This window comes from Mycolicibacterium houstonense (assembly GCF_900078665.2).
GTDB lineage: Bacteria > Actinomycetota > Actinomycetes > Mycobacteriales > Mycobacteriaceae > Mycobacterium > Mycobacterium houstonense.
On sequence record NZ_LT546207.1, the window covers coordinates 3,103,099 to 3,152,474 of the forward strand.

At 68.0% G+C, this 49,376-nt stretch carries 46 protein-coding genes and 9 pseudogenes; 31 read left to right on the forward strand and 24 right to left on the reverse strand.

The genetic code is table 11. The features are described 5' to 3' along the window. Together BN4332_RS15665 and BN4332_RS15670 are read left to right on the forward strand one after the other, a co-directional pair. Positions 1 to 1,043: APC family permease (locus BN4332_RS15665; RefSeq protein ID WP_066899470.1), on the forward strand; the 1,043-nt coding region annotated here is incomplete at its 5' end. Continuing rightward, positions 1,040 to 1,483 (forward strand): annotated as a pseudogene (locus BN4332_RS15670) (helix-turn-helix domain-containing protein); the annotation flags it as partial. The gene BN4332_RS15665 and the pseudogene BN4332_RS15670, both read left to right, overlap by 4 nt. Here BN4332_RS15670 and BN4332_RS35495 read toward each other — a convergent pair. Beyond that, positions 1,466 to 1,675 (reverse strand): annotated as a pseudogene (locus BN4332_RS35495) (aldehyde dehydrogenase family protein); the annotation flags it as partial. The pseudogenes BN4332_RS15670 and BN4332_RS35495 sit on opposite strands and share 18 nt — an antisense overlap. Positions 1,676 to 1,942: 267 nt before the next feature. Here BN4332_RS35495 and BN4332_RS15675 point away from each other — a divergent pair. Beyond that, positions 1,943 to 2,317, forward strand: a pseudogene (locus BN4332_RS15675) (amino acid transporter); the annotation flags it as partial. Positions 2,318 to 2,560: 243 nt separating this feature from the next. Beyond that, the gene (locus BN4332_RS15685; RefSeq protein ID WP_084459288.1) at positions 2,561 to 3,643 is read left to right on the forward strand and encodes an asparaginase; all 1,083 of its coding nucleotides are present in this window, start codon (positions 2,561 to 2,563) and stop codon (positions 3,641 to 3,643) included. 12 nt (positions 3,644 to 3,655) lie between these two features. Here the strand turns inward: BN4332_RS15685 and BN4332_RS15690 are convergent, their stop codons facing one another. Both BN4332_RS15690 and BN4332_RS15695 read right to left on the reverse strand, forming a co-directional pair. Then, complete coding sequence (locus tag BN4332_RS15690) at positions 3,656 to 5,272, reverse strand: AMP-binding protein (protein WP_066899474.1); 1,617 nt, start codon at positions 5,270 to 5,272, stop codon at positions 3,656 to 3,658. Beyond that, positions 5,269 to 6,966, reverse strand: coding sequence for an AMP-binding protein (locus tag BN4332_RS15695; RefSeq protein WP_066899476.1), 1,698 nt, complete (start codon positions 6,964 to 6,966; stop codon positions 5,269 to 5,271). Before BN4332_RS15695 ends, BN4332_RS15690 begins: the two co-directional genes overlap by 4 nt. Before the next feature lie 104 nt (positions 6,967 to 7,070). Here BN4332_RS15695 and BN4332_RS15700 point away from each other — a divergent pair. From BN4332_RS15700 to BN4332_RS15710, 3 genes and pseudogenes are all read left to right on the forward strand, one after another. Then, positions 7,071 to 7,328 (forward strand): annotated as a pseudogene (locus tag BN4332_RS15700) (response regulator transcription factor); the annotation flags it as partial. A 20-nt stretch (positions 7,329 to 7,348) separates the two neighbouring features. Continuing rightward, the gene (locus BN4332_RS15705) at positions 7,349 to 8,461 is read left to right on the forward strand and encodes an epoxide hydrolase family protein (protein ID WP_066899480.1); all 1,113 of its coding nucleotides are present in this window, start codon (positions 7,349 to 7,351) and stop codon (positions 8,459 to 8,461) included. A 19-nt stretch (positions 8,462 to 8,480) separates the two neighbouring features. Beyond that, the gene (locus tag BN4332_RS15710) at positions 8,481 to 9,788 is read left to right on the forward strand and encodes a DUF1254 domain-containing protein (protein WP_066899482.1); all 1,308 of its coding nucleotides are present in this window, start codon (positions 8,481 to 8,483) and stop codon (positions 9,786 to 9,788) included. 27 nt (positions 9,789 to 9,815) lie between these two features. Here the strand turns inward: BN4332_RS15710 and BN4332_RS15715 are convergent. The 3 genes and pseudogenes from BN4332_RS15715 to BN4332_RS15725 all read right to left on the reverse strand — a co-directional run. Beyond that, positions 9,816 to 11,673: pseudogene (locus BN4332_RS15715) on the reverse strand (ABC transporter ATP-binding protein). Beyond that, positions 11,670 to 13,571: an ABC transporter ATP-binding protein gene (locus BN4332_RS15720; RefSeq protein ID WP_200820305.1), complete on the reverse strand. Its 1,902-nt coding sequence runs from the start codon at positions 13,569 to 13,571 to the stop codon at positions 11,670 to 11,672. Before BN4332_RS15720 ends, BN4332_RS15715 begins: the two are co-directional and overlap by 4 nt. A gap of 80 nt (positions 13,572 to 13,651) precedes the next feature. Further along, a pseudogene (locus tag BN4332_RS15725) lies at positions 13,652 to 15,343 on the reverse strand (ABC transporter ATP-binding protein); the annotation flags it as partial. A 93-nt stretch (positions 15,344 to 15,436) separates the two neighbouring features. On the opposite strand from BN4332_RS15725, the gene prrA reads away from it, so the two are divergent. Both prrA and BN4332_RS15735 read left to right on the forward strand, forming a co-directional pair. Then, positions 15,437 to 16,147, forward strand: a complete 711-nt coding sequence (gene prrA / locus BN4332_RS15730) for a two-component system response regulator PrrA (protein WP_003884623.1) — start codon at positions 15,437 to 15,439, stop codon at positions 16,145 to 16,147. A gap of 4 nt (positions 16,148 to 16,151) precedes the next feature. After that, a pseudogene (locus tag BN4332_RS15735) lies at positions 16,152 to 17,354 on the forward strand (HAMP domain-containing protein); the annotation flags it as partial. Positions 17,355 to 17,509: 155 nt separating this feature from the next. Here the strand turns inward: BN4332_RS15735 and arfB are convergent. From arfB to BN4332_RS15750, 3 genes are all read right to left on the reverse strand, one after another. Beyond that, positions 17,510 to 17,665 carry a channel accessory protein ArfB gene (gene arfB, locus BN4332_RS35500; protein WP_029110268.1) on the reverse strand — a complete coding sequence of 52 codons (156 nt, stop codon included), beginning with the start codon at positions 17,663 to 17,665 and terminating at the stop codon, positions 17,510 to 17,512. Positions 17,666 to 17,676: 11 nt separating this feature from the next. Further along, positions 17,677 to 18,738 (reverse strand): channel-forming protein ArfA/OmpATb, encoded by a 1,062-nt coding sequence (gene arfA / locus BN4332_RS15745; RefSeq protein ID WP_074133083.1) that lies wholly within the window; start codon positions 18,736 to 18,738, stop codon positions 17,677 to 17,679. Positions 18,739 to 18,855: 117 nt separating this feature from the next. Continuing rightward, a complete protein-coding gene (locus BN4332_RS15750; protein ID WP_066899485.1) occupies positions 18,856 to 19,218 on the reverse strand; it encodes an FKBP-type peptidyl-prolyl cis-trans isomerase in 363 nt (120 codons plus the stop codon). Positions 19,219 to 19,249: 31 nt separating this feature from the next. Between BN4332_RS15750 and BN4332_RS15755 the strand changes: the two genes are divergently transcribed. Together BN4332_RS15755 and BN4332_RS15760 are read left to right on the forward strand one after the other, a co-directional pair. Next, positions 19,250 to 19,498, forward strand: coding sequence for a DUF2630 family protein (locus BN4332_RS15755; protein ID WP_066899487.1), 249 nt, complete (start codon positions 19,250 to 19,252; stop codon positions 19,496 to 19,498). Between the two features lie 15 nt (positions 19,499 to 19,513). Continuing rightward, entirely contained in the window at positions 19,514 to 21,067 is a 1,554-nt protein-coding gene (locus BN4332_RS15760; RefSeq protein ID WP_066899489.1) for a phytoene desaturase family protein, read from the forward strand. 5 nt (positions 21,068 to 21,072) lie between these two features. On the opposite strand, the gene BN4332_RS15765 is transcribed toward BN4332_RS15760, so the two are convergent. Next, on the reverse strand, positions 21,073 to 21,846 hold the full coding sequence (locus BN4332_RS15765) for a TetR/AcrR family transcriptional regulator C-terminal domain-containing protein (protein WP_066899491.1): 774 nt from the start codon (positions 21,844 to 21,846) through the stop codon (positions 21,073 to 21,075). A gap of 68 nt (positions 21,847 to 21,914) precedes the next feature. Between BN4332_RS15765 and BN4332_RS15770 the strand changes: the two genes are divergently transcribed. Continuing rightward, entirely contained in the window at positions 21,915 to 22,325 is a 411-nt protein-coding gene (locus tag BN4332_RS15770) for a hypothetical protein (RefSeq protein WP_066899493.1), read from the forward strand. 9 nt (positions 22,326 to 22,334) lie between these two features. On the opposite strand, the gene BN4332_RS15775 is transcribed toward BN4332_RS15770, so the two are convergent. Further along, positions 22,335 to 22,760 carry a MarR family winged helix-turn-helix transcriptional regulator gene (locus tag BN4332_RS15775; RefSeq protein WP_066899495.1) on the reverse strand — a complete coding sequence of 142 codons (426 nt, stop codon included), beginning with the start codon at positions 22,758 to 22,760 and terminating at the stop codon, positions 22,335 to 22,337. Then, positions 22,750 to 24,204 (reverse strand): MFS transporter, encoded by a 1,455-nt coding sequence (locus BN4332_RS15780; protein WP_066899497.1) that lies wholly within the window; start codon positions 24,202 to 24,204, stop codon positions 22,750 to 22,752. Before BN4332_RS15780 ends, BN4332_RS15775 begins: the two co-directional genes overlap by 11 nt. A gap of 137 nt (positions 24,205 to 24,341) precedes the next feature. Between BN4332_RS15780 and BN4332_RS15785 the strand changes: the two genes are divergently transcribed. Beyond that, positions 24,342 to 24,815: a YbaK/EbsC family protein gene (locus BN4332_RS15785; protein WP_066899498.1), complete on the forward strand. Its 474-nt coding sequence runs from the start codon at positions 24,342 to 24,344 to the stop codon at positions 24,813 to 24,815. 80 nt (positions 24,816 to 24,895) lie between these two features. Here the strand turns inward: BN4332_RS15785 and BN4332_RS15790 are convergent, their stop codons facing one another. The 4 genes from BN4332_RS15790 to pdxH all read right to left on the reverse strand — a co-directional run bounded on the left by BN4332_RS15790 (position 24,896) and on the right by pdxH (position 29,108). Further along, on the reverse strand, positions 24,896 to 26,200 hold the full coding sequence (locus tag BN4332_RS15790) for a citrate synthase (RefSeq protein WP_074133084.1): 1,305 nt from the start codon (positions 26,198 to 26,200) through the stop codon (positions 24,896 to 24,898). 91 nt (positions 26,201 to 26,291) lie between these two features. After that, positions 26,292 to 26,951 (reverse strand): TetR family transcriptional regulator, encoded by a 660-nt coding sequence (locus tag BN4332_RS15795; protein ID WP_084459290.1) that lies wholly within the window; start codon positions 26,949 to 26,951, stop codon positions 26,292 to 26,294. A gap of 80 nt (positions 26,952 to 27,031) precedes the next feature. Continuing rightward, on the reverse strand, positions 27,032 to 28,339 hold the full coding sequence (locus tag BN4332_RS15800) for an MFS transporter (RefSeq protein ID WP_066899500.1): 1,308 nt from the start codon (positions 28,337 to 28,339) through the stop codon (positions 27,032 to 27,034). Positions 28,340 to 28,436: 97 nt separating this feature from the next. Next, positions 28,437 to 29,108: a pyridoxamine 5'-phosphate oxidase gene (pdxH, locus tag BN4332_RS15805; RefSeq protein ID WP_264077297.1), complete on the reverse strand. Its 672-nt coding sequence runs from the start codon at positions 29,106 to 29,108 to the stop codon at positions 28,437 to 28,439. Between the two features lie 47 nt (positions 29,109 to 29,155). On the opposite strand from pdxH, the gene BN4332_RS15810 reads away from it, so the two are divergent. The 7 genes and pseudogenes from BN4332_RS15810 to BN4332_RS15840 all read left to right on the forward strand — a co-directional run bounded on the left by BN4332_RS15810 (position 29,156) and on the right by BN4332_RS15840 (position 34,838). After that, positions 29,156 to 30,274 (forward strand): citrate synthase 2, encoded by a 1,119-nt coding sequence (locus BN4332_RS15810; protein ID WP_066899502.1) that lies wholly within the window; start codon positions 29,156 to 29,158, stop codon positions 30,272 to 30,274. Further along, a pseudogene (locus BN4332_RS15815) lies at positions 30,271 to 30,665 on the forward strand (DinB family protein). The gene BN4332_RS15810 and the pseudogene BN4332_RS15815 overlap by 4 nt, the downstream one beginning before the upstream one ends. A 173-nt stretch (positions 30,666 to 30,838) precedes the next feature. Continuing rightward, positions 30,839 to 31,291, forward strand: a complete 453-nt coding sequence (locus tag BN4332_RS15820) for a VOC family protein (RefSeq protein ID WP_066899508.1) — start codon at positions 30,839 to 30,841, stop codon at positions 31,289 to 31,291. Positions 31,292 to 31,422: 131 nt separating this feature from the next. After that, positions 31,423 to 32,040 carry an ECF transporter S component gene (locus BN4332_RS15825; RefSeq protein WP_066899510.1) on the forward strand — a complete coding sequence of 206 codons (618 nt, stop codon included), beginning with the start codon at positions 31,423 to 31,425 and terminating at the stop codon, positions 32,038 to 32,040. Then, positions 32,037 to 33,521: an ABC transporter ATP-binding protein gene (locus tag BN4332_RS15830; RefSeq protein ID WP_066899512.1), complete on the forward strand. Its 1,485-nt coding sequence runs from the start codon at positions 32,037 to 32,039 to the stop codon at positions 33,519 to 33,521. Before BN4332_RS15825 ends, BN4332_RS15830 begins: the two co-directional genes overlap by 4 nt. Then, positions 33,518 to 34,300 (forward strand): energy-coupling factor transporter transmembrane component T family protein, encoded by a 783-nt coding sequence (locus BN4332_RS15835; RefSeq protein WP_066899514.1) that lies wholly within the window; start codon positions 33,518 to 33,520, stop codon positions 34,298 to 34,300. The genes BN4332_RS15830 and BN4332_RS15835 overlap by 4 nt, the downstream gene beginning before the upstream one ends. Then, the gene (locus tag BN4332_RS15840) at positions 34,287 to 34,838 is read left to right on the forward strand and encodes a nucleoside/nucleotide kinase family protein (RefSeq protein WP_066899516.1); all 552 of its coding nucleotides are present in this window, start codon (positions 34,287 to 34,289) and stop codon (positions 34,836 to 34,838) included. The genes BN4332_RS15835 and BN4332_RS15840 overlap by 14 nt, the downstream gene beginning before the upstream one ends. Before the next feature lie 3 nt (positions 34,839 to 34,841). Here BN4332_RS15840 and BN4332_RS15845 read toward each other — a convergent pair whose 3' ends face one another. Together BN4332_RS15845 and BN4332_RS15850 are read right to left on the reverse strand one after the other, a co-directional pair. After that, on the reverse strand, positions 34,842 to 36,503 hold the full coding sequence (locus BN4332_RS15845; protein ID WP_066899518.1) for a 4Fe-4S binding protein: 1,662 nt from the start codon (positions 36,501 to 36,503) through the stop codon (positions 34,842 to 34,844). 30 nt (positions 36,504 to 36,533) lie between these two features. Then, positions 36,534 to 37,550, reverse strand: coding sequence for an AurF N-oxygenase family protein (locus BN4332_RS15850; RefSeq protein ID WP_066899520.1), 1,017 nt, complete (start codon positions 37,548 to 37,550; stop codon positions 36,534 to 36,536). 326 nt (positions 37,551 to 37,876) lie between these two features. Between BN4332_RS15850 and BN4332_RS34895 the strand changes: the two genes are divergently transcribed. The 4 genes from BN4332_RS34895 to BN4332_RS15870 all read left to right on the forward strand — a co-directional run bounded on the left by BN4332_RS34895 (position 37,877) and on the right by BN4332_RS15870 (position 40,898). Beyond that, complete coding sequence (locus tag BN4332_RS34895; RefSeq protein ID WP_264077158.1) at positions 37,877 to 38,002, forward strand: hypothetical protein; 126 nt, start codon at positions 37,877 to 37,879, stop codon at positions 38,000 to 38,002. A gap of 38 nt (positions 38,003 to 38,040) precedes the next feature. Next, positions 38,041 to 39,147 carry a phosphoserine transaminase gene (gene serC, locus BN4332_RS15860; RefSeq protein ID WP_066899556.1) on the forward strand — a complete coding sequence of 369 codons (1,107 nt, stop codon included), beginning with the start codon at positions 38,041 to 38,043 and terminating at the stop codon, positions 39,145 to 39,147. 80 nt (positions 39,148 to 39,227) lie between these two features. Continuing rightward, positions 39,228 to 40,043: a septation protein SepH gene (gene sepH, locus BN4332_RS15865; protein WP_066899522.1), complete on the forward strand. Its 816-nt coding sequence runs from the start codon at positions 39,228 to 39,230 to the stop codon at positions 40,041 to 40,043. A 42-nt stretch (positions 40,044 to 40,085) separates the two neighbouring features. Next, complete coding sequence (locus tag BN4332_RS15870) at positions 40,086 to 40,898, forward strand: TIGR03620 family F420-dependent LLM class oxidoreductase (RefSeq protein WP_066899524.1); 813 nt, start codon at positions 40,086 to 40,088, stop codon at positions 40,896 to 40,898. A gap of 20 nt (positions 40,899 to 40,918) precedes the next feature. Here the strand turns inward: BN4332_RS15870 and BN4332_RS15875 are convergent, their stop codons facing one another. From BN4332_RS15875 to BN4332_RS15885, 3 genes are read right to left on the reverse strand one after another with little or no spacing between them, the layout of a single operon-like run. Next, positions 40,919 to 41,194 carry a DUF2537 domain-containing protein gene (locus BN4332_RS15875; RefSeq protein WP_066899526.1) on the reverse strand — a complete coding sequence of 92 codons (276 nt, stop codon included), beginning with the start codon at positions 41,192 to 41,194 and terminating at the stop codon, positions 40,919 to 40,921. A gap of 20 nt (positions 41,195 to 41,214) precedes the next feature. Beyond that, the gene (locus BN4332_RS15880) at positions 41,215 to 42,036 is read right to left on the reverse strand and encodes a TrmH family RNA methyltransferase (protein ID WP_066899527.1); all 822 of its coding nucleotides are present in this window, start codon (positions 42,034 to 42,036) and stop codon (positions 41,215 to 41,217) included. Next, positions 42,033 to 42,464, reverse strand: a complete 432-nt coding sequence (locus BN4332_RS15885) for an Rv0880 family HTH-type transcriptional regulator (RefSeq protein ID WP_066899530.1) — start codon at positions 42,462 to 42,464, stop codon at positions 42,033 to 42,035. Before BN4332_RS15885 ends, BN4332_RS15880 begins: the two co-directional genes overlap by 4 nt. A gap of 85 nt (positions 42,465 to 42,549) precedes the next feature. On the opposite strand from BN4332_RS15885, the gene BN4332_RS15890 reads away from it, so the two are divergent. From BN4332_RS15890 to BN4332_RS15900, 3 genes are all read left to right on the forward strand, one after another. Next, a complete protein-coding gene (locus tag BN4332_RS15890; RefSeq protein WP_066899532.1) occupies positions 42,550 to 42,810 on the forward strand; it encodes a DUF2530 domain-containing protein in 261 nt (86 codons plus the stop codon). 9 nt (positions 42,811 to 42,819) lie between these two features. Beyond that, positions 42,820 to 43,272, forward strand: a complete 453-nt coding sequence (locus BN4332_RS15895) for an SRPBCC family protein (protein ID WP_066899534.1) — start codon at positions 42,820 to 42,822, stop codon at positions 43,270 to 43,272. A 104-nt stretch (positions 43,273 to 43,376) separates the two neighbouring features. Next, positions 43,377 to 44,123: an alpha/beta fold hydrolase gene (locus BN4332_RS15900; RefSeq protein ID WP_066899536.1), complete on the forward strand. Its 747-nt coding sequence runs from the start codon at positions 43,377 to 43,379 to the stop codon at positions 44,121 to 44,123. Here the strand turns inward: BN4332_RS15900 and BN4332_RS15905 are convergent. Then, complete coding sequence (locus BN4332_RS15905) at positions 44,120 to 44,917, reverse strand: DUF3027 domain-containing protein (RefSeq protein ID WP_066899557.1); 798 nt, start codon at positions 44,915 to 44,917, stop codon at positions 44,120 to 44,122. The genes BN4332_RS15900 and BN4332_RS15905 overlap by 4 nt on opposite strands. A gap of 141 nt (positions 44,918 to 45,058) precedes the next feature. Between BN4332_RS15905 and BN4332_RS15910 the strand changes: the two are divergent. Both BN4332_RS15910 and BN4332_RS15915 read left to right on the forward strand, forming a co-directional pair. After that, a pseudogene (locus BN4332_RS15910) lies at positions 45,059 to 45,685 on the forward strand (MFS transporter); the annotation flags it as partial. A gap of 57 nt (positions 45,686 to 45,742) precedes the next feature. Beyond that, on the forward strand, positions 45,743 to 46,237 hold the full coding sequence (locus tag BN4332_RS15915; RefSeq protein ID WP_235654277.1) for a DUF2771 domain-containing protein: 495 nt from the start codon (positions 45,743 to 45,745) through the stop codon (positions 46,235 to 46,237). Here the strand turns inward: BN4332_RS15915 and BN4332_RS15920 are convergent. Both BN4332_RS15920 and BN4332_RS15925 read right to left on the reverse strand, forming a co-directional pair. Next, positions 46,226 to 47,242, reverse strand: coding sequence for a glutathione S-transferase family protein (locus BN4332_RS15920; RefSeq protein WP_066899538.1), 1,017 nt, complete (start codon positions 47,240 to 47,242; stop codon positions 46,226 to 46,228). The two genes, BN4332_RS15915 and BN4332_RS15920, sit on opposite strands and share 12 nt — an antisense overlap. 85 nt (positions 47,243 to 47,327) lie before the next feature. After that, a complete protein-coding gene (locus BN4332_RS15925) occupies positions 47,328 to 47,738 on the reverse strand; it encodes a cold-shock protein (RefSeq protein ID WP_066899540.1) in 411 nt (136 codons plus the stop codon). A 162-nt stretch (positions 47,739 to 47,900) separates the two neighbouring features. On the opposite strand from BN4332_RS15925, the gene BN4332_RS15930 reads away from it, so the two are divergent. Beyond that, the gene (locus BN4332_RS15930) at positions 47,901 to 48,293 is read left to right on the forward strand and encodes a YccF domain-containing protein (protein ID WP_066899542.1); all 393 of its coding nucleotides are present in this window, start codon (positions 47,901 to 47,903) and stop codon (positions 48,291 to 48,293) included. Further along, the coding region (gene moaA, locus BN4332_RS15935; RefSeq protein WP_066899544.1) for a GTP 3',8-cyclase MoaA at positions 48,290 to 49,376 on the forward strand (1,087 nt) is incomplete at its 3' end. The genes BN4332_RS15930 and moaA, both read left to right, overlap by 4 nt.

Consider the following 49,376-nt stretch of genomic DNA (forward strand, 5'->3'; position numbering starts at 1 on the left):
TGGCCGCCGCGCTGCTGGCCGTACTGGTCGGTGCGGTGGCGCTGCTGCTCATGGTGCGCGGCGTCCGGCTGTCGGCCCGAACCTCGCTGACCGTCGAGGTGTTCGCGATCGCGGCCGCCGCGGCCGTCCTGGTGATCGTCTTCTCCGAAGCGATGGCCGGAGGCCATGACCCACCGAAAGCAGCTGGCCCCGAACCTCATTCGGCGCTCGGCTTCGCGTTGCTGCTGGCCATCACGTCCTACGTCGGATTCGAGAGTGCGTCCACGGTCGCCAGAGAGGCGCAGCGACCCTTCATCACCGTCACCCGGGCGATTCGCTGGACGCCGCTGGCACTGGGGGTGCTCTACGTCTTCGCCGTGGCCATGCAGTCCAGCGGCAGCATCCGGGCCGGAATCGGCTCGACACCCATCGTGCTGAGGCTGCCGGAATCGGCAGGCACGGCGTCCGTCGCATTGTCGATCCTGATGGAAATGGGCATCACCGCTTCATGGTTCGCGTGTGTGATCGGCTCGGCCACGGCGCTGTCACGGACGCTGTTCGCGATGGGACGCGAAGGCGTCGTCCCGGAACGGTTCGGGCGGGCACACCAGACCTTCCGCACGCCGCACGTGGCGCTGTGCCTCACGATGCCGATCATCGTCGCGGTGCCGGTGGGGTACCTGTTTGTCGTGGGCTCCAGCCGCGAGGTGCTCGTCGGACTGCTCGCGGTGTCCGCGCACGGATACATCGGTGCCTATCTGCTGGTGTGCCTGGCCACTCCGGCGTTCCTGCGGCGCATCGGCGAACTCACCTGGATACCGTTGGTGATCGGACCCGCCACGGCTGCGATGATGATCGCGATCATCGGGTGGGCCGCGCTGACCGTCGAATCGCCGGTGTGGATCGCCACGGCCGTCTACGCTGTGCTGTTGGCAACGGGCTTCGGGATTTTCGCCATTCGGCGCCGTACGATCCCCGATCTCGCCGAGCGGGTCGGCGTCTTCGACGAAACCGTCGCGGGCGACGTGTTCGCCGACTACAACCCCTGGGAGGTGCGTCGATGAGTCCCGCCGACGGCGCGCTGTCCGGCCGCCAGCCCAAGGCCGTCCAGAGTGCACTGCGGGTGCTCGAAGCCGTGGCGCTGGCCGGCGTCGGCGTGACCGCGAAGGAAATCGCCGAACGGCTCGCCATGCCGTCGGCCACCACCTACCGGCTGCTGAATCTTCTTGTCGCCGACGGCTATATCGTTCGGCTGCCCGACCTGTCCGGGTTCTCCCTCGGACCGCGCATGGGCGTGTTGATCGACGCCGCGGTCGCACCGACGGTGTGCACGGCGGCCCGCGAGACGTTGGCCGAGCTGCGGCTGTCGGTGCGCTTCGGCGTGCACCTGTTCTACTTCACCAACACCTCGGTGCGACTGGCCGAATCCGACGACGAATACCCGCCGCCCGCAGAGGAATCCGTGCTCAACCATCATCTGCATGCGTGCGCCGTGGGCAAGCTGNACGGCGCGGTCGACGTCCTCGGGGCCGCTGTGCGGGACCGTGGTGATGACCTGCTCGGTGGCGGGGTCGACGGTGTCGAACCGACGTCCGGACAACGCGTCGACCCATTGGCCGTCGACGAACATGCGCCGCGGCGCGGCGGTGAATTCGACGGTGCGTGGGTCCAGTTCTGAGCTGAGAACGGATGTCATGGACGTCATACTTACGCCTCGATGTGGTGCGCGTCACCACTTATTTCGAATGGGTATTTCGCCGTTTTCCATTCTCATTTGAAAAGGGTCGCGATTCTCATTCGAGCCATCGGGAAATGCCCGGTCGACCGCCCCAGACGTCGAGTTACCGGGATGCCGAAGAACCCGGATTCTCATTTGAAGAATTTCCTGGGTTTGCGCTGTCGGAGTGGCCCGCGATCGGCTACGTTGCGACGGGTGAGACGGCAACCAGGTCCTCGTGCAGGGATGAGGAGCAGTTCGCCGGTCTCGGGGCTCCGGCGCGGCCAGCTCTCGTTCGCCCAGGTGTTGGGTCAGTCCGTCTCGGCCGTCGCACCGTCGGCGGTCATGGTGACCCTGCCCGCGCTGGTCATGCCCGCGGCCGGCGGCGCGACGCTGGGCGTGTTCCTAGTGACCGCGCTGCTGATGACCGCGGTCGGCTACTGCGTGTCCCAGTTCTCCACCCGGATGGTCGGGGTCAGCGGGCTCTACAGCTATACCGTGAAGGGACTGGGGCCGATTCCGGGCATCGCGACCGGCTGGTCGGTGCTGGTCGGATACGCGGGGGCCGCGATGGNGCGAGGAATCGGCGTGTGTGGCGGTGCCCGTCCGCTCACCGGCCGGGGCACTGGTGGCGGCCGTCGCGATGTCCGGGCGGGCCGATCAGGAGCAACTGCTGGAGCGGCAGATCCCCGTATTGCGGGACTGTGCAACGCGATTGGGCCCGCTGCTGGCGTGAGCGCGGGCTGAACGTCGGCTTGTGTGCGAAAAATCGGCCGGATCTCGACCACGAGGCGACATTCGGTGCCGCCACTCATGAGCGGGAAACGGCGGTGCCGGTTCGCCTGCCGACGTACCGTCAGCCGTATGACCAACTTCGCAGCCCGCCCAGCCCGGTCGCGACGGATGATGGGCACCCTTCTGCTGACGATCGCGATGACTGCGGCATGTTCGAGCAACCCGACGTCGACGGACACCGCGACGAACACCACCGGACCGGCGAATGGTGATGCCGCATCGGGCCGCGTCGTGGTGATCACCACCGGCGGGACCATCGCGACCAGCACCGACGCCAACGGCGTGCGCCGCCCGACGGTCGGCGGAGCGGAGCTGGCGGAAGGTCTCGACGTCGAGGTGGTGGACGTGATGAAGAAGGACAGTTCCCAGCTGACGCCGCGGGACTGGGACGCGATCGGCACGGCGGCCAAGAAGGCGGTGGCGGACGGCGCCACCGGCGTGGTGATCACCCATGGCACCGACACCATGGAAGACACCGCGATGTGGCTCGACGTCACGTACAACGGGCCGGCACCGATCGTGCTGACCGGCGCGCAGCGCAGTTCCGACGCCCCGGACGCCGACGGGCCGACCAACCTGCGCGACGCGATCACCGTCGCGTCCAGCCCCGCCGCCCGCGACCAGGGCGTGCTGATCATGTTCGCCGGTGACACGTTCCAGGCCCTGGGCACCCACAAGACCACCACCCAGGACCTCAAGGCATTCGGCGGCACGCCACCCATCGGATCGGTGGCCGACGACACCTTCACGCTCGACCACCCCGCGAAGCGCCCGTTCATCGGCGACGTGCCGGCCGCCACCGCACCACGGGTGGACATCGTCGCGGCCTACCCGGGCGACGGCGCTGGACCGATCGATGCCGCGGTGGCGGCGGGCGCGCGCGGAATCGTGGTGGAGGCACTGGGATCCGGCAACGCCGGCGAGGGCGTGGTGGACGCGGTGCGCCGGCACGCTCCGGCCGGGGTGGCCTTCGGGATCTCCTCCCGCGTCCCGACCGGGGAGGTCATCGCCGAATACGGTCCGGGCGACGACATGGTCAAGGCCGGCGCCGTGATGGTGCCCAGCCTGCGGCCGAGCCAGGCGCGGGTGTTGATGATGGCCGCCCTGGCCACCCGGCAGCCGGTGCGGGATGTGATCAGCCGCTGGGGCTGATCCGCCGGGCCGCTAAGCGCCCTCCAGACCGAGCAGCTTGACGCTCTCGTCGCGCATGTCGACCTTGCGGATCTTGCCGGTGACCGTCATCGGGAACTCGTCCACCACGAGCACGTAGCGCGGAATCTTGTAGTGGGCGAGCTTGTCGGTGGCGTACGCCCGCACCGCATCGGCATCGAGGGGAGCCCGGCCGGGTTTCATCCGGATCCAGGCGCAGATCTCCTCGCCGAAGCGCTCATCGGGAACGCCGATCACCTGGGCGTCGTCGATGTCGGGATGGGTGTAGAGAAACTCCTCGATCTCGCGGGGGTACACGTTCTCGCCGCCGCGGATCACCATGTCCTTGATCCGGCCGACCACCGTGCAGTAGCCGTCCGCCCGCATCACCGCGAGATCCCCGGTGTGCATCCAGCCCTCGGCGTCGATGGCCTCGGAAGTTTTCGCCGGCTCGTTCCAATAGCCCACCATCACCGAGTACCCGCGAGTGCAGAATTCGCCGGGCTGCCCGCGCTCGACGGTCTCCCCGGTGTCCGGGTCGACGATCTTGACCTCGATGTGCGGATGGGCCCGTCCGATCGTGGCGGTGCGACGTTCCAGATCGTCGTCGACCAGAGTCTGGCAGGACACCGGTGATGTCTCGGTCATGCCGTAACAGATCGCCACCTCGGCCATGTGCATATCGGCCACCACCCGCTTCATCACCTCGACCGGGCAGACCGAGCCCGCCATGATCCCGGTGCGCAGCGTGGACAGGTCGAACTGGGCGAAATCGGGATGTCCCAGCATGGCGATGAACATCGTCGGCACGCCGTAGAGTGCGGTGCACCGCTCGGATTCGACTGCGGCCAGAGTGATCCCGGGGTCGAACCCGGGCGCGGGGATCACGATCGTCGAGCCGTGGGTCAGTGCCCCGAGATTGCCCATCACCATGCCGAAGCAGTGGTAAAACGGCACCGGGACGCACACCCGATCACCGCGGCCGAAATTGATCAGGCCGCCGACGAAGAACCCGTTGTTGAGGATGTTGCGGTGGCTCAGCGTCGCCCCCTTGGGGAAACCGGTTGTCCCCGAGGTGTATTGGATGTTGATCGGGTCGGTGTTGGACAGTTCGGCGCTTCGCGCGCGCAGCCGATCGTCGCCGACCTGCTCGGTGCGCAACCGGTCCCAGTCGAGGGTCCCGAGGAAGATGACGTCTTTCAGCGCCGGGCAGTCCTGCCGCACCTCGGCCACCATCGTCACGTAGTCGGAGGTCTTGAACGCAGTGGCCGACACCAGCATTCGCACCTGCGACTGCCGCAGCACGTAGGCCAGCTCATGGGTGCGGTACGCCGGGTTGATGTTCACCAGGATCGCGCCGACCTTGGCCATCGCCAGCTGCAGCATCACCCACTCGGCGCAGTTCGGCGCCCAGATGCCGACCCGGTCGCCCTTGTCCACGCCCGAGGCCATCAGCCCCCGCGCCACGGTGTCGACCTCGGCGTCGAGTTCGGCATAGGTCCAGCGGCGACCCGTGGCCACCTCGACCAACGCCTCGGCGTCCGGCTGGGCGGCCACCATGCGCTCGAAGTTGGCCCCGATGGTCTCCTCGAGCACGGGTACATCGGTGGGGCCGGCGTCGTACGACTTCATCCCAGTAAATCCTCGTATCGGAATTCGGTGGAGATCGGTTCGCCCGCTTCGTGAGCCGCGTCCTCGCGCTTGCGCAGTTCGACACGGCGGATCTTGCCCGAGATGGTCTTGGGCAGCTCGAAGAACTCGACCCGGCGCACCTTCAGGTACGGCGCGAGGTGGTCACGGGCATAGGCCATGACGTCTTTCGCGGTGTCGGCGTTGGCATCCCAGCCTTCGGCCAGCGCCACGTACGCCTTGGGCACCGCCAACCGGGTGTCGTCGGGCTGCGGCACCACCGCGGCCTCGACCACCGCCGGATGCTCGATCAGCACGCTCTCCAACTCGAACGGCGACACCTTGTAATCGCTGGACTTGAACACGTCGTCGGTGCGGCCGATGTAGGTGATGTACCCGTCCGCGTCGCGGCTCGCCACGTCGCCGGTGTGGTAGTAGCCACCGGCCATCACGGCCTCGTTGCGCTGCGGGTCACCGAGATAGCCGGTCATCAGGTTGCGCGGATGCGCCGCCAGATCCAGGCAGATCTCGCCCTCGTCGGCCAGTTCCCCGGAGATCGGATCCACCAGCACCACCGGGACACCGGGCATCGGCCGTCCCATCGAGCCGGGCTTGACCGGCTGTCCCGGGGTGTTGCCCACCTGCAGCGTGGTCTCGGTCTGTCCGAACCCGTCGCGGATCGTCAACCCCCAGGCCTTCTCGACCTGGGCGATCACGTCGGGGTTGAGCGGCTCACCGGCACCCAGGATCTCGCGCAGTCCCTCGGGCCGCGCACCGAGGTCGGACTGGATCAACATCCGCCAGACGGTCGGCGGCGCACAGAACGTGTTGACGCCGGCACGGCGCAGTTGCGTGAGCAGGGCCGCCGCATCGAAGCGCGCGTAGTTGTAGACGAAGATCGTCGCCTCGGCGATCCACGGCGCGAAGAAGCAACTCCAGGCGTGCTTGGCCCAACCGGGCGAGCTGATCGCCAGGTGCACATCACCGGGCCGCACCCCGATCCAGGCCATCGTGGTCAGATGCCCGACGGGATAGCTCACCTGCGAGTGCTCGACCAGCTTGGGCTTGCTGGTGGTCCCGGAGGTGAAATAGATGAGCATCGGGTCGTCGACCGTGGTGCAGGCCTCGAATCGGCGCGGCTGCACCTCGTAGCCGTCGGCGTAGCGGTGCCAGCCGGAGGGCGCGGCACCGACCGCGATGCGGGTGTAGGGCCCCGGCACCTCGTCGAACTTGGCCGCGTCCGCCGCATTGGCGATGACGAAGCGGGCCCCACCGCGGGTGATCCGGTCGGACAGGTCCGCGGGCCCCAGCGCGCCGGTGGTCGGCATGATGACCGCGCCGAGCTTGGCGATGGCCAGCATGGCCTCCCAGAGCTCGACCTGGTTGCCGAGCATGAGGATGACGCGGTCGCCCTTGCCCACCCCGAGGCCGGCCAGCCAGGTCGCGACCCGGTCGGAACGATCGGCCATCTCGGCAAAGCTCAGCTTCTGCTCGGCGCCGTCCTCCTCGACGATCCACAGCGCCGTGCGGTCGTTGTTGCGGGCGATCGCGTCGAACCAGTCGGTGGCCCAGTTGAAGGTGCCGTCCAGCTGGGGCCAGGCGAACCCCTCGACGGCCTTCTCGTAATCCGCGATGGTGGCGACCAGCTGGTCACGGGCACCGCGGTAGCGGTCTGTGTTGCTCGCGACGGAATTCATGACCGTTATGCTCTACGTCACACTCACCGACCGCTACCCCCGAAAGTGGGTACCCGCCCATGCGCCCCTCGTTGCTCAGGCCCCGCGACGCCGACGCGGTGCGCGCCGAGCTGCGNGAGCTCGCCGACCGGTTGGCGGTGGCGCTGCGCGGCGACCCGCCGGCCAGCGCGCCGTTGACCAGCCGCGAGGTTGACGTCCTCGCCCAGGTCGCGCTGGGGTGCACCAATGCCGAAGCTGCCGAACGGCTTTCGCTGAAGCCGGAGACCGTGAAGAGCTATCTGCGCAGCGCGGCGGCAAAACTCGGGGCCCGCAATCGCCACGAGGCGGTGTCCAAGGCCAGGCGGCTGCGGCAGATCCCCTGACCTCTGGCAGATTGGGAGCCATGGCCCAGATCACACCGTTCCGCATCGCAGTCTCCGACGCCGACCTCGACGACCTCAAGACGCGACTGAACCGAACCCGATGGCCCGAGGCGGAGTGCGTGGAGGACTGGACCCAGGGCATCCCACTGGACTACACCAAGGACCTCGCCAGCTACTGGGCCAACGACTACGACTGGCGAGCCCGTGAGGCCGCACTCAATCGCTTCGACCACTTCACCACCGAGATCGACGGGCTGGACATTCATTTCATCCACCAGCGATCCGGACGCGAGGATGCCTTCCCGCTGCTGATCACCCACGGCTGGCCCGGGTCCATCGTCGAATTCCACAAGGTGATCGAGCCGCTGACCGAGGCCGGGTTCGACGTGGTGTGCCCCTCACTACCCGGCTACGGGTTCTCCGGTAAGCCGACCACCACCGGCTGGGGCGTCGACAAGATCGCGCAGGCCTGGGACACCCTGATGACGACCCGGCTCGGCTACGACCGCTACGGCGCGCAGGGCGGCGACTGGGGTGCCGCGGTGACGACGCAGATCGGCCGCAACGTCGGCTCCTGCGTGGGCATCCACGTCAACATGCCGATCGCCGGGCCGCCCGCCGACGGCATCGGCGAGATGACCGAGGACCTGCAGAAGGCCCTGGCCCGGATCGACTACTACCGCAAGTGGGATTCGGGCTACATGAAGCAACAGTCGACCCGGCCGCAGACGCTCGGGTACGGCCTGGTGGATTCCCCCGTCGGTCAGCTGGCGTGGATCGTGGAGAAGTTCTGGTCATGGATGGACTGCGACGGAAACCCCGAGAACGTGGTGTCCAAAGACGAGATGCTCGACAACGTGATGCTCTACTGGGCCACCGCATCGGCGGCGTCGTCGGCTCGGCTGTACTGGGAGAGCCACGACACCTGGGGCGGCGGTGGTGAATACGTCAGCCTGCCCACGGGCATCGCGTCGTTCCCGATGGAGATCCTGCGCGCGCCCCGCAGCTGGTGCGAAACCGGCTATAACGTCACCCATTACACGACGATGCCGCGGGGCGGGCACTTCGCCGCCTTCGAGCAGCCGGACCTGTTCGTCGAGGACGTGACGAAGTTCTTCGACACCGTGCGCTGAGGTACTAGCGTCGGGGGGCATGGACCCTTTGGTGCGCTCCCGTGCGGTGCAGGCCGTGATCTGGGGGATGCCCGCCGTCAACTTCGAGCTGCTGCGTGAGGCTGCGGCCGGGCTCGGCGCGGGCGACAACCAGGTGGTGTTCTGGTCGCGGCTGTTCGACTGGAAGAACCAGACGCTGACCCCGAATCCGGACACCCTGTACTTCTTCCCGTTCTACAACACCGTGGCCGGCCCGGTGGTGCTCGAAATCCCGCCCGCTGAAGGCGGTTCGATCACCGGGTCGGTGGACAACGGCTGGCAGGAGGCGCTCGAGGACGTCGGCCCCGCAGGCCTCGACAAGGGCGTCGGCGGCAAGTACCTGATCCTGCCGCCGGATTTCGACGGCGAGGTTCCCGGCGGCTTCATCCCCCTGCCGTCGGCGACGTACACCGGATTCGGGGCGCTGCGGTCCAACATCGCATCGAGCGACGACGCCGACGTGGCCACCGCCGCCGAATACGGACAACGGATCAAGATCTACCCGCTCTCCGGGCCCGAGGCCACCGGCTTCATCGACGCCGTGGATTTGGTGTACGACAACACGATTCCCTACGACATCCGGTTCTTCGAACTGCTCGATCAGTTCGTCCAGCGCGAGCCGTGGCTACAGCGGGACCGGGTGATGATCTCGGTGCTGAAGTCGATCGGCATCGAACAGGGCAAGCTGTTCGAACCGAGCGCCGAGCTGAAAACGGTGCTCGAGGCGGCCGTGGCGGAAGCACACAACTGGCTCGAAACCAACTATCCGCGTTTCTTCGCCGTGCCGTACTTCGACGGAACACACTGGGCCGTGCCGGCGTCGCCGGAGGTGGTGCAGGGCATGCAGAGCGGATTCGCCGATCCGGTCAGCTATCCCGTCGACGACCGCGGCCTGCTGTACTCGTTCATCTACTTCAGCGCCAAACACCTTGGCCAGGGCCAGTTCTACGTCATGACGATCGCCGACGCCGACGGCCGGCCGTTCGACGGTGCCGCCACCTATCGGCTGCGCGTACCCGCCGACGCGCCGGTCTCGCTGTACTGGTCGGCGACGGTGTACGACCGCGCCACCCATGCCCTGATCCGGGACCAGCCGTACGCCAGCCGGTCATCCCACCGGCCAGACCTCGTGACGAACCCCGACGGCTCCGTCGACGTCTACTTTGCCCCGTCCGTTTCGGAAGACAAGCAGTCCAACTGGATTCCGACGGCGCCCGGTGGCCAGTTCGAGGTGCTGTTCCGGCTCTACGGGCCGAAGCCGGCGCTGTTCGACAAGACCTGGGCGCTTCCCGATATCGAGAAGCTGTAGCTCGCTCCCGCTCGCCAGGTACGGCGCTTAGGCCAGCGAATCGACCCAGGCACGGTGCAGCGCCGCATAGGCGCCTTCGGTGCGGCCGATGAGATCGGACGGTGCCCCGTCCTCGACGATGCGTCCATGCTCGAGCACCAGCACCCGATCGGCGATCTGCACCGTCGAGAGCCGGTGCGCGATCACCAGCGCGGTGCGGTCGGCCAGCACGGTCTCCAACGCCCGCTGCACCATGCGCTCGCTCGGGATGTCGAGCGAGGAGGTCGCCTCGTCCAGGATCAGCACGGCCGGATCCGCCAGGAACGCCCGGGCGAACGCCACCAGCTGACGCTGCCCGGCCGAGAGCCGGCCGCCGCGCTTGGCGACGTCGGTGTCGTATCCGTCGGGCAACGTCTCGATGAACCGGTCGGCGCCGACCGCCGTCGCNNACCGCCGTCGCGCCCGCGCGCACCTGCGCGTCGGTGGCGTCGGGCCGGCCGAACCGGATGTTGTCGGCCACCGTTCCGGAGAACATGAAGTTCTCCTGGGTGACCATCACGACGTGGCGGCGCAGTTCGGACTGGTCGAGCGCGCGCAGGTCCACGCCGTCCAGGGTCACGGACCCGGCGGTGGGGTCGTAGAACCGGGCGATCAGCTTGGCGATGGTGGTCTTGCCCGCCCCGGTGGTGCCGACCAGGGCCACCGTCTGGCCGGCCGGCACCGCGAGCTCGAGGCCCGGCAGGACCGGGCGACCGGGCGTGTACTCGAACCGCACATCGTGGAACCCGATGTCGCCCTTCGGTTCCGGCAGCGGCACCGGCTGTTCCGGGTCGGCGATACCCGGCTGCTGCGCCAGCACCCCGGCCAGCTTCTCCAGGGCTGAGGACGCGGATTGGAAGGTGTTGAAGAACTGCGAGATCTCCTGCATCGGCTCGAAGAACATCCGCAGATACAGCAGGAACGCGGCCAGCGTGCCGATGGTCATCTCCCCGTTCAGCACCCGATAGCCGCCGTAGAGCAACACCACGCCGGTGGTCAGGTTGCCGACCAGTTTGACCCCGGGCATGAAGATGGCGAGCAGCTTGAAGGTCTTCTCGTTGATCGCCCGGTAGCCGTCTGCGACGTCGTCGAAGATCTCCTGATTGCGCGGCTCCCGCCGATAGGCCTGAACGGCCTTGATCCCGGTCATCGTCTCGACGAACTGCACGATCACCAGTGCGGCGCTCTCGCGAACCAGCCGGTAGGTCTTGGCCGACTCGTTGCGGAACCACCACACCAGGGCGACCAGCACCGGGAATGCCGCCAGGCACATCAGGCCCAACCGCCAGTCCAGCGCCACCAGCAGGATCGCCGTGCCGAACAACGTCAGGACCGCGGTGATCAGGCTGTCGAACCCGGTCTCCAGCATGTCCTGGATGGCCTCGACGTCGTTTGTGGACCGGCTGACCACCCGGCCCGACGTGTAGCGGTCGTGGAACGCCACATCGAGACGGCCGAAATGCCGGAACACCCGGCGGCGCAATTCCAGCAGCACCCGCTGGCCGACCCGCCCGGAGCGGCGCAGGAAGAACATCCGGCTGATCGCCTGCACGATCACCACCACGCACAGCGCGCCGACGATGAGCATCAGCTCCCGGGCCGGGCCGTCCTCGAGGATCGGCGGGATGCCGCGGTCGATGCCGCGCTGCACCAGGATCGGAACCGAGAGCCGGGCAACGTTTTCCACGATGACGACCAGGGCCAGCACCGCGACCGTCCACCGGTACGGACGCAGCAGCGACCCGAGCAGCGCCCGGGCCTCCCGGCGCCGCGGCAGGCTTTCGTCGATCGGAAGCTCGGAGTTCGCGGACGGGCCGCCGTCCGTCTCGTCGTCGGTGACCTGCCCGCGCCAATCTGTCACGGTCATCGCCGCTGCACCTCCGCACGCAGATGCGGTGGCTCGCCTGCTTCATCGATGGCCGTGCGTTCGACGTGCCCACGCTGCAACCGGCCCAGTTCCTCCTCGTCCTCCCACTCACAGCTGCGCTCGCAGGCGTCGTCGAGCTGATCGTCGGCGGCCAGCAGGTAGCGGTACTGCGGCACCTGCGCGAGCAGTTGGGCGTGGGTCCCGACGTGGGTGATGGTGCCGTCCTGCAGCAGCGCGACCTTGTCGGCCAACAGCACCGTCGACGCGCGGTGGGCCACGATGACGCCGGTGACCTCGTCGAGGACGCGGCCCAGCGCCTCGGTCACGACGGCCTCGGTGTGCACGTCCAGCGCCGACAACGTGTCGTCGAGCACCAGGATCTTCGGTGCGGCCAGAATCGCCCGGGCCAGCGAAAGGCGTTGGCGCTGACCACCGGACAGGCTCATACCCTGTTCCCCGATGCGGGTGTCCAGGCCGAACGGCAGGTCGTAGACGAACTGCGCGGCCGCGATCCCGATGGCCTGGTCCAACTGCTCGTCGGTGGCATCGGCGCGGCCCAGCCGCAGGTTCTCGGCAACCGACATCGAGAACAGCGTCGGGTCCTCGAACGCCGTGGCCACGGTCTGGCGCAGCACCGGCAGGCTCAGCTCCCGGATGTCGCGGCCATCGATGAGGATCTGGCCCTCGGTCACGTCATAGAGCCGCGAGAACAACGCGGCCAGTACCGATTTGCCCGATCCGGTCGCGCCGACCAACGCGACCGTCTCACCGGGCTCCACGACGAGGTCGATATGGCGCAGGGCCCAGTCCTCAGGGTCGGCGTCGGGGAACTTGAAGCCCACATCACGCAACTCCAGCCGGCCGCCGCGGGGCGCCTGCGACACCGGACCGTCGGCGATGTCGATCGGCGCGTCGAAGATCTCGGCGATGCGGTTGGCCGCGGTGAACGACTCCTGCGTCATCGACAACAGGAACCCCAAAGAGGCGATCGGCCACACCAGCGACAACATCATGGTGATGAACGCGACCAGGGTGCCCATGGTGACCTGGCCATGGCCCGCCGCGTAGGCACCGAAACCCAGCACCACGATCAACGTCAGGTTGGGGATGACCTCCAGTAGGGTCCAGAACTTCGCCGAGACGCCGACCCTGGCGACCTGCGTGTCGTACAGCTGCGAGGCCTGCTCGTCGAACCGGTCGAACACGTAGTCCTCCCGGCCGAACGCCTTGACCACCCGCAGGCCCAGCGCCGCTTCCTCGACGTGGGTCGCGACATGGCCGGTCTGGTCCTGGGCCAGCCGCGACAACCGGGTGTACTCCCGCTCGAAGTGCAACACGGTGGCCGCGATGGGCACGATCGATACCACCACGACCACACCCAGCGGCCAGTACATGGCCAGCAGGATCGACGTCACGACGACGATCTGCAGGGTGTTGAGGATCAGGAACACCAGGCCGAAGGACAGGAACCGGCGGATGGTGGAGAGATCGTTCATCACGCGGGACAGCAGCTGGCCGGACTGCCAGCGGCCGTGGAAGCTCATCGGCAGGATCTGCAGCCGGGCGTAGAGATCCTTGCGAATGTCGGCCTCGACGCCCATGGTGGCGCGGGCCACCAGCCACCGCCGGATGAACCACAGCACCGCCTCGGAGATGCCGACGGCCACCGCCGCCGAACCCAGAACCCACAAGCCGTGCTGATCCTGGTGCCGCACCGGACCGTCGATGACGGCCTTGGTCATCAACGGAATGGCTACCGTGGCGGCCAGACTGGCCACCGCGACCACGACCATCACGATCCAGCGCGCTCGGTACGGCAACAGATAGGGCAACAGCCGCCACAGATCTGAACTGGTCCGAACCCGCTTCGGAGATGGGGCGATCGCGGATTGGCTCACTGGATCAATCTTCCCATCACAAGCAAGCGATTAACCTCACGCGGCCGCGTCGGCGAATTGGGTGTCGTACAGCTCGGNGCCTCGCCGAGCGCGTGCTGCACGGCGGCCTCCGAGGCCGAGTCCAGCGACGCCGTCGCCTCATCGAGCACCACCACCCGCGATCGTCCCAACAGCAGGCGCGCGATGGTCAACCGCTGCCGCTGTCCTCCGGACAGACGGTATCCACGCTCACCGACAACCGTGTCCAGGCCGTCGGGCATCGCGGCGACCACGTCGTCCAACCGGGCCCGGCGCAGCGCCTCCCACAGCTGGTCCTCGCCGGCTTCCGGCGCGGCCAGCAGCAGGTTGGCGCGGATCGACTCATGGAACAGGTGCCCGTCCTGCGTCACCATGCCGACGGTGTCCTTGAGCGACGCGAACGTCACGTCACGCACGTCGGTCCCGTTGAGCGTGATCGAGCCGGAGTCGACGTCGTAGAGCCGGGCCAGCAGCGAGGCGATCGTCGACTTCCCGGCTCCCGACGAACCAACGAGGGCCACCATCTGACCGGGCCGCGCGGTGAACGAGATCCCGTGCAATACCTCGTCGCCACCTCGGTCATCCAGCGTCGCGACCTCTTCCAGGGACGCGAGCGACACCTTGTCCGCCGAGGGATACGAGAAGTGGACATTGTCGAATTCGATCTCGACCGGGCCGGCCGGCACCGTCACGGCGTCGGGTTCCTCGACGATCAGCGGCACCAGGTCCAGCACCTCGAAAACCCGCTCGAACGACACCAGCGCACTGGCGATCTCGACCCGCGCGTTGGCCAAAGCCGTCAGCGGCGCGTACAGCCTGGTCAGCAGCAACGCCAATGACACCACCGCACCGGCCTGCAACTGCCCGCCGATCGCCAGCACCCCGCCCAGCCCGTACACCAGGGCCAGCGCGAGTGCCGACATCAGCGTCAGCGAGTTCATGAACGTCGACTGCAACATCGCCGTCCGCACGCCGATGTCACGCACCCGGTCAGCGCGCACCGCGAACTCGCCGGATTCGGCCTCCGGGCTGCCGAACAGTTTGACCAGAGTGGCGCCCGGGGCCGAGAACCGTTCGGTCATCTGAGTGTTCATCGTGGCGTTGTGTGCCGCTGCCTCACGGGACAACCCGGCCATGCGGGACCCGATGCGACGCGCGGGCAACACGAACACCGGCAGCAGCGCCAGCGACACCAGGGTGATCTGCCACGAGATGCTGAGCATCACCACGAGCGTCAGGGTCAGGGTCACCAGGTTGGCGACGATGCCCGACAACGTGTCGGAGAACGCGCGCTGGGCGCCGATCACGTCGTTGCCGAGCCGGCTCACCAGCGCCCCGGTGCGGGTGCGGGTGAAGAAGGCCACCGGCATGCGCTGCACATGGTCGAACACCGCGGTGCGCAGATCCAGGATCAGCCCCTCACCGATGTTCGACGACAGCCACCGGGTCAGCAGGGCCACCGCGGCCTCGGCGACCGCGATCGCGGCGATCATCACCGCCAACAGCACCACCGCCGACACCGGGCCGCCGTGGGTGATCGCGTCGACCACCCGGCCGGCCAGCACCGGCGTCGTCACCGTCAACAGCGCACTGACCACGCTGACCGCGACGAACCAGCCCAACCTGCGGTGATGGCGCGCGGCGAACCGCCAGATCCGGGACAACAGCCGCCGGTCGGCCAGAGCGCGCAGGTCGCCCTCGCGGGCGTGGGTCTGCCGGTACAGCGCCTGCGCGGCCACCGATTCCATGCTCATGAGCCTCACGGTAAAACCTGAACAATTATTGAGGTCAAAGACTTCCCGGGTGCCTGCGCGATTCGCCGCCCGTCATCGGGCAAGATGGCGGTCATGGATAGCGCTACCGGTGGCATGGCCTCGCCCCGGGTCCTCGTCGTAGACGACGACCCCGACGTGCTCGCCTCGCTGGAACGGGGGCTGCGGCTGTCCGGGTTCACCGTATCGACGGCCGTGGACGGGGCCGAGGCGCTGCGCAGCGCCACCGAGACCCGTCCCGACGCGATCGTGCTCGACATCAACATGCCCGTGCTCGACGGCGTGAGCGTGGTGACCGCGCTGCGCGCGATGGACAACGATGTGCCGGTGTGCGTGCTGTCCGCCCGCAGCAGCGTCGACGACCGCGTGGCCGGCCTGGAGGCCGGGGCCGACGACTACCTGGTCAAGCCGTTCGTGCTGCAAGAACTGGTGGCCCGGGTCAAGGCCCTGCTGCGCAGGCGCGGGGCCTCGGCCACCTTCTCGTCCGAGACGATCCAGGTCGGCCCGCTCGAGGTCGACATCCCGGGCCGACGCGCCAGGGTCAACGGCGTCGACGTGGACCTGACCAAGCGCGAGTTCGACCTGCTGGCCGTGCTGGCCGAGCACAAGACCGCGGTGCTCTCCCGCGCACAGTTGCTGGAACTGGTCTGGGGCTACGACTTCGCCGCCGACACCAACGTGGTGGACGTGTTCATCGGCTACCTGCGCCGCAAACTCGAGGCGGGCGGCGCACCACGGCTGCTGCACACCGTGCGCGGGGTCGGATTCGTGCTCAGGACGCAATAGCGAGATGAGCCTGCTGACCCGGATCTTCCGCCGCACCCCGTCGCTGCGGACCCGGGTCGCGTTCGCCACCGCTATCGGTGCCGCGATCGTCGTCGTCATCGTCGGCACCATCGTCTGGGTCGGCATCACCAACGACCGCAAGGAACGGCTGGACCGCCGCCTCGACGAGGCCGCCGGTTTCGCCATCCCGTTCCTGCCGCGTGGCCTCGGCGAGATCCCCCGCTCCCCCAGCGACCAGGACGCCGTGATCACGGTGCGCCGGGCCGGGGACGTCTCGTCGAACTCGAACGTCGTGCTGCCCGAACTGCCCGACGGCTACGCCGACACCTACATCGACGGCGTCCGGTGGCGGGTGCGCACGGTGCAGATTCCCGCGCCGGGGCCGATGTGGGTGGCGGTCGGCGCGACCTACGACGCCACCATCGCCGACACCAACAACCTGCACCGGCGGGTGATCATCATCTGCGTGTTCGCGGTCGGCGCGGCCACGGTGCTGGGCTGGGTGCTGGCCGCGTTCGCGGTCCGCCCGCTCAAACGGCTGGCCCAGCAGACCCGGCAGATCGAGGCGGGTGACGAGGCACCCGACGTCGAGGTACGGGGCGCCAGTGAAGCCGTCGAGATCGCCGACGCGGTAAACGGCATGCTGCAACGCATCTGGAAGGAGCAGGACCGCACCAAGGCCGCGCTGGCCTCGGCCCGCGACTTCGCCTCGGTCTCGGCCCACGAGTTGCGCACCCCGCTGACCGCGATGCGGACCAACCTGGAGGTGTTGTCGACCCTCGACCTGCCCGACGACCAACGCAAGGAAGTGGTCAACGACGTCATCCGGACCCAGTCCCGGATCGAGGCCACCCTCGGCGCATTGGAACGGCTGGCCCAGGGAGAGCTGACCACCACCGACGACCATGTCACCGTCGACATCACCGAACTGCTCGACCGTGCCGCCCACGACGCCATGCGCGTCTACCCCGATCTCGAAGTGTCCCTGGCCCCTTCGCCGACCGTGATCATCATCGGGCTGCCGACCGGCCTACGCCTCGCCGTCGACAACGCGATCGCCAACGCTGTGAAACACGGCGGCGCCACCCGGGTCCAGTTGTCGGCGGTCAGCTCTCGCGAGGGCGTGGAGATCGCGATCGACGACGACGGCGTCGGGGTGCCCGAGGAGGAACGCGTNGGTTCCGGCAGCGGAGGTTCCGGCAGCGGTGGCACCCCGGGCGCGCGCGTCGCCACCGGTGTCGGGACGACGGCCCAGGGCCCCGTACACCGGCACCTCCCGTTTCACCCGGCGCAGCGTCAGGGCGAGCGTCAGTACCAGCCCGAGCACAAAGGCCAGGGCCATCAACCACCAGTTCACATCGCTCATCGTCGTGCTCCAATCTCACGTGAGCCGGGCAGTTCGGCGAATGCCTCTTCCTCACTGGTGGGCTTGACGGTGACCACGGAAATCAGCCAGGCCACCAGCGACCCCACCACGAACGCGAGCAGATACCACAACCATTGGATTACGAAGTCCATGTCGAATCTCCCTAGTTGACCGTGATCTCGACGCGGCGGTTCTGCGCCTTGCCTTCGGGGGTGTCATTGCTGGCGATCGGATTGGCCGACCCGGCACCGGACGAGGTCACGTGATCGGCCGGCAGGCCCTGCGAAACCAGGTAATCGGCAACGGCTTTGGCCCGGTTGCCGCTCAGCGGGACGTTGATGGCGTCATTGCCCGAGCTGTCCGTGTAGCCGATGACGGCCACCTTGGCACCCGCGCAGGTCTTGAGCTTCTCGGCGACCTGCGACAACAACTGCTGCGACGCCGGAGCGAGCACGAACCCGTCGGTGCTGAAGTTGATCGGCGTGCGCAGCAGTGCACTCACGTCGTCCTGCAGCACCGCGCACGGACCCGGAGTACCTCCGGGAGCTCCCGGCGCACCCGGGGCCGGAGCGGCCGGCGGCGCGGGCGCGGGAGCAGCCGGGGCGGGTCCGACCTGAATGTTGTTGACCACCTTGATGTTCGGCCATGCCGACTTGACCGCCGCTTCGACGGCGTCGCGCGCCTCGGCCGTCGGTGCGGTACCGGTCAGCGTCACGGTGTCACCGTCGACCTTGAAATTGAAATCCGGAATGCCCTCACCCGCGGCGTCGAAAACCGTCCCCAGCGCCGCGACATCGGGCGTGTTCACGCCGGCCCGCAGATTCAGGTTGTCGATGAGATTGACGTCCGCGCCGAATTTTCCGCGCAACCAATCGAGCAGCGCGGTCTTGGCATTCGCGTCGGGCAGATCACCGGTGAGCGTGAAATCGTTGCCGTTACGAGAAATCGACAACGGCGCGAACGAAAGGTTCGGCAAATTCACGTCAGGTGCGTTGACATCCGGGGCATTCACATCCGGAGCGGTCATCGTGGCCGTGGGGTTGATATCGGGAAGCGTGAGATCGGCATCCTTGCCCGAGCGGTCGAGCCCGCCCCAACCGATCAGCCCCAGCAACAATGGAACTGCCGCCAGCGCCAACAACCAACCCAAACCTGGTGGTCGTCGATAAAATTTGGAGGCTGTTTGCCAGCCTGTGATTGTCTGAGATTCGTCCGAACCCGACATTTGGGCACTCCTGAAAGTCGACGAACAGTTATCAACAGCAGCGAAACAGGTTGACGGTAGCAGCAAATGGAATTCAACGGTTAGGTTCGGGGAAGACCGCCCGGCCTTACCGTTGCGTCAACGGGTGGCGAGCAGATCGATCACGAAGATCAGCGTCTTGCCCGAAAGCCGGTGCCCCGAGCCGGCCGGTCCGTAGGCCTGCGCCGGCGGGATGACAAGTTGGCGGCGACCGCCCACCCGCATGCCGGGAATTCCGTCCTGCCAGCCCTGAATCAGGCCCCGCAACGGAAATTCGATGGATTCTCCCCGATTCCACGAGCTGTCGAACTCCTCACCGGAGTCGTATTCGACACCCACGTAATGGACCTCGACGGTGGCGCCGGGCACGGCCTCGGCGCCGTCACCCACCACCAGGTCCTTGATCACCAATTCGCTGGGGGCAGGTCCATCCGGAAACTCGATCTCTGGTTTTGTGCTCACCGGAACAACGGTAGTCCGGCAGACTGGTGGTGTGGCCAAAGATCAGGACATCCTGGCCGAAGTTCACCGCCTCGTTGCCGAAGAGCAGGAGCTACGGTCGAAACTGCAGCGCCGGGAGATAAACGAAACCGAAGAGCAACAGCGGCTACGGTCGCTGGAAGTCGCACTCGATCAGTGCTGGGACCTGTTGCGTCAGCGCCGGGCGCTGCGTGACACCGGACAGGATCCGGGCCTGGCCCAGAAACGCGGGGCCGACGAGGTCGAAGGCTACCGGGGCTGACCGGGCGGGAGTGACGTGACGGAAACGGCCGACGCCGTCATCATCGGCGGCGGGCACAACGGCCTGGTGGCCGCCGCGTACCTGGCCCGGGCGGGACGCCGGGTGCAGGTGCTCGAACGCCTCGACCACGTAGGTGGCGCAGCGGTTTCGGCGCATGCCTTCGACGGCGTGGATGCCCGGTTGTCGCGCTACTCGTATCTGGTCAGCCTGCTGCCGCAGCGCATCATCACCGATCTGGGCGCCCGGATCCGGCTCTCGCGGCGACGGTACTCGTCGTACACACCGGATCCGGCCACTCGTGGAGCGGCCGGTCTGCTGATCGGACCGAAGTCGACGTTCGACGCGGTCGGCGCGGGTGCCGATGCCGCCGGATTCGACGAGTTCTACCGCCGGTGCGGGCTGATCACCTCCCGGATCTGGCCGACGCTGCTGCAGCCGCTGCGCAGCCGGACCGAGATGCGCCGGGCAGTGCTGGGCGGTGACGACACCGAGACCGCCGCGGCCTGGGATGCCTTGATCGAACGGCCAATCGGCGAGGCGATCACCGCCGCGGTATCGCACGACCTGGTCCGCGGCGTGATGGCCACCGACGCGCTGATCGGTACGTTCGCCGGCATCGACGATGCTTCGCTGATCCAGAATGTGTGCTTCCTCTACCACCTGATCGGCGGCGGCACCGGCGACTGGGACGTCCCGGTCGGCGGGATGGGCGCGGTGAGCGGGGCCCTGGCCGCCGCCGCAAGCGGGTTCGGGGCCGAAATCGTCACCGGTGCAGATGTTTACGCCGTCGACCCGGACGGCGAGGTGTGCTACCGGACGCACGGGGCGACACGGCGGGTCCGAGCCGGGCACGTGTTGGCGAACGTGACGCCTGCCGTGCTGGCCGAACTGCTCGGGGACCCGGCACCGGTGACCGCTCCCGGCGCGCAGGTAAAGGTCAACCTGATGCTGCGCCGGCTTCCCCGACTGCGGGATGAAAGCGTCACGCCCGAACAGGCTTTCGGCGGCACGTTCCACATCAACGAGACGTTCGGACAACTGGCCGCGGCGTACGACACTGCCGCCGCCGGGCGGGTACCGGATCCGTTGCCGTGCGAGATCTACTGCCACTCGTTGACCGATCCCAGCATCCTGTCGGAGGAACTGCGCGCCTCGGGTGCGCAGACCTTGACCGTGTTCGGCCTGCACACGCCACACTCACTGGCCCAGGAGAATCCCGACCGGATGCGGGATCGCCTGACCTCGGCGGTGTTGAATTCGTTGAATTCGGTTCTGGCCGAGCCGATCCAGGACGTCCTCATGGAGGACAGTTCGGGCCGGCTGTGCATCGAGACCAAGACCACCGCCGATCTGGAACAGGCCCTGGGGATGACCGCGGGCAACATCTTCCACGGCGCGCTGCGGTGGCCGTTCGCCGAAGACGACGACCCCCTCGATACCCCGGCGCGACGCTGGGGCGTGGCCACCGGCCATGACCGGATCCTGTTGTGCGGCTCGGGATCGCTGCGCGGCGGCGCGGTCTCCGGCATCGGAGGCCACAACGCCGCGATGGCCGTGCTCGAAAGCTGACGGGCTCAGCGGCCGTCGATCAGCTCGGCCAAACCGTCCAGCACGCGCGCCAATCCGAACTCGTAGGCGTGCGTGGCGCTGTATGCCGCGTCGAACGTCTGTCCGGCCGCGGTGCCGACCCGCGAGGCCAGCGGGAACCTGGCCCCGTCGAGCACCTGCTCCAGCAGCGGGCCGACCCGTTCCCACCACTGCCCGTCACTCTGACCGCTGTCGGCCGCGGCCCGGCGCGTATCGATGGCGATCCGGGCGACCGAGTTCACGAAGCCGAGCACGTACGTCAGGGCACCGTCCATCTCGAGGTCGGTGAGTCCGAGAGCATCGAATGCGCTCAACTCGTGGTCGTACTTGGCCATCATGCCCGGCCCGAGCGGCGGGCGGGTGGTGGGCAGGTAGGTCAGCCAGGGGTGGCTGTCGAACATCGCCAGATTCTCCTGGGCGACGGCGGAAACCTTTTTCCGCCATGACTTTCCGGTGAGGTCGTGGCGCGGCATCTGGCGGTAGACGGTGTCGACCATCAGGTCCAGCAGCTCGGCCTTGCCCGGCACATAGGTGTAGGTAGCCATCGGGGTCAGGCCCAGTTCCAGGGCGACCGCCCGCATGGTGAGCGCGTCGAGGCCGTCGGCATCGGCGATCCGGATGGCGGCGGCTACCACCGCGTCCACCGTCGTGCGTTGCTTCGGGCCCCGGCCTCGGCCGCCGTGACCGGGCTCGCGCCAGAGCAGCTCCAGCGTGCGCACCGGATCGCCTGCGCTACTGCGATCCCTTCCAGCGCTTCCCATCACCGTGACACCCTCTCTGTACTATGTACAGTGTACTTCGTACAGAATACTTCCATCCGAGGAGAAACATGGTCAACATGCCGCAGGCCGCCGAGTTCAGCCCCACCGCAGCCGATGTCGACTCGGTGCTGGCCTGGTTCGCTCGATACGACGCGCTGGCCCTGGACAAGAACGTCGAAGCCATGGCGGACGAGGCGATGTTCCCGCTCAACGAGGTGACCGACGGCAGCGCCGAGGCCGTGGATCGCGCCGGATTCGTCGCGCAGATGACCCAGCAGCTGGGCGAGAGCACCAACTTCGCGATGGAGTCCACCCGCACACCGCATTTCATCAACGAGAACCTGGTGTTCGTCATCACCGACGCGACGTTCACCGCCGACGGGTTCAGCCAACAGGTGCGCTACGGCGACCTGCTCGTCAAGCGCGACGGCGACTGGAAATTCCAGACGATGGTGCAGGGCGGGTGGGGTCAGGGCTGATCGGCGCGGCTACGGGGAGACGATCCGGCGCAGGATCTCGCGGAGCGTCGTGAGATCGTCGGCGCCGAGTGCGGCCAGCACATCGGGCGCGGGATCGTCGACCCGGTCGATGCGTGCCAGCAGCGCGCGTCCGGTTCCGGTGAGCGACACCAGCTTGCAGCGCCGGTTGTCGGGGTCGACCTCGCGCACCACGAGCCCGCGTTCCTCAAGATCGTTGACCGCGACGGTGGCGGCCGGTGCATCCACCGTCGCGGCATGCGCCAACTGCTTGACCGTCATTGGGGCCCGTTCCAGGCGGCGCAGGATCCGGATTCGACTGAACGGCAGTCCGCTCTCCTCGATGACCGCACGTTTCCAGCTGTCTCGATGGTCGAACACCAGCCGGGTCAATCCCCGCCACACCTCATCGGCCAGCTCCTGCCGGTCACCGGACACGGGACACCTCCGGAACGTGATGCTCACCGATCAGGGGAGCCAGTTTCTGCGCCGAGCGCAGGGCCCACGGCGTCGTCGAGACGAGGCCCAGCGTGAAGATCACCAATCCCAGTGCGGCACAGACGAACCACAGGGGGCGGGCGGCCGCGGCGAAATCCGTATCTGCCGCGGCGAGCGCCGATCCGGCCACCGAACCACACAGGGCCACACCGATGCTCACGCCGACCTGACGGCTGGTGGAGGCGACCGCCGAGGCTGCACCTGCGCGGTCGATGGGCATGCCGCTGACGGCGGTGGTGGTGATCGGGGCATTGACCATCGAGAAGCCGATGCCGAACACCCCGAACATGACCAGCAGCTGCCATACCGGGGTGTCGGCGGTCAGCCGGGTCAGCAGGATGGTCGCGGCGGTGATGGTCGCCCCGGCCGCCAGGAGCGACGGCCGGCTGCCGTACCGGCCCACCAACCGACCCGACAGCGGCGAGAAGATCAGCGCGCCGACGGCGACCGGCAGATAGAGCAATCCGGTGTGCATCGCGGAGTAACCCCGCTCGGTCTGCAGGTACAGCGACATCATGAACAGGAACGCGCCGTAGGCCGCGAACGCACAGACCGCAATCAGCGTGGCCGAGGCGAACGGCACGCTGCGAAAGAACCTCAGATCGATAAAGGGATCCCGGCGCCGTGATTCGTAGCGCAGGAACGCCAGCAGGGCCAGCACTGCGATCACCGCGACGGCCAGTGTGCGCGGATCGGTCCAGCCGAGTCCCGGGCCCTCGATGAGCACGAAGACGAGACCGAACAGGAAGGCCACCCCCAGGGCTTGGCCGATCGGGTCGAGGTCCCGCATGGTCGCCGACCTGGATTCCGGGACGAACACCGCGGTGAGCACCACCGCCAGCACGCAGATGGGCAGGTTGATCCAGAACACCGCGCGCCAGTCGACGTACTGGATCAGCGCGCCGCCCACGATCGGGCCGAGCGCCATTGCGATGCCGACCACCCCGCCCCACACACCGATGGCGCGGGCCCGTTCGACCCGGCCGGTGAACACCTGCGTGATGATCGACATCGCCACCGGGTTCAGCATCGAACCGCCGATGGCCTGCAGGAGGCGCGCCGCGATCAGGGTTTCGATGTTCGGCGCGAGGCTGCACAGCAGCGAGGCCACCGCGAAGATGGTCAGGCCCAGCTGGAACGTCCGCCGGCGGCCCAGCCGATCGCCGGTGGCACCGGCCAGCAGCAACAGCGAGGCAAGCACCAGCGTGTAGACGTCGACGATCCACTGCAGCTGGGACGGCGAGGCGCCCAGGTCGTCCCGGATGCTCGGCAGCGCGACGTTGACGATGGTGGCGTCCATCGACACGATCAGCAGGCTCAGGCAACACGAGACGAGGATTATCGCCTTGCGCCGGGCACCGAGCGGACCGACAGTTGTATTCACACAACTATTGTGAAACTACAACCGTCCTTCAGGCAAGCCGGCCGCACCACACATCGAGCCGACGTCCGGCCGGCGATGATGAACGGCGTTGTCCCCCAGAGAAATAATCCGAGCGCGGCGGCAACCGATCCGACAGAATGGCGGAGGTGAACGAACGGAACTCCCTAGTCGCCGCTGCCGTGGCCGCCGCAGGCATCGAGCCGGCCATCCAGATCCTGCCCGCCGATGCCAAGACCGCCGCAGCCGCGGCCGCACAACTCGGCTGCGAAGTCGGCGCAATCGCCAACAGCCTGGTCTTCGAATGCGACGGTGCACCACTGCTCGTGATGGCCAGCGGGGCCGCACGCATCGACACCGGGGTCGTCGCGGACCACCTCGGCGCGAGCGCGCTCCGCAAGGCCGACCCCAAGTTCGTGCGCAGCGCGACCGGACAGGTCATCGGCGGCGTGGCCCCCACCGGTCATCCCGCGCCGCTGCGCACGGTCGTCGATCAGACGCTGGCGTCCTACCCGGTGATCTGGACCGCGGCCGGCACGGCCGATTCGGTGATGCCGCTGACCTACGAACAGCTCCTGACGCTCACCGGGGGCGTCGCGCTTGCCGTGCGCTGATCCGCCACCTGTCGACAAACAGCGAACTGCCCCAGAACCGGAGCTCTGGGGCAGTTCTAGGTCTGGTCGCCGAGGGACGCTCAGCGCTTGTTGATGTCGACGTAGGCGCGCTCGGTGTAGCCGGTGTAGATCTGGCGCGGGCGGCCGATCTTGTTGGGCTCCGAATGCATCTCCCGCCAGTGCGCGATCCACCCGGGCAGCCGGCCCAGCGCGAACAGCACGGTGAACATGCGGGTCGGGAAGCCCATCGCCCGGTAGATCACGCCGGTGTAGTAATCGACGTTCGGGTACAGCTTGCGCTCGATGAAGAAGTCATCGGTCAACGCGATCTCTTCGAGCTGCTTGGCGATGTCGAGCAACTCGTCGTCGCCGCCCAGCTTGCCCAGGATCTTGTCGGCCTGCTCCTTGACGATGCGGGCACGCGGATCGTAGTTCTTGTAGACCCGGTGGCCGAAGCCCATCAGCTTCACGCCGTCTTCGCGGTTCTTGACCTTCTTGACGAACGTCTTCACATCGTCGTCGCCGGTCCGGATCTTCTCCAGCATCTCCAGCACCGCCTGGTTGGCGCCGCCGTGCAGCGGACCCCACAACGCGTTGATGCCACCGGAGATCGAGGTGAACAGGTTGGCCTGCGACGAACCGACCAGACGTACCGTCGAGGTCGAGCAGTTCTGCTCGTGATCGGCGTGCAGGATCAGCAGCATGTCCAGCGCCCGGACGATCTCCGGATCAACCTCGTACGGCTCGGCCGGGAAGCCGAACGTCATCCGCAGGAAGTTCTCCACCAGCGTCAGCGAGTTGTCCGGGTACAGGAACGGCTGCCCCTCGGACTTCTTGTACGCATACGCCGCGATCGTGGGCAGCTTGGCCAGCAAACGGATGGTCGACAGCTCCACCTGCTTGTTGTCGAGCGGATCCAGCGAATCCTGGTAGTAGGCGCTCAGCGCGTTCACCGCACTCGACAGCACCGGCATCGGATGCGCGTTGCGCGGGAAACCGTCGAAGAACCGCTTCAGATCCTCGTGCAGCAGGGTGTGCCGCTGGATCTGGGTGGTGAACTTCTCCAACTGCTCGGCCGTCGGCAGCTCACCATAGATCAACAGGTAGCTGACCTCGATGAACGTCGAGTTCTCGGCCAGCTGCTCGATCGGGATGCCCCGGTAGCGCAGGATGCCTGCGTCGCCGTCGATGTAGGTGATGGCCGACTTGGTGGACGCGGTGTTGACGAAGCCACCATCGAACGTGGTGTAGCCGGTCTTGGCCAGCAACGGGCCAAGCGCGATGCCGTCACTGCCCTCGGTCGCATGGACGATCTCCAGATCAAGCTCGCCACCGGGGTACTTCAGAGTGGCAAGCTCCTGCCCACTCGACGGGTTTTCGGCCACGGGAATCCCTTCATCGTCCTGGGAACCGACAACTGCTCTACAAAAGGTAGTCGCAATCGATCAGCACTGCCCGCGGGGGGTTACCAACGGGTCACGACAATGCGCCCGCGGGCTGCTTCACGCCCGCGACGACCTCCAGGAAATCCGCGTATGCCGCGTCGATCTGACTGACGATGTCGTCCACCGTCACCCCGGCCCAATCCCGCTGAGATCCCAGCTCAGCGATGGCGGTCATCACGATCGAACCCCACACCAACGCCGTCAGCTTGAGCCGGCGATCATCACCGGGCACCCCCATCCGCCGCGACAGAACCTCGTTGACCGCGTCCGCCCGGAACTCCGAGGCCGACTGCATCAGCGCGGGAGAGGAGGTGATGATGCGCGCCGAGGCCAGCAGACGCTCGGCGGTGAGCTCCGTCGGCGGCGCGGATTTGGTCTTGAGGAACGCCCGCACATGCGCCCGGTACAACGCCTCGATATCACCGATTCCGGCCGGCTGGGCCGCGAGCTCGACCGCGACGATCTCGATCACCTCGTCGACGAACGCCAGCACGACGGCATCCTTGGTGGCGAAGTAGCGGCTGAACGTGCGTGGTGACACATCGGCGACAGCCGCGATCTGCTCGACCGTGGTCTGCTCGAATCCCTGCCGGTCGCACAGGTCGATCGCCGCCTCGATCAACATCGCCCGGGTGCGTTGCTTCTTGCGCTCGCGCAAACCCGGTCCGGCCTGTCGCGCCACGTCAACCACGAGACGGGATGCTATCGACCGGGCAGCGTTGTTTCGGCGGATTCGGCAACTATGTGGCATCCCGTGCAATTTGCCGATGGTCACACTTTGTCAGGCTCGGTCTCGTCCCGCGGCTCGCGGGTGGCCACCCCAACCCGGTAGCGGACGAATGCGGGCACCGCGAGCGCGGCGATCACCACACCGATGACCACCAGGACGCCGCCACCGGCCGCGGCAACCGTGGTGCCGACCGCCGCCGCTGCCGCCCCGTGCACCGTGTCGGCCAGTCGTGGGCCACCCGCGACCACCACGGTGAACACCCCCTGCAATCGGCCGCGCAGCTCGTCGGAGGCGGCCTGCTGCAGGATCGTCGACCGGAACGCGGCCGACACCATGTCGGCGGCACCGCCAATGGCCAAGAACGCCAAGGCGATCCACAACATCAGCCCGGCGGTGCCGGCGGCCAGACCACCGGCCAGGCCGAACCCGACCATCGCCACGCCCCAGACCACGATGGCCGCCACAACGGCCAGGCCCTGTCTTCGGACCCGCGGCAGCCAGCCCGAGAACACGCCTCCGGCCACCGCGCCGACCGACATGGCGGCCGCCAGCAACGCCATCGCGGTGCCACCCTCGACCGGGCCGCCGAAGCTCTCGTGCGCCATCTGGGGGAACAACGCCCGCGGCATCCCGAAGATCATCGCCACCAGATCGACGACGAACGACATCAACACCACCTGGTTGCCGGCCAGGTAGCGGAAACCGTCGAGCACCGCCGCCAGGCCCCACCGCGACGAGCCCTGCTCGGTGCTCGCCGGAGGCATCGGCGCCAATCGGAAGGTGGCCCAGATCGGGGCCAGACAGGTCACGGCGTCGATCAGGTACAACGTCGACAGATCCACCCAGTTCAGCAGGAAGCCCGCCATCAGCGGGCCGACGATCGCGCCGAACTGCATCACCGTCATGTTCAGCGAGTTGGCCGCGGGCAACTGCTCGTCCGGCAGCATCCGCGGGATGGCCGCCGAACGGGTCGGACTGTTGACCGCATAGAAGGCCTGCTGCACTCCAAGCAGGCACAGCACCACCCACACGTTGTTCAGCTTGAGCGCGGCCTGTAACCACAGCAGCACCGAGGCACCGGCCAACCCGATCGAGGCGATGATCAGCAGCAGTCGGCGGTCCATCGCGTCGGCCCAGGCTCCGCCCCACAGCCCGAACACGACCAGCGGGACCAGTGCGAACAGACCGGCCAGACCGACGTACGCCGAGTTCTCGGTGAGCACGTACAGCTGCACCGGCACCGCGAAGATGGTCAGGTTCGCACCGATGACCGTCGGGATCCCGGCCAGCCACAACCGCCGGAAATCCGGGGTGCGTAGCGGTGTGGTGTCGGCGAAGAATCTACCCACTATGCCGGGCGAGCGAAGCGACGGGGAAATTTCGCCCCGGGGCGAGCGAAGCGACGGGGAAATTTCGCCCTGGGGCGAGCGAAGCGACGGGGAAATTTCATGGCTGCAGGCGTTCCGTTTGGTCACCGGTCACGCGAATACGGTTGTGTACCCGGTTCTCCCGGCCCTGCCAGAACTCCACGCTCTCCGGCTCGATCAGGTATCCGCCCCAATTGGGCGGCACCGGAACCGTTTCGAGATCGGCGAACCGCTCGGTCACCTCGGCCAGCTGAGCCAGCAGCGCCGCCCGGGACGCGATCGGGCTGGACTGCTGCGACGCCCACGCACCCAGCTGTGAACCGCGGGGCCGCTTGGACCAGTACTCCTCGGTGGCCTCGCGGCTGACCCGGCGCACCGGACCGCGCACGTGCACCTGGCGCCCCAACTGGTACCAGGGGAACGTCGCCGACGCATACGGGTTCACGGCCAGCTGTACGCCCTTGGCCGAGTCGTAGTTGGTGAAGAACGTGATACCGGTCTCGCCCATGCTCTTGCACAACACCGTTCGCGTCACGGGTCTTCCCTCGCCGTCGGTGGTGCCGACGACCATGGCGTTGGGCTCGGCCACCCCGGCCCGGTAGGCATCGGCCAGCCAGGTCCGCAGCAGCATCAGCCAACCGGTCGCCGGATCCTCGCCGAGCCAGTCGACGTCGAGATCGCCGCAGCCGTCTTTCTCCACATAGTCCACGCGCATGGCAGCCAGGTCGTGTTCGTCTCGGTCACCGGGTATTGGCACCGCGATAACGCTACGCCTGAGGTTGGTGCAACAATCTGGCCATGCCAGCCGTACCGGAAGACTTCGTTGCCGGCCTGGAAGGCGTCGTCGCCTTCACCACCGAGATCGCCGAACCGGACAAGGACGGCGGCGCGCTGCGCTACCGGGGCGTGGACATCGAGGAACTGGTCGACCGCCACGTCACGTTCGGCGACGTGTGGGGGCTGCTGGTCGACGGCAGTTTCGGCACGGGGCTGCCCCCGGCCGAACCGTTCCCGCTGCCCATCCACAGCGGCGACGTGCGCGTCGACGTCCAGGCCGGGCTGGCCATGCTGGCACCGATCTGGGGATATGCGCCCCTGCTGGACATCGATGATTCGACGGCTCGCGACCAGCTGGCCCGGGCCTCGGTGATGGCACTGTCCTACGTCGCCCAATCCGCCCGTGGCATCTATCAGCCGGCGGTGCCACAACGCATGATCGACGAATGCCCCACCGTGACAGCGCTTTTCATGACCCGGTGGCAGGGCGACCCGGATCCCCGCCACATCGAGGCGATCGACGCCTACTGGGTGACGGCGGCCGAGCACGGGATGAACGCCTCGACGTTCACCGCCCGGGTGATCGCCTCCACCGGCGCCGACGTGGCGGCCTCACTGTCGGGGGCCGTCGGCGCGATGAGCGGCCCACTGCACGGCGGCGCCCCGGCCCGGGTGCTGCCGATGATCGAAGAGGTCGAGAAGACCGGTGACGCCCGGACGGTGGTCAAGTCGATCCTCGATCGCGGCGACAAGCTGATGGGCTTCGGCCACCGCGTCTACCGGGCCGAGGACCCGCGGGCGCGGGTGCTGCGGGCCACCGCAAAACGCCTTGAGGCCCCCCGCTACGAGGTGGCAGCGGCACTGGAGCAGGCCGCGCTGGCCGAGCTTCGTGAGCGCCGCCCGGACCGGGCCATCGAGACCAACGTCGAGTTCTGGGCCGCGGTGATCCTCGACTTCGCCCAGGTGCCCGCCTCGATGATGCCGGCGATGTTCACCTGCGGCCGGACCGCGGGCTGGTGCGCGCACATCATGGAGCAGAAGCGGCTGGGCAAGCTGGTGCGCCCGGCGGCCATCTACGTCGGCCCGGAACCGCGCAGCGTCGAGTCCGTCGCGGGATGGGACAAGATCGCCGGCTCATGACGAGCGTCCGCGACGTATTCGCTTCGGCTGCACACGGTTTCGCCCGGTTGGTGCAGGCGCTGCCGGCGGATTCGTTGGACGGGCCCGGCTTGGGTGAGTGGGATCTGCGGGCCCTGGTCGGCCACACCTCCCGATCGCTGATCACCGTCAGCACCTATNCGGGTTCGGCATGCGGTTGAGCGGTTACCTGCCCACCCGCATCTTCGAGCTCGCCGTGCACAGCCTCGACATCGCCCGGGCCACGGGTCTTTCGGCCGGCCTGCCCAACGAGGTGCTCGCGGCGGCGACCACCCTCGCCACGCAGATCGCGGTGGAACTCGGCGAGGGTGAGGCCGTGCTGCTGGCGCTCACCGGGCGTGCCGAGCTGCCGCACCCGTTCTCCGTCACCTGATCCTTCCCTGCCGAGACGACGGTTTATCGCCAGATCAGGGCGGTTATCCGGCACAAAGCGTCGGCTCGCGGTTCATGCACTTGTCAGACCGTGGTGGTTGCATGGCGATGAGATCCGCCCGCCGCGCGGGTCTGCATTGAGTCCGCTCACCATCTCACAATGAGGAGAGAAACATGGCGATCGAAGTAACCCCCGCAGTCCTTCCCCACCTGGTTGTCGACGACGCCGCCGCGGCAATTGATTTCTATGTCAAGGCTTTCGGCGCGACCGAGCTGGGCCGTGTTCCCGGTCCCGACGGCAAGCTCATCCACGCCGCGCTCAGCATCAACGGGTCCACCGTCATGCTCAACGACGACTTCCCGGAGTACAGCGGTGGCAAGTCGATGACCCCCAAGGCCCTCGGTGGCACCCCGGTGACCATCCACCTCACCGTGACCGATGTCGAAACGAAGTTCGCCCGCGCGGTCGAGGCGGGCGCCGAGGTGGTGGCGGAACTCGAGGACCAGTTCTGGGGCGATCGGTACGGCATCGTGCGCGACCCGTTCGGACACCAGTGGTCACTCGGGCAGCCGGTGCGCGAGGTCAGCCCGCAGGAGATCGAGAAGGCGATGAAGTCCGGGCAATAGCCCAAACTGCGCACCGGGCGCTGTCTGACCGCCGGTTTCGGTGAGGCAGCGCCGCGGTGTCGGCTCTCACCAGCTGCGCCGTTCATACTGATCCCCACGCATGGCATCTCGATGCGTCATGAAGGAGACAGATGAACGAGCGGTCCACGGACACGACGGCAGGCACCCCCGCGCTGCGCTGGCGGGTGGTCGACATCGTCGTCGCCAGCGTCCTCGCGACGGCGGCGGGCCTGGTGTTCGTGGTGTGGAACATCGCGTCCAACCCGATCGGCGCGCCACTGACGGCCCTGTTGCCCGGACTGCAGGCATTGCTCGCCGGGGGCTGGTTGTTCGCCGGTGTGCTCACCGCCCTGGTGATCCGCAAGCCGGGCGCCGCGCTCTACGGCGAACTGGTCGCCGCCACCGTGTCGGCGCTGGTCGGCAACCAGTGGGGCGTGCTGACCATCGAGTCGGGCCTGGTGCAGGGCCTCGGCGCGGAACTCGTCTTCGCGGTCTTCCTCTACCGCCGGTGGGGACTGCCCGTCGCCGTGCTGGCAGGTGCGGCCGCCGGGCTGGCGCTGGCCGTCAACGACCTCATCCTGTGGTATCCGGGCTCGGCGAACACCTTCGCGGTGATCTACACAGTCTCGGCGATCGTCTCCGGCGCCCTGGTCGCCGGCCTGCTGTCCTGGTTCGCCGTGCGGGGGCTGGCCAGGACGGGCGCGCTGAGCCGGTTCGCCTCAGGCCGGATCGCGCCGGACGCTCGATGACCTCATCGCACGGCACCGGTGTCACCGTCACGGCACAGGGCTGGGGTTGGAGCCACGCCGGACGCGCCGCGTGGGCCGTGCGCGATCTCGATCTGCGGATCGAGCCCGGCGAGCGGGTGCTGTTGCTCGGTCCGTCCGGAGCCGGGAAATCGACTCTGCTGCATGGTATTGCCGGTCTGCTCGGCGGTGCCGAGGAGGGGCGGCAGACGGGCACTCTGCGGGTCGACGGCGCCGCGCCTGCCGACCGGCGTCACCGCATCGGCATGGTGCTGCAGGACCCCGACTCCCAGGTGATCCTGACCCGCATCGGTGACGATGTCGCCTTCGGCATGGAGAACTTCGGCGTCGCGCGCGACGAGATCTGGCCTCGGGTCCGGGCCGCACTCGACGCGGTCGGGCTGAAACTCGGCCTGTCCCAGCCGACTTCACAGCTGTCCGGCGGACAGAAACAGCGCCTCGCGCTGGCCGGGGTGATCGCGATGAACCCCGGCCTGATCCTGCTCGACGAGCCGACGGCCAATCTCGACCCCGGCGGGGTCGTCGAGGTGCGCGACGCGGTCGCCGAATCGGTCGCGCGGACCGGAGCCACCCTCATCGTCATCGAGCACCGCACCGAGGTGTGGCTGCCGGTCATCGACCGGGTCATCGCGCTTGGTCCCGACGGTGAGGTGATCGCCGACGGGACACCCGAGCAGACCCTCCACCGCCACCACGACTACCTCGTCCGGTCCGGGGTGTGGGTACCCGACACCGCGCTGCCCGAGATCGGCCGCCGCCGGTCCCCCACGACTGAAACCTTGTTGCAGGCCACGGATCTGGCACTCGGGCACCCCGGTGATCCCCCGATGCACCTGGGTCTGAGTTTCGCCGTCGAAGCGGGCCGGACGACGGTGATCACCGGCTCCAACGGGGCAGGCAAATCGACCCTGGCCCTCACCCTCGGCGGGCTCTTGCCCGCCCCGGCCGGGCGCCTGGAAGCGCACGCCGACTTCGCGCCGGCGCCGTCGCGCCGCACCCCGATCGAGTGGCGGTCGAAAGAACTGCTCACCCGCATCGGCAGTGTGTTCCAAGATCCCGAACACCAGTTCCTCACCGGTTCCGTGCGCGACGAACTCGCGCTGGGCCCCAAGGCGCTCAAGGTCGGGGCGGCCGAAATCGCCACGCGCACCGACGAACTCCTGGAACGCCTGCACCTGACGCACCTGGCCACGGTGAATCCGTACACCCTGTCCGGTGGCGAGAAGCGCCGCCTGTCGGTGGCGACCATGCTGGCCACCGCCCCAAGGGTGATCATCCTCGACGAGCCGACCTTCGGGCAGGACCGTCGCACCTGGGAGGAACTGACCCGGCTGCTCGCCGGGATCTGCGACGAGGGCACCGCCGTGGTCGCGGCGACCCACGATCTCGACTTCACCACCCTGCTCGCCGATACCCGGATTGCGTTGCCGGACTGGCAACCCACCGCGGAGGCGACGCCGTGACCGCGTCGAATCTCGCCGAAGCGGCCGCGCCGCGCACCATCAACCCGGTCGCCCGCCTGCTCACCGCCCTGGTCATCGCCGGCGCGCTGGTGCTCTCGGTGGACTGGGTGTCGGCGCTGACCGCCCTGATCGGCGAGATGGTGCTGTTCGCGGCCATCGGTGTCAAGCTGCGGGCGGCCCTGACGCGGGGTGCCGTCGTCGCCATCGCGGCCGCGCTCACCGCCGTCACCATCCTGCTCTACGGGCAGGTCGGCGGCACCGTGTACTGGCACTTCCTTCTCGTCACGATCAGCGACAGCTCGATCGCGCTCGCGCTGGCCACCTTCCTGCGGGTGCTCGCCATCGCCCTGCCCTCGGTAATCCTGTTCATCGACGTCGAATCGACCGAATTAGCAGACGGTTTGGGACAGGTGTTACGGCTGCCGGCCCGGTTCGTGCTCGGCGCACTGGCCGGGTTGCGCATGGTCGGACTGCTCGGGCAGGACTGGCGCTACCTCGGGTATGCCCGCCGGGCCCGCGGTGTGGCCGACCACGCCAGGGCACGGCGCGTGGCCGGGCAGGCGTTCGCACTGCTGGTGTTCGCGGTGCGCCGTGGGTCGAAGCTCGCCACCGCGATGGAAGCGCGTGGGTTCGGCGCCTACCCGACGCGGACCTGGGCCCGCCCATCGCCGTTCGGGAAACGCGAAGTTGCTTTGATCGCCGCGGGGTTCGTGATCGCGGCGGGCGCGATCGCGGTGTCGGTGGCCTCCGGAAGTTGGAACTTCATTGGCACTCGATGATGTCGTGGGCCGCCTCGGCGCCGCGGCGACGACGGTCCTGATCGACGGCCGGTCGGGATCGGGCAAGTCGACGCTGGCAGTGCAGTTGCGCGACGCCTGGCCCGGCAGCATCGTGGTCCGACTGGACGACATCTATCCCGGCTGGGACGGCCTGCTCTGGGCCGCCGGTCATGTGCAGCGATCACTGCTCGAACCGCGGGCCCGCGGGCTCACCGGGCGCTGGCGCCAATGGGATTGGGCCACCAACGCACCGAGCGGGTGGCACCCGGTCGAGCCACAACAGCGCCTCGTCGTCGAGGGCATCGGTGCGCTCACCCCGGCCACCCGGGCGTGTGCCGATCTCGGCATCTGGGTCGATGCCGACGACGCCCAACGCAAGCGACGGGCGCTGGAACGCGACGGTGACACCTACCGGCCGCACTGGGACCGATGGGCCGCCCAAGAAGACGTGTTCATCGCCCGGTTCCGGCCCAGGGAATGTGCCGATCTGATCGCCACGCCCACCGCAGCCGGTTTCGAGTTCGAGGCTCCGGGTTAGTCGCTAGTCGCGCAGGCCCGCCAGGACCCGCTGTCGCACCGTCGGTTTCGGTGCGGTCGCGGCGATCGCGAGCATGTCGGCCACCGAGGTGAACTTGTCGCGCGGACGGTCCTGACCACCCCGAGCGATCTCGGCCGCGTCGATCGCGTGCCAACCGGCGGCGTCGACCACGGCGGGCTGACGCGTCCGCACCAACTTGTCCAGGGCCGCGGGCTTGTGCACCGGATCGGTCAGCACACCGGCGTTGTAATCGTCGACCAACTGCCGCACGGTCTGCGCCGCACAGGACTTGTTGGTGCCGATGAACCCGGTGGGGCCACGCTTGATCCAGCCGGCCACATAGGCACCGGACGAATTGATCACCCGGCCACCGTCATTGGGCACGACGGAGGCGTCGTCGTCGAACGGCAGATCGGTGATCGCCTTGCCGCGGTAGCCGATCGAGGTCAGCACCAGCCCGGCGTCGAGCGTGCGCACCTCATCGGTGCCGGTCACGCCGAATTCGATACCGGTCACCCGATCCGCACCGAGCACCCGCTGCGGGGTGAGGCGGTAGGCCAGCCGGATGCGGGGCCGGGTGATGGGTGCCGAGGCGTCACCCAGCTTGGCCAGGATCTCCAGCTTGTTGCGGGTCAGCGGATCGGTCACCCGCGCCAGGTCCGCGACCACCAGCGCATGGTCCGCCTCGTCGAGCACGACGTCGCAGGTCGCGGTCAGCCCGATCAGCTCGGGCAGGGTGAAGGCCGACTCCGCGGGGCCGCGGCGGGCCGCCACCACCACCTCGGTGACCTTCGACGCGCGCAGTGCTGCCAGCGCATGATCCGAAATATCGGTGCGCGCCAACACATCCGGGTCGGTGGTGAGCACCCGGGCCACGTCGAATGCGACGTTGCCGTTGCCCACGATGACGACCCGCTCGTGGCTCAGGTCCACCGGCAGGTCGGTGAACTCCGGATGCCCGTTGATCCAGGCCACCATCTCGGTCGCGGTCCCGGTGCCCGGCAGGGCCATGCCGTCGATGTCGAGACGACGGTCGTTGGGCGCGCCCACCGCGTACAACACGGCGTGGTGGTGCTCCAACAGATCGGCATGCGAAACGTGCTTGCCCACCTCGACATTGAGGAAGAACTTGAAGCCCGACTGCTTGGCGATGGTGTCGAACAGACTCGTCACCCGTTTGGTGCTCTGATGATCCGGCGCGACACCGGCCCGTACCAACCCGTACGGCGTCGGCAGCTTCTCGAAGACGTTCACCCGCACGCCACGCTGGGTCAGCAACTCGTCGGCCGCGTACATGGCGGCCGGCCCCGAACCCACGATGGCCACCGTCAACGGGCCACCGGGTCGCGCCGCCACCTTCGGCGCCGCGATCACCGGGGCCAGCTTGGACGTCGGCGGCAGCTTGCCCTCGCGCTTCGGATAGAAGGCCGCGTTGAGCTCGATGAACGGCAGCTGCTTCTCCGTCAGCCGGGTGTCGGCCGCGATCGCGCCCACCGGGCAGGCGGAGACGCAGGCGCCGCAGTCCACACAGGCCTCGGGGTCGATGTAGAGCATCTCGGCCGTGGCGAAGCCCGGCTCATCCGGTGACGGATGGATGCAGTTCACCGGGCACGCGTAGACACAGGACCCGTCGCTGCAACACGACTGGGTGATCACGTGGGGCATAAAAGACCTCAGAACCCTCCGGGGCGAGCTTTAGGCGACCGAGACCAGGTGCTCGCGCTGCGGTTCGCTACGGTAGCGGCTCGGCGGCCCGTCGATCTTGCAGATGCGCCACATCAGCTTGGCGATCGGGTTCATCAGACCGGTGTCGTGGCAGAGCATCCGGACGTCGCCGAACATGTCGCGCAGCATCTTGCGGGACTCGGGCGAACCGAAGAACAGCTCCTTGCGCACCGAGCGCGGAATGTCGAATTCCTTCCAAAACGCGCGCGGCGGCACGATGATCGCCGAGCACAGGATGCGCATGGTCAGCGGCACGAACAGCGACAGAATCCAGCGCTGGCGGCGACGCAGGTTGGGCACCCGCTTGTGCAGGTACTGGTGCGCGAACGAGATGTGCCGCGCCTCCTCGGCGACGTGAATCGCCATCACCCGTTCCATGATCGGATGCAGGGCCTTGCCCTCGCGCAGCACGTTCTTCTGCGTGTGGTCGATGGGCTCCTCGCCGGCGAGCACGCCGAAGAAGAACGGGATCGGCAGCGGGCCTGCGGCCAGCGGGATCAGCGGCTGCAACCACTTGAGCAAGCGCGGCATGCCCGGCACGTCCTTGCCGATGCGGTTCACCATCTCCTGGAACATCAGGGTGTGGTTGCACTCCTCAACGGACTCGTGCAGGCAGTACCGATACTCCGGCGAGCCGTTGGGCACCCAGAACGAGTACTCCATCAGCCCGCGGATCAGGATGTTCTCGAAGTGCAGGCCGACCTTGGCGACGTTGGCCTGACGCCACATGCCGATCTCGATCTGCCGCTCGACCGGCTGAGCCTGGTACCACGGGTGACCGCCCATCGGGTCGGTCGCCGGGAGGATCCAGCGCGGATCGTTGGGGACGACGGCGAACTCCGGCGAGTCCCACTCGATGTCCTTGTACGGGTTGAAGTTGCGCCGCACCGACCCCTCGGACAGTGTGGTGAGCATTTCGACGTACTGGGCGTCGTCGCTGACATCCATGTTCTTGCGCCAGCGCCTGACCATCTTGGTCCGAGCCATGTTGCAGACCTCTCTATATTGTCTGAGGTTTACATCTACCCACTTGTTGTACAACGGTACCGCAGGTATCGAGTAAATGTCCATGCCGGATTTGAAAAGTTTGCCATCGAATCGGCTTTCACCGCCTTCCATGAGCAAAAATGCCAGGTAAAAGCGCCGCCATCGGGCCCGTTCACGCTTGAAAAAACATTGCAGACCGGCTGTGTAAACGCTGCCACGGCCCGGTTCGCGGCCGAAATCGCGTCCGGTCTGACGCCAACGCCGCCCGCGCCAAGGCCGAGGCCGAGAAGGCGGCGGCGCAGCCCCAGACCGAGCCGGCCCGCCAGATGGCGCTGCAGAAGCAGGCCGAGATCGCGGGTTATCCGAGCGCCGAGGACTACCTGAAGGCCAAGGCGATCGAGAGCGGGCAGAACCGGTACCAACCCAGCTACGTGGTGCCCCAGGCCGGGTGATTTCGGCCGGATCGTCCCGGGCCGATAATCTGAACGCCATGGCTGAACTGACGATCCCCGCCGACCTCAAGCCGAAAGACGGACGCTTCGGTTGCGGCCCCTCCAAGGTCCGCCCCGAACAGCTGACCGCGCTGGCCAACGCCGGGGACCTGTTCGGCACCTCCCATCGCCAGGCGCCGATCAAGAATCTGGTGGGCCGCGTCCGCGACGGGCTGCGCACCCTGTTCTCGGTGCCGGACGGCTACGAGGTCATCCTCGGCAACGGCGGCTCGACCGCATTCTGGGACGCCGCGGCGTTCGGCCTGATCGACAAGCGTTCGCTGCACTTGACCTACGGCGAGTTCAGCTCCAAGTTCGCCTCGTGCGTGGCCAAGAACCCGTTCATCGGCGACCCGATCATCATCAAGACCGACCCGGGCACCGCGCCGCAGCCGCAGTCCGACCCGTCGGTGGACGTCGTCGCCTGGGCTCACAACGAGACCTCGACGGGGGTCTCGGTGCCCGTCCAGCGTCCGAACGGCGACGCGCTGGTCCTGATCGACGCCACCTCGGCGGCCGGCGGGCTGCCGGTCGACATCGCCGACACCGACGCGTACTACTTTGCGCCGCAGAAGAATTTCGCCGGTGACGGCGGCCTGTGGCTGGCCATCGTCAGCCCGGCGGCGCTGGCCCGCATCGAGTCGATCGCCGCATCGGACCGCTGGGTGCCCGATTTCCTGTCGCTGCCGATCGCGGTGGAGAACAGCCTCAAGAACCAGACGTACAACACCCCGGCCATCGCGACGCTGATCCTGCTGGCCGAGCAGCTCGACTGGCTCAACGGCAACGGCGGGCTGGACTGGGCCGTCAAGCGCACCGCCGATTCCTCGCAGCGCCTGTACTCATGGGCCGAGCGCACGTCCTTCGCCACTCCGTTCGTCACCGATCCGGCGCTGCGCTCGCAGGTGGTCGGCACCATCGACTTCAACGATGCGGTGGACGCCGCCGCGGTCGCCAAGGTGCTGCGGGCCAACGGCATCGTGGACACCGAGCCCTACCGCAAGCTGGGCCGGAACCAGTTGCGGATCGGCATGTTCCCGGCCGTGGATCCCGACGACGTGAGCGCCCTGACCAGCTGTGTCGACTGGGTCGTCGAGAATCTCTGAGTCGGGTCACCTCCCGCCAGCGTGTCAGCCCGGTAACGGGCCGATAACGCAGTAGGGTTCGCGCAGGAGGTTTGGTCGGTATGCGAGAACTCAGAGTCGTTGGATTGAACGTCGACGGCAGGCGCATCATCTGCGAATCCGACGACTCCGCCAAGGACATGTTCAGCTTGCGTGTCGACGACCGGCTGCGTGCCGCGATGCGCGGCGATCAGGTCGCCTCGAATCAGACCGAGATCGATGCAGAGGTACAGAACGTGCTGCGACCCAAGGAGATTCAGGCCAAGATCCGCGCTGGGGCATCGGTCGAGCAGTTGGCCGCCGCAGCGGGTGTGCCCGTCGAGCGGGTCGAGCGGTTCGCCCACCCGGTGCTGCTGGAACGCGCCCGCGCGGCCGAGCTGGCCACCGCGGCGCACCCGGTGCTGACCGACGGACCCGCGGTGCTGACGCTGTTGGAGACCGTCACCACGGCACTGGTGGCCCGCGGCCTGGATCCCGATTCCATCGGCTGGGACGCGTGGCGCAACGAGGACAGCCGCTGGACCGTCCAGCTGGCCTGGAAGGCCGGCCGCTCGGACAACGTCGCACACTTCCGGTTCACCCCGGGCGCCCACGGCGGAACCGTCACGGCGTCCGACGATGCGGCCCGCCAGCTGATCAACCCCGATTTCAACCGGCCGCTGCGTCCCGTTGCCGCCGTGCCGCACCTGTTCGATCACCACGAGACGGACGAGCCCGTCGAGACCCCGGCCGCCGCGCCGGATCAGTTCAGCGGGCCGGCCGAACCCGTACCGGCGCCCGCTCCCCCGGCACCCAAGCGCAGCCGCAAGGCCCGTGCCACGGTTCCGGCCTGGGAAGACGTGCTGCTGGGTGTGCGCTCCTCGGGCACCCAGCCCTGATCGCTTGACCTGAAGCGTTCTTGAGGTCATAGCGTCACCCGCATGATCTCCCTTGGCCCCATCGGGCTGGCCGGCAGCAATCCCTACACCGACGACGCGGCCGTGGTGGCCGACGAAGCCCGTCGTGCCGAGGACCTCGGGTACTCGACGCTGTGGCGCTCGGGAAATCTCCCGATGCTCGCCGCGGCGGTCCGTGCGACCACGTCGATCCCGGTCGCGACAGGCATCGTTCCGGTGGCGCGAGTGCCGACCACCGAGGTGGTCAGCACCTACGACGACCTTCAGCGCGAGCACCCCGATCGCTTTCTCGTCGGCCTCGGTGGCGCCCACGGCCCACGGCCGGTGGCCACCCTCAACACCTATCTGGACGCGCTCGATGCGGCCGGCATCGGTGCCGAACGCCGGATCCTGGCCGCACTCGGACCGAATCTGCTGGCGCTGGCGCGGGACCGTTCCGCCGGCGCGTACCCGTACCTGGTGACCCCGTCATACGTGGCCTCGGCGCGGTCGGTGCTGGGCCCCGACCGGCTGCTGGCGGTGCTGCTCATGGTCATCCCCGCGGCCGACCACGAGCAGGCACGTGCCGCGGCTGCCGAACCGCTGCGGTTCCTCACCGCTCAGGGCGGGTATCGCCGCAACCTGATCCGTCAGGGTTTCACCGAGTCCGACATCGACACCGTCGCCGACCGGTTGCTCGACGGCATCACGGCGTGGGGCACGCCCGAACACATCTCGCAGCGCATCGCCGAGTATCACGCGGCAGGCGCCGATCAGGTGGTGCTGCGCATTCTGGGTATCGAGGACGTCGCGGTGTGGCAGGCGCGACTCGCCCACACCCTTCTGGGTCAGTCATAGTGGCCAATTACCAGCTGCGGTCAGCCCTGCGTCAACCCGATGGCCAACAGCGCAATCCACCCGAAGGCCACCCCGACGCCCGAGCCGAGCACGAACCAACGCCACACCGGGCGGTGCCGCCAGCCCCACACCGTGGGTGCCAGCCCGCCGACCGCCACCATGTTGAGGCCGATCGCCAGCAGCGGGTGCACGCGCAACAATCCAACGCCGAGCACCACTATCGCCGCGCCGATCACCGCGGCCACGAACCCGGCCACCGTCAGGCCGGTCCCCCACGGCGTGGAATCGTCGGTCACGAGGTCAATCTAACGTGGTCTCAGTGCCTGAGCCTGGCTCGTTCGTAGAACGCCAGCGCGGCGGCGGTGGCGACGTTGAGCGAATCGGTGCCACGCGACATCGGGATCCGCACCCGCACGTCGCTGGCCCGCATCGTGCGCTCGGTCAATCCGGGCCCCTCGGCCCCGACCAGCACCGCGACCCGGTCCCCTTCCAGCTGGACCATCGCGTCCGAGAGGGTCGCTGCCGCCGGGTCCGGCGTCATGGCCAGCAGACGAAAACCATTGTCCCGCAAAAGCTCCAGATCGTCGGGCCACGCGCCGGCGCGGGCGAAGGGAACTAGCAGGGCATGCCCCATCGACACCCGCACCGCCCGGCGGTACAGCGGGTCGGCACATCCGGCCCCGAACACCACGGCGTCCACGGCCAGCCCGGCGGCGTTACGGAAGATCGAGCCCAGGTTCTCGTGATCGTTGACCCCTTCGAGCACGGCCACGGTGCGTGCGCCCGAGATCACCTCCGCGACAGACAACTCCGGCGCTCGTGAGGCCGAGGCCAGTACTCCGCGATTGAGATGGAATCCGACCGTGTCAGCCATCACCTCCGCGCTGGCCCGGTAGAACGGCACGTCCACCCCGTCGAGGTCGGCCACCAGTTCACCCAGGCGCCGGTCGGTGCCCAGCAGGGCACGCGGAATGAAGCGCGAGGCCAGCATGCGCTGGACCACCAACACCCCTTCGGCGATCACCAGGCCTTTTCCGCTGGGCAGATCGGGCCTGCGGTCCACGCTGTTGAGATCGCGGAAGTCGTCCAACCGGGCATCGGCCGGATCGTCGATATCGATGACGTCCAGCAGACTCACGCGCCTTCGAGGACCATCGCCGACATCAGGTCGGCGGCGGTGACCAGCGTCTGGCGGTCGTCGGGATCCAGCCGCGACAACTGCGCCTTGAGCCACTCCTGGCTGGCGCGGCGCTCGGCCTCGACCAGGTTCATCCCGGCCGGCGAGGCCGACACCACGATCTGACGGCCGTCGAGGGGGTGGGCGGCCCGGGCCACCAGCCCCTGCTCGGCCAGCGAGGCGATCACCCGCGTCATTGACGGCGGACGCACACGCTCCCGCAACGCCAAGGCGCTCGGCGTCATCGCGCCCTCCTTGGCCAGGGTGGCCAGCGCGGAGAACTGGGTCAGCGAAACCGGGGATTCCGCACGCCGCGTGCGTAATTGACGCGCGAGACGGACAACGGCCAGAGCCAGATCATTCGCAAGTCGCGCCTCCGGATCCTTCACATCGGAAATAGTACTGAGCGCCCGAAGGTAAAGGGCTAAAACCAAGACCAATGAATCCCCGCCGCATCCGATACGTTGGTGCACGATGACCGAGGAGCCCGACGAGCCGACGCCCCAGCCGCCGGCCCTGCCTGCCGCCCTGCTGGAGCCGTGGCCGGTGATCCTGGTGATCGCCACCGGCTGGCTGGTCGCCACGGTCCTGGCCTTCACCGTGGCCGGACTGCACCACTGGCGGCCGTACACCGTCGCCGGGCTGGGGATCGGCGTTCTCGGCACGTGTATCTTCCTGATCCAGCGCCGTGCCGTGCGCCGCGGATCCCGCGGTGCACAAAGCGGATTGACCTGAGGAGGCACCATGGCCGCACCACTCCTGCAAGCCACCGTCGACATCGACGCGCCGGTCGACAAGGTATGGGCACTGATCTCCGACCTGCGCCGCATGCCGCAGTGGAGCCCGCAGTGCCGGCTGATGAAGCCGCTCGGGCCGGTGCGTCCGGGAACCCGCACCTTCAACCTCAACCGGCGCAAGTTCGTGTTCTGGCCGACCACCTCGCGCATCACCGAGGTCATCGACAAGCAGAAGCTGGCCTTCCTGGTCGAGGGCAACAACACGATCTGGAGCTACGAACTGGAGCCGACCGCCACCGGCACCCGGGTGACCGAATCCCGCCACGCCGAGAACGGCACCACCGCGGTGTCCAACGCCCTGGTGAATGCGTTGTTCGGCGGTGTGCCCAGCTTCGAGGACGAGCTCGTCGATGGGATGAACGCCTCGCTGGCGCGGATCAAGGCCGCCGCCGAGAACTGAGCCCCTCGGCTCGCTTGGCCAATCACCGTCGCCGCCAACGACTTTCACCGCAGCACCGAACCGATCCGACCCCCGGCCCGGGCGGCCCGTGACAGGATGACGTCATGACTGTCGTCCTCGTGCACGGAAACCCGGAGACGGACGCGATCTGGGAGCCGCTGATCGAAGCCCTGGGCCGCGGCGACGTGGTGCGACTGTCGCCGCCAGGCTTCGGGGCACCCCTTCCCGCCGAGTTCCCTGCCACCTATCTGGCCTACCGGGACTGGCTCGAAGGCGAACTGGAGTCCCTCGGCGGCCCGGTCGACCTGGTCGGGCACGACTGGGGCGGCGGCCACGTGGTGAACCTGGCGATGCACCGGCCCGAACTCGTCCGCAGCTGGGCCAGCGACGTCGTCGGGTTGTTCGACCCGGACTACGTCTGGCACGACCTGGCGCAGGTGTGGCAGACCCCCGGCGAGGGTGAGCAGCTGGTCGAGACCATGTTGAGCGGGACGGTCGAGGATCGCGCCGCCCAGATGAGCGCGCTGGGCATACCGGCCGGCATCGCCACATCGATCGCCGAAGCCCAGGGACCCGAGATGGGCCGGGCCATCCTGGCCCTGTACCGGTCGGCGCGGCAACCCGAGATGGCCGAGGCCGGGCAAGCACTGGAGAACGCGCGGGCGCGGCCGGGGTTGTCCCTGCTGGCCACCGACGATCCCTACATCGGGTCGGCCGAGATCAGGCATCGCGCGGCGGAGCGCGCCGGTGCCCGCACCGAGGTGCTGGACGGGCTGGGGCATTGGTGGATGGTCCAGGCCCCCGAACGCGCCGCGGAGGTGCTCACCCGCTTCTGGGAGAGCGTGGCCTAACTGTTGCTGGGCGGCTCGGCGAGGTCGAGCACGCCGTCGTCATACGGTTCGTACATCGGCGAACCGGTGCCCGGCGGTTGCGGCGTATCCGAATGAGCGCCGCAGCCGTACTCGGCTTCCACCACGTGACCGTCGGCCGACAGCTCGTTGGCGCACACCCCGAACATCATGCCCAGCGCGCCGCCGAGCGGAAGGTAGAACCCGCAGTCCCGGCAGACCCGGCGCGTCGAGCGGGCCATCGCCGAGCCCGGCCCGTAATCGCCATCGTGCCAGCGCTGTGCCGCCTGTGCCCGGCCCCACTCACCGAGGACCTGACGCCGGCCGAGGCCGAGCTCCATCGCGGTGTCGTCGATCAGCGGATCGCCGGTGGCCATATAGCCCGGCACCAGGCGCGGATCGTCCGGTGGCGGGGCCAGCAGATCGCCGGGCCCGAGGTCGCCGGGACGGATCCGGTCCTGCCACGGCACCCACTGCGGCGCCAGCAGCGCCGTGGGCCCCGGCACCAGGACCAGCTCACTGATCGTCACGTGGTCGGCGCCCGGGTAGGTGGCCACCACGACGGCCCACTGCCAGCCGCGGTAACCAAGCAGATCAGCCAGGAACCGGTGTGTGGCCGAGGCGGAATCCTCGATGCTCGCGCCGAGGTACTCCCCGACGGCGTCCTCGCCGCTGAACTCGATCAGGGCCGCACGCGCCTGCTCGGCGGCACCCAACAGCACCGCCTCCTGCTCCTGCGACGGTGCCGCCGGGGGCGTCTCGGGGGTCTGCTCAGCAGATTCGGTCACGCTTTCCATCGCCTCCATAGTGCCTGACCGGCACAACCTCGGGCCACACCGGTTGCCTGTCGGCCGGCAGCGCGCCGGATAAGAGAGAATCGGGGGGTGACCTACTACCCGCCGCGGCCGCCGGCCGATCACGGCGCGGAACATCCCGGAATGGCCAACTACCCGAGCGACGAGACCCACCGCCGGCCACCCCGGCAGTCGGTGCCCAGCTCCAACCGCTGGTTGCCGCCGCTCGACGACCAGCACACCGCCAGGTACTCGGCGCACGATGTTCCGCCGCACTCCCCCGGCGTCGGTGCGGCCGCCGGTGAGAAGGTCACCGTCACCCGGGCCGCCGCCGCCCGCAGCCGCGAAATGGGTTCGCGGATGTACGGTTTCGTGCATCGCGCCGCCACCGCCGACGGCGCCGACAAATCCGGGCTGACCGCGCTGACCTGGCCGGTGGTGGCCAACTTCGCCGTTGACGCGGCCATGGCCGTCGCGCTGGCCAATACCCTGTTCTTCGCGGCCGCCAGCGGAGAATCCAAGAGCAAGGTCGCGCTGTACCTGCTGATCACCATCGCCCCGTTCGCGGTGATCGCCCCGCTGATCGGTCCGGCACTCGACCGGCTGCAGCACGGCCGCCGGGTGGCACTGGCCGCGTCGTTCGCGCTGCGCACCGTGCTGATCGTGGTGCTGATCGCCAACTACGACGGCGTCACCGGCAGCTATCCGTCGTGGGTGCTCTACCCGTGCGCGCTGGGCATGATGGTGCTGTCCAAATCCTTCTCGGTGTTGCGNGCCCGCCGCGGCCCCGACGAACGCCCCGTGGGAGGCGCGGTGAAGCGCACCCTGATGATCCTGGCCGCCGTCGTTGTGCTGGCCATCGCCGGTACCGCGGTGGGCATCTGGCGGCTGAGCAGCGGCCACGGCGATCAACTGCCGCAGATCAGCGCCTACTCGCACGGCCACTCGGTGCGGATCGGGCCGTTCCAGTACTGCGACGTGCTCAACCTCGACGACTGCAAGGAAACGCGCGACGCGGGCGAGCTGCCGGTCACCGAGAAGAACCCCGTGCAACTCTCGGTGCCCAGCTCGGTGAGCCGGGCGCCCTGGCGGCTGCTGCGGGTGTACGAGAACCCCATCGACACCACGGTCACCTACTACACGCCCAAATCCACACTGGCCGTGACGATCCCGACCGTCGACCCGCACCGCGGCCGGCTCACCGGCCTGGCCGTGCAGCTGCTGACCCTGGTCCAGGATCAGAACGGCGAGCAGTTCGCGTTGCCGCACGCCGAATGGTCGATCAGCACGGTCTGGCCGGAGAAGCCTGAGCTAGCCCGCTGAGTGCGCGGCCGGTACCCGCTCACCCTCGCGCGTCGGCCCCGGCGGCGTGCCGTCACCGAAAGGCCTGCCGCCCAGGGATTCCCGGCCGTGGGGCGTCAGCCAGTTGGCCAGGTCCGGCCCCTTGGGGACCACCTGCGTCGGGTTGATGTCCGAATGCACGACGTAGTAGTGCTGCTTGATCTGGACGAAATCGATGGTGTCACCGAAACCCGGGGTCTGGAACAGGTCCCGGGCATAGGCCCACAGCACCGGCAGCTCGCTGAGCTTGGACCGGTTGCACTTGAAGTGGCCGTGATAGACCGGGTCGAACCGGGCCAGCGTGGTGAAAAGCCGGACATCGGCCTCGGTGATGGTGTCGCCCACCAGATACCGCTGGGAGGCCAGCCGCTCGGACAGCCAGTCCAGCGCGGTGAACAAGCGGTCGTAGGCCTTGTCGTAGGCCTCCTGGGACCCGGCGAAACCGCACCGGTAGACCCCGTTGTTCACCTCGGTGTAGATGCGCTCGGCCACTGAGTCGATCTCGTCGCGCAACGGCTCGGGATAGAGCTGCGGCGCGCCCTCGCGGTGGTATTCCGTCCACTCCGTGGAGAAGTCCAGCGTCATCTGCGCGAAGTCGTTGGTCACCACGGCGCCCGTGGCGATTTCGACGATCGCGGGCACGGTGATGCCCTTCGGGTAGTCCGGGTCGCGTTTGAAGTAGGCGTCCTGCAGGCGCGGGATACCCAGCACCGGGTCGAGCCCGTCGGGATCGAGGTCGAACGTCCAGCTGCGCGCGTCGTGCGTCGGCCCGCAAAACCCAATCGACAGAGCATCTTCCAGGCCCAGCAGCCGGCGCACGATGATCGTGCGGTTCGCCCACGGGCAGGCCCGTGCCACGATCAGCCGGTACCGGCCGGCCTCCACGGGATAGCCGTCACGACCATCGCGCGTGATGCGGGTGGTGATGTAGTTGGTATCTCGATTGAACTCGCCGCTGCCGGTCGCAACGTAGGAACCCTGGGCCATGGCTCCAGTCTCCACGTCCAGAGTTGGCTTGTGTTCGTGAAATCAGCCGATTCTCGAACACAAGCCGACGTTGGGCGCGCGAGCGTCAGGCGTCGAGCTCCTGCGCGACAGCCTTGACCACCTCGGACACCCGGCGCGCGACCTTGCGGTCGGGGTAGCGCCCCTTGCGCAGCTCGGGCTGCACGATGTCCTCGAGCAGCGTGATCATGTCCGAGACCATGCCGTGCAGTTCATCGGGAGTGTGCTTGTGTTCGGGACGCTCGGCCTCGCGGCGGGCCCGACTCAGGCTCGGCGGCGGATCGATCAGTTTGAGGCTCAGCGCCTGCGGGCCACGGCGGCCGGCGGCCACGCCGAACTCGACGCGTTGACCGGCCTTGAGGGCCTCGACGCCTGCGGGCAGCGCCGAAGAACGCACGTACACGTCCTCGCCGTCCTCCTGGGACAAAAAGCCGAAGCCCTTTTCGGCGTCGTACCACTTAACCTTGCCGGTCGGCACTGCTGCTCACCCGCTCGTCTTGTCAGAACTACCTACACACATAAAGTTCGCGTCCCGTCAGCGCCGGGACGCGATGCAGCGATCTTACTCGGCCCTGCCCGGGTGATTCACCCCGATTACTCGGTAGGCTGGCAGCACTTCTGGAAGAGAGATGTGCCGGTAATGCGAGTGGTACTCAATATCATCTGGTTGGTCTTCGGCGGCCTGTGGTTGGCGCTGGGCTACCTGCTGGCCGCACTGCTCTGTTTCGTCCTGATCATCACGATCCCGTTCGGGTTCGCCTCGCTGCGCATCGCCTCCTACGCGCTGTGGCCGTTCGGCCGCACGATCGTGGACAAGCCCGGCACTCGCCCCGGGGCGTTGATCGGCAACATCATCTGGATCATCCTGTTCGGTTGGTGGCTGGCGCTGGGCCATCTGCTCAGCGCGGCGGCCATGGCCGTCACGATCATCGGAATCCCGCTGGCGCTGGCCGATCTCAAGATGATCCCGGTCTCGCTCGTGCCGTTGGGCAAGGACATCGTCCCGGTCGACTCGACGAAGGTCCCGGCATGACGCTGACCCCGCTCGGGTTGCCCACCGTGAGCCGATCCGGCGGATCGGCAGTCGGCGCTCCCCTCGACCCGGCGCCGACGAGCGGCCCGCTGGTGGACACCTATGGCCGGGTGGCCACCGACCTGCGCGTCTCACTGACCGACAAGTGCAACCTGCGCTGTACCTATTGCATGCCTGCCGAGGGCCTCGACTGGCTGCCCGGCGAAGCCCTGCTGAGCACCGCGGAACTGAGCCGGCTGCTACGGATCGCCGTCACCCGGCTGGGCATCACCAGCGTGCGCTTCACCGGCGGCGAACCACTGGTCACCCGTCACCTGGAGGACGTGGTTGCCGCCGCCGCGGCCCTGCAGCCCCGGCCGGAGATCACGCTGACCACCAACGGCATCGGACTGGCCCGGCGCGCGGCCGGGCTCAAGCAGGCGGGCCTGGACCGGATCAACGTGTCGCTGGACAGCGTCGACGCCGCGCACTTCGCCCGGATCACGCGCCGCGACCGGCTGGCCGACGTCCTCGAGGGGTTGGCGGCCGCCAAGGCCGCGGGCCTGGATCCGGTGAAGGTCAACGCAGTGCTCGATCCGGTATCCGGCCTCGACGACGCGGTCGGGCTCCTGCGGTACTGCCTGGACCACGGCTACCAGCTGCGGATCATCGAGCAGATGCCGCTGGACGCCGGCCATACCTGGCAGCGCGGCGCGGTGATCGACGCCGACGCGATCCTGGGCACGCTGCGGCAGCACTTCGACCTGCGGCCCGATCCGAAACCACGTGGCTCGGCCCCGGCCGAGCTGTGGCAGGTGGCCAGGTCCGATGCGCATCCCGCGGGCACGGTCGGGGTGATCGCCTCGGTGTCGCACGCCTTCTGTTCGGCCTGTGACCGCACCCGGTTGACGGCCGACGGCCAGATCCGCAGCTGCCTGTTCTCGACAGAGGAGAGCGATCTGCGCGCCCTGCTGCGTGGCGGCGCCGACGACGACGCCCTCGAGGCGGCCTGGCGGACGGCGATGTGGGCCAAGCCCGCGGGGCACGGCATCAACGACCCGGATTTCGTGCAGCCGGTGCGGCCGATGAGTGCGATCGGCGGGT

What these genes read in the sequence shown, in the direction of transcription:
- BN4332_RS15685 (WP_084459288.1), top strand. Translation starts at nt 2,561, where the DNA reads ATGACCAACTTCGCAGCCCGCCCAGCCCGGTCGCGACGGATGATGGGC.
- BN4332_RS15690 (WP_066899474.1), bottom strand. Translation starts at nt 5,272, where the DNA reads ATGAAGTCGTACGACGCCGGCCCCACCGATGTACCCGTGCTCGAGGAG.
- BN4332_RS15695 (WP_066899476.1), bottom strand. Translation starts at nt 6,966, where the DNA reads ATGAATTCCGTCGCGAGCAACACAGACCGCTACCGCGGTGCCCGTGAC.
- BN4332_RS15705 (WP_066899480.1), top strand. Translation starts at nt 7,349, where the DNA reads ATGGCCCAGATCACACCGTTCCGCATCGCAGTCTCCGACGCCGACCTC.
- BN4332_RS15710 (WP_066899482.1), top strand. Translation starts at nt 8,481, where the DNA reads ATGGACCCTTTGGTGCGCTCCCGTGCGGTGCAGGCCGTGATCTGGGGG.
- prrA (WP_003884623.1), top strand. Translation starts at nt 15,437, where the DNA reads ATGGATAGCGCTACCGGTGGCATGGCCTCGCCCCGGGTCCTCGTCGTA.
- arfB (WP_029110268.1), bottom strand. Translation starts at nt 17,665, where the DNA reads ATGGACTTCGTAATCCAATGGTTGTGGTATCTGCTCGCGTTCGTGGTG.
- arfA (WP_074133083.1), bottom strand. Translation starts at nt 18,738, where the DNA reads ATGTCGGGTTCGGACGAATCTCAGACAATCACAGGCTGGCAAACAGCC.
- BN4332_RS15765 (WP_066899491.1), bottom strand. Translation starts at nt 21,846, where the DNA reads ATGGGAAGCGCTGGAAGGGATCGCAGTAGCGCAGGCGATCCGGTGCGC.
- BN4332_RS15770 (WP_066899493.1), top strand. Translation starts at nt 21,915, where the DNA reads ATGGTCAACATGCCGCAGGCCGCCGAGTTCAGCCCCACCGCAGCCGAT.
- BN4332_RS15785 (WP_066899498.1), top strand. Translation starts at nt 24,342, where the DNA reads ATGGCGGAGGTGAACGAACGGAACTCCCTAGTCGCCGCTGCCGTGGCC.
- BN4332_RS15810 (WP_066899502.1), top strand. Translation starts at nt 29,156, where the DNA reads ATGCCAGCCGTACCGGAAGACTTCGTTGCCGGCCTGGAAGGCGTCGTC.
- BN4332_RS15820 (WP_066899508.1), top strand. Translation starts at nt 30,839, where the DNA reads ATGGCGATCGAAGTAACCCCCGCAGTCCTTCCCCACCTGGTTGTCGAC.
- BN4332_RS15825 (WP_066899510.1), top strand. Translation starts at nt 31,423, where the DNA reads ATGAACGAGCGGTCCACGGACACGACGGCAGGCACCCCCGCGCTGCGC.
- BN4332_RS15830 (WP_066899512.1), top strand. Translation starts at nt 32,037, where the DNA reads ATGACCTCATCGCACGGCACCGGTGTCACCGTCACGGCACAGGGCTGG.
- BN4332_RS15845 (WP_066899518.1), bottom strand. Translation starts at nt 36,503, where the DNA reads ATGCCCCACGTGATCACCCAGTCGTGTTGCAGCGACGGGTCCTGTGTC.
- BN4332_RS15850 (WP_066899520.1), bottom strand. Translation starts at nt 37,550, where the DNA reads ATGGCTCGGACCAAGATGGTCAGGCGCTGGCGCAAGAACATGGATGTC.
- BN4332_RS34895 (WP_264077158.1), top strand. Translation starts at nt 37,877, where the DNA reads ATGGCGCTGCAGAAGCAGGCCGAGATCGCGGGTTATCCGAGCGCCGAG.
- serC (WP_066899556.1), top strand. Translation starts at nt 38,041, where the DNA reads ATGGCTGAACTGACGATCCCCGCCGACCTCAAGCCGAAAGACGGACGC.
- sepH (WP_066899522.1), top strand. Translation starts at nt 39,228, where the DNA reads ATGCGAGAACTCAGAGTCGTTGGATTGAACGTCGACGGCAGGCGCATC.
- BN4332_RS15870 (WP_066899524.1), top strand. Translation starts at nt 40,086, where the DNA reads ATGATCTCCCTTGGCCCCATCGGGCTGGCCGGCAGCAATCCCTACACC.
- BN4332_RS15890 (WP_066899532.1), top strand. Translation starts at nt 42,550, where the DNA reads ATGACCGAGGAGCCCGACGAGCCGACGCCCCAGCCGCCGGCCCTGCCT.
- BN4332_RS15895 (WP_066899534.1), top strand. Translation starts at nt 42,820, where the DNA reads ATGGCCGCACCACTCCTGCAAGCCACCGTCGACATCGACGCGCCGGTC.
- BN4332_RS15900 (WP_066899536.1), top strand. Translation starts at nt 43,377, where the DNA reads ATGACTGTCGTCCTCGTGCACGGAAACCCGGAGACGGACGCGATCTGG.
- BN4332_RS15905 (WP_066899557.1), bottom strand. Translation starts at nt 44,917, where the DNA reads ATGGAAAGCGTGACCGAATCTGCTGAGCAGACCCCCGAGACGCCCCCG.
- BN4332_RS15915 (WP_235654277.1), top strand. Translation starts at nt 45,743, where the DNA reads ATGATCCTGGCCGCCGTCGTTGTGCTGGCCATCGCCGGTACCGCGGTG.
- BN4332_RS15920 (WP_066899538.1), bottom strand. Translation starts at nt 47,242, where the DNA reads ATGGCCCAGGGTTCCTACGTTGCGACCGGCAGCGGCGAGTTCAATCGA.
- BN4332_RS15930 (WP_066899542.1), top strand. Translation starts at nt 47,901, where the DNA reads ATGCGAGTGGTACTCAATATCATCTGGTTGGTCTTCGGCGGCCTGTGG.